This is a genomic window from Microcoleus sp. B4-C1 (genome assembly GCF_036705285.1).
GTDB lineage: Bacteria > Cyanobacteriota > Cyanobacteriia > Cyanobacteriales > Microcoleaceae > Microcoleus.
In genome coordinates, this window is sequence record NZ_JAUBUC010000048.1 from 1 (window position 1) to 54,024 (window position 54,024).

At 43.7% G+C, this 54,024-nt stretch carries 49 protein-coding genes; 19 read left to right on the forward strand and 30 right to left on the reverse strand.

What is annotated here, in order from left to right; translation table 11 throughout:
* Positions 1-123 precede the first annotated feature (123 nt).
* Entirely contained in the window at positions 124-852 is a 729-nt protein-coding gene (locus tag QUB26_RS19040) for an AIM24 family protein (protein ID WP_333319221.1), read from the reverse strand.
* A gap of 280 nt (positions 853-1,132) precedes the next feature.
* Here QUB26_RS19040 and QUB26_RS19045 point away from each other — a divergent pair, with 280 nt between their 5' ends.
* On the forward strand, positions 1,133-2,629 hold the full coding sequence (locus QUB26_RS19045) for a glycosyl hydrolase family 57 (RefSeq protein ID WP_333244058.1): 1,497 nt from the start codon (positions 1,133-1,135) through the stop codon (positions 2,627-2,629).
* 127 nt (positions 2,630-2,756) lie between these two features.
* Here the strand turns inward: QUB26_RS19045 and QUB26_RS19050 are convergent, their stop codons facing one another.
* Both QUB26_RS19050 and QUB26_RS19055 read right to left on the reverse strand, forming a co-directional pair.
* Complete coding sequence (locus QUB26_RS19050) at positions 2,757-3,056, reverse strand: hypothetical protein (RefSeq protein ID WP_333051735.1); 300 nt, start codon at positions 3,054-3,056, stop codon at positions 2,757-2,759.
* Positions 3,057-3,105: 49 nt separating this feature from the next.
* Positions 3,106-3,717, reverse strand: coding sequence for a DNA-3-methyladenine glycosylase (locus QUB26_RS19055; protein WP_333209862.1), 612 nt, complete (start codon positions 3,715-3,717; stop codon positions 3,106-3,108).
* Positions 3,718-3,737: 20 nt separating this feature from the next.
* On the opposite strand from QUB26_RS19055, the gene QUB26_RS19060 reads away from it, so the two are divergent.
* Positions 3,738-3,860, forward strand: coding sequence for a hypothetical protein (locus QUB26_RS19060; protein ID WP_006633228.1), 123 nt, complete (start codon positions 3,738-3,740; stop codon positions 3,858-3,860).
* A 427-nt stretch (positions 3,861-4,287) separates the two neighbouring features.
* On the opposite strand, the gene QUB26_RS19065 is transcribed toward QUB26_RS19060, so the two are convergent.
* Positions 4,288-4,461 carry a hypothetical protein gene (locus tag QUB26_RS19065; protein ID WP_333244064.1) on the reverse strand — a complete coding sequence of 58 codons (174 nt, stop codon included), beginning with the start codon at positions 4,459-4,461 and terminating at the stop codon, positions 4,288-4,290.
* A 308-nt stretch (positions 4,462-4,769) separates the two neighbouring features.
* Here QUB26_RS19065 and QUB26_RS19070 point away from each other — a divergent pair, with 308 nt between their 5' ends.
* Both QUB26_RS19070 and QUB26_RS19075 read left to right on the forward strand, forming a co-directional pair.
* Entirely contained in the window at positions 4,770-5,273 is a 504-nt protein-coding gene (locus QUB26_RS19070; RefSeq protein WP_333244067.1) for a hypothetical protein, read from the forward strand.
* Between the two features lie 108 nt (positions 5,274-5,381).
* The gene (locus QUB26_RS19075) at positions 5,382-5,822 is read left to right on the forward strand and encodes a translation initiation factor (protein WP_333244070.1); all 441 of its coding nucleotides are present in this window, start codon (positions 5,382-5,384) and stop codon (positions 5,820-5,822) included.
* Between the two features lie 13 nt (positions 5,823-5,835).
* Here QUB26_RS19075 and QUB26_RS19080 read toward each other — a convergent pair whose 3' ends face one another.
* The 4 genes from QUB26_RS19080 to QUB26_RS19090 form a co-directional block, all read right to left on the reverse strand.
* Complete coding sequence (locus QUB26_RS19080; protein WP_333244073.1) at positions 5,836-7,014, reverse strand: transposase; 1,179 nt, start codon at positions 7,012-7,014, stop codon at positions 5,836-5,838.
* Positions 6,917-7,534 carry an IS607 family transposase gene (locus QUB26_RS19085; RefSeq protein WP_333244076.1) on the reverse strand — a complete coding sequence of 206 codons (618 nt, stop codon included), beginning with the start codon at positions 7,532-7,534 and terminating at the stop codon, positions 6,917-6,919. The genes QUB26_RS19080 and QUB26_RS19085 overlap by 98 nt, the downstream gene beginning before the upstream one ends.
* A gap of 514 nt (positions 7,535-8,048) precedes the next feature.
* Positions 8,049-8,726: a group II intron maturase-specific domain-containing protein gene (locus QUB26_RS32045; protein WP_445299626.1), complete on the reverse strand. Its 678-nt coding sequence runs from the start codon at positions 8,724-8,726 to the stop codon at positions 8,049-8,051.
* A protein-coding gene (locus QUB26_RS19090) for an IS5 family transposase (RefSeq protein WP_445299622.1) occupies positions 8,722-9,557 on the reverse strand; the annotation gives its coding sequence in 2 pieces (ribosomal slippage) (positions 8,722-9,128 and positions 9,128-9,557; 837 coding nt in all). The genes QUB26_RS32045 and QUB26_RS19090 overlap by 5 nt, the downstream gene beginning before the upstream one ends.
* Positions 9,558-9,932: 375 nt before the next feature.
* On the opposite strand from QUB26_RS19090, the gene QUB26_RS32050 reads away from it, so the two are divergent.
* The 3 genes from QUB26_RS32050 (at position 9,933) to QUB26_RS32060 (ending at position 11,161) form a co-directional block, all read left to right on the forward strand.
* A complete protein-coding gene (locus tag QUB26_RS32050) occupies positions 9,933-10,250 on the forward strand; it encodes a hypothetical protein (protein WP_445299623.1) in 318 nt (105 codons plus the stop codon).
* 48 nt (positions 10,251-10,298) lie between these two features.
* Positions 10,299-10,580 carry a hypothetical protein gene (locus QUB26_RS32055; protein ID WP_445299624.1) on the forward strand — a complete coding sequence of 94 codons (282 nt, stop codon included), beginning with the start codon at positions 10,299-10,301 and terminating at the stop codon, positions 10,578-10,580.
* A gap of 263 nt (positions 10,581-10,843) precedes the next feature.
* Positions 10,844-11,161 (forward strand): hypothetical protein, encoded by a 318-nt coding sequence (locus QUB26_RS32060; protein ID WP_445299625.1) that lies wholly within the window; start codon positions 10,844-10,846, stop codon positions 11,159-11,161.
* Positions 11,162-11,655: 494 nt separating this feature from the next.
* Here QUB26_RS32060 and QUB26_RS19100 read toward each other — a convergent pair whose 3' ends face one another.
* Positions 11,656-12,003 carry a hypothetical protein gene (locus tag QUB26_RS19100; protein ID WP_015174783.1) on the reverse strand — a complete coding sequence of 116 codons (348 nt, stop codon included), beginning with the start codon at positions 12,001-12,003 and terminating at the stop codon, positions 11,656-11,658.
* A gap of 241 nt (positions 12,004-12,244) precedes the next feature.
* On the opposite strand from QUB26_RS19100, the gene QUB26_RS19105 reads away from it, so the two are divergent.
* The gene (locus QUB26_RS19105; RefSeq protein WP_333319224.1) at positions 12,245-13,165 is read left to right on the forward strand and encodes a cation diffusion facilitator family transporter; all 921 of its coding nucleotides are present in this window, start codon (positions 12,245-12,247) and stop codon (positions 13,163-13,165) included.
* Between the two features lie 87 nt (positions 13,166-13,252).
* Here the strand turns inward: QUB26_RS19105 and QUB26_RS19110 are convergent, their stop codons facing one another.
* Positions 13,253-13,489 carry a hypothetical protein gene (locus tag QUB26_RS19110; RefSeq protein WP_333319226.1) on the reverse strand — a complete coding sequence of 79 codons (237 nt, stop codon included), beginning with the start codon at positions 13,487-13,489 and terminating at the stop codon, positions 13,253-13,255.
* Positions 13,490-13,707: 218 nt separating this feature from the next.
* Positions 13,708-17,403, reverse strand: coding sequence for an NACHT C-terminal alpha/beta 1 domain-containing protein (locus QUB26_RS19115; protein WP_333319228.1), 3,696 nt, complete (start codon positions 17,401-17,403; stop codon positions 13,708-13,710).
* Positions 17,404-17,713: 310 nt separating this feature from the next.
* On the opposite strand from QUB26_RS19115, the gene QUB26_RS19120 reads away from it, so the two are divergent.
* The 4 genes from QUB26_RS19120 (at position 17,714) to QUB26_RS19135 (ending at position 21,256) form a co-directional block, all read left to right on the forward strand.
* Positions 17,714-17,992 (forward strand): hypothetical protein, encoded by a 279-nt coding sequence (locus QUB26_RS19120; RefSeq protein ID WP_333319230.1) that lies wholly within the window; start codon positions 17,714-17,716, stop codon positions 17,990-17,992.
* Between the two features lie 15 nt (positions 17,993-18,007).
* Positions 18,008-18,541 carry a DUF2726 domain-containing protein gene (locus QUB26_RS19125; RefSeq protein ID WP_333319232.1) on the forward strand — a complete coding sequence of 178 codons (534 nt, stop codon included), beginning with the start codon at positions 18,008-18,010 and terminating at the stop codon, positions 18,539-18,541.
* A 536-nt stretch (positions 18,542-19,077) separates the two neighbouring features.
* Positions 19,078-20,541: an ABC transporter substrate-binding protein/permease gene (locus QUB26_RS19130; protein WP_333238516.1), complete on the forward strand. Its 1,464-nt coding sequence runs from the start codon at positions 19,078-19,080 to the stop codon at positions 20,539-20,541.
* Complete coding sequence (locus QUB26_RS19135) at positions 20,507-21,256, forward strand: amino acid ABC transporter ATP-binding protein (protein WP_333319234.1); 750 nt, start codon at positions 20,507-20,509, stop codon at positions 21,254-21,256. The genes QUB26_RS19130 and QUB26_RS19135 overlap by 35 nt, the downstream gene beginning before the upstream one ends.
* A gap of 113 nt (positions 21,257-21,369) precedes the next feature.
* Here QUB26_RS19135 and QUB26_RS19140 read toward each other — a convergent pair whose 3' ends face one another.
* Positions 21,370-22,425: a UPF0104 family protein gene (locus QUB26_RS19140; RefSeq protein ID WP_333319236.1), complete on the reverse strand. Its 1,056-nt coding sequence runs from the start codon at positions 22,423-22,425 to the stop codon at positions 21,370-21,372.
* Positions 22,426-22,875: 450 nt separating this feature from the next.
* On the opposite strand from QUB26_RS19140, the gene QUB26_RS19145 reads away from it, so the two are divergent.
* On the forward strand, positions 22,876-24,921 hold the full coding sequence (locus tag QUB26_RS19145; RefSeq protein WP_333319238.1) for a S8 family serine peptidase: 2,046 nt from the start codon (positions 22,876-22,878) through the stop codon (positions 24,919-24,921).
* Between the two features lie 271 nt (positions 24,922-25,192).
* Here the strand turns inward: QUB26_RS19145 and QUB26_RS19150 are convergent, their stop codons facing one another.
* The 8 genes from QUB26_RS19150 to QUB26_RS19185 all read right to left on the reverse strand — a co-directional run bounded on the left by QUB26_RS19150 (position 25,193) and on the right by QUB26_RS19185 (position 37,179).
* The gene (locus tag QUB26_RS19150; RefSeq protein WP_333243723.1) at positions 25,193-25,672 is read right to left on the reverse strand and encodes a hypothetical protein; all 480 of its coding nucleotides are present in this window, start codon (positions 25,670-25,672) and stop codon (positions 25,193-25,195) included.
* Between the two features lie 173 nt (positions 25,673-25,845).
* Entirely contained in the window at positions 25,846-27,483 is a 1,638-nt protein-coding gene (locus QUB26_RS19155) for a glycosyltransferase family 39 protein (RefSeq protein ID WP_333319241.1), read from the reverse strand.
* A 15-nt stretch (positions 27,484-27,498) separates the two neighbouring features.
* Entirely contained in the window at positions 27,499-29,127 is a 1,629-nt protein-coding gene (locus QUB26_RS19160) for a glycosyltransferase family 39 protein (RefSeq protein ID WP_333238503.1), read from the reverse strand.
* Between the two features lie 124 nt (positions 29,128-29,251).
* Entirely contained in the window at positions 29,252-32,227 is a 2,976-nt protein-coding gene (gene pruA, locus QUB26_RS19165) for an L-glutamate gamma-semialdehyde dehydrogenase (RefSeq protein WP_333319244.1), read from the reverse strand.
* An 85-nt stretch (positions 32,228-32,312) separates the two neighbouring features.
* Positions 32,313-33,236: a hypothetical protein gene (locus QUB26_RS19170; protein WP_333238499.1), complete on the reverse strand. Its 924-nt coding sequence runs from the start codon at positions 33,234-33,236 to the stop codon at positions 32,313-32,315.
* 282 nt (positions 33,237-33,518) lie between these two features.
* Positions 33,519-33,971, reverse strand: a complete 453-nt coding sequence (locus QUB26_RS19175; protein ID WP_333238497.1) for a type II toxin-antitoxin system VapC family toxin — start codon at positions 33,969-33,971, stop codon at positions 33,519-33,521.
* Positions 33,968-34,237 carry a FitA-like ribbon-helix-helix domain-containing protein gene (locus tag QUB26_RS19180; protein WP_333238495.1) on the reverse strand — a complete coding sequence of 90 codons (270 nt, stop codon included), beginning with the start codon at positions 34,235-34,237 and terminating at the stop codon, positions 33,968-33,970. Before QUB26_RS19180 ends, QUB26_RS19175 begins: the two co-directional genes overlap by 4 nt.
* Before the next feature lie 194 nt (positions 34,238-34,431).
* The gene (locus QUB26_RS19185; protein ID WP_333319246.1) at positions 34,432-37,179 is read right to left on the reverse strand and encodes a protein-arginine deiminase family protein; all 2,748 of its coding nucleotides are present in this window, start codon (positions 37,177-37,179) and stop codon (positions 34,432-34,434) included.
* A gap of 283 nt (positions 37,180-37,462) precedes the next feature.
* On the opposite strand from QUB26_RS19185, the gene QUB26_RS19190 reads away from it, so the two are divergent.
* Positions 37,463-38,101 (forward strand): Uma2 family endonuclease, encoded by a 639-nt coding sequence (locus QUB26_RS19190; RefSeq protein WP_333238491.1) that lies wholly within the window; start codon positions 37,463-37,465, stop codon positions 38,099-38,101.
* 143 nt (positions 38,102-38,244) lie between these two features.
* On the opposite strand, the gene QUB26_RS19195 is transcribed toward QUB26_RS19190, so the two are convergent.
* Positions 38,245-41,247 carry a type ISP restriction/modification enzyme gene (locus tag QUB26_RS19195; RefSeq protein ID WP_333319249.1) on the reverse strand — a complete coding sequence of 1,001 codons (3,003 nt, stop codon included), beginning with the start codon at positions 41,245-41,247 and terminating at the stop codon, positions 38,245-38,247.
* A gap of 312 nt (positions 41,248-41,559) precedes the next feature.
* Between QUB26_RS19195 and QUB26_RS19200 the strand changes: the two genes are divergently transcribed.
* Positions 41,560-41,910: a hypothetical protein gene (locus QUB26_RS19200; protein ID WP_333238487.1), complete on the forward strand. Its 351-nt coding sequence runs from the start codon at positions 41,560-41,562 to the stop codon at positions 41,908-41,910.
* A gap of 20 nt (positions 41,911-41,930) precedes the next feature.
* Here QUB26_RS19200 and QUB26_RS19205 read toward each other — a convergent pair whose 3' ends face one another.
* Complete coding sequence (locus tag QUB26_RS19205) at positions 41,931-42,626, reverse strand: hypothetical protein (RefSeq protein WP_333238485.1); 696 nt, start codon at positions 42,624-42,626, stop codon at positions 41,931-41,933.
* 227 nt (positions 42,627-42,853) lie between these two features.
* Between QUB26_RS19205 and QUB26_RS19210 the strand changes: the two genes are divergently transcribed.
* Entirely contained in the window at positions 42,854-43,156 is a 303-nt protein-coding gene (locus tag QUB26_RS19210) for a type II toxin-antitoxin system HicB family antitoxin (protein WP_333238483.1), read from the forward strand.
* Here the strand turns inward: QUB26_RS19210 and QUB26_RS19215 are convergent.
* Positions 43,153-43,632 (reverse strand): helix-turn-helix domain-containing protein, encoded by a 480-nt coding sequence (locus QUB26_RS19215; protein ID WP_333319250.1) that lies wholly within the window; start codon positions 43,630-43,632, stop codon positions 43,153-43,155. The genes QUB26_RS19210 and QUB26_RS19215 overlap by 4 nt on opposite strands.
* A gap of 67 nt (positions 43,633-43,699) precedes the next feature.
* On the opposite strand from QUB26_RS19215, the gene QUB26_RS19220 reads away from it, so the two are divergent.
* A complete protein-coding gene (locus QUB26_RS19220; protein ID WP_333238478.1) occupies positions 43,700-44,062 on the forward strand; it encodes a tetratricopeptide repeat protein in 363 nt (120 codons plus the stop codon).
* 210 nt (positions 44,063-44,272) lie between these two features.
* Here the strand turns inward: QUB26_RS19220 and QUB26_RS19225 are convergent, their stop codons facing one another.
* The 3 genes from QUB26_RS19225 to QUB26_RS19235 all read right to left on the reverse strand — a co-directional run bounded on the left by QUB26_RS19225 (position 44,273) and on the right by QUB26_RS19235 (position 47,456).
* Positions 44,273-45,685, reverse strand: a complete 1,413-nt coding sequence (locus tag QUB26_RS19225) for an NAD(P)(+) transhydrogenase (Re/Si-specific) subunit beta (protein WP_333319252.1) — start codon at positions 45,683-45,685, stop codon at positions 44,273-44,275.
* Positions 45,682-45,975 carry an NAD(P) transhydrogenase subunit alpha gene (locus QUB26_RS19230; RefSeq protein WP_106150865.1) on the reverse strand — a complete coding sequence of 98 codons (294 nt, stop codon included), beginning with the start codon at positions 45,973-45,975 and terminating at the stop codon, positions 45,682-45,684. The genes QUB26_RS19225 and QUB26_RS19230 overlap by 4 nt, the downstream gene beginning before the upstream one ends.
* A gap of 332 nt (positions 45,976-46,307) precedes the next feature.
* Complete coding sequence (locus QUB26_RS19235; protein ID WP_333238474.1) at positions 46,308-47,456, reverse strand: Re/Si-specific NAD(P)(+) transhydrogenase subunit alpha; 1,149 nt, start codon at positions 47,454-47,456, stop codon at positions 46,308-46,310.
* 583 nt (positions 47,457-48,039) lie between these two features.
* On the opposite strand from QUB26_RS19235, the gene QUB26_RS19240 reads away from it, so the two are divergent.
* Together QUB26_RS19240 and QUB26_RS19245 are read left to right on the forward strand one after the other, a co-directional pair.
* Complete coding sequence (locus QUB26_RS19240; protein ID WP_333238472.1) at positions 48,040-48,552, forward strand: DUF2808 domain-containing protein; 513 nt, start codon at positions 48,040-48,042, stop codon at positions 48,550-48,552.
* 420 nt (positions 48,553-48,972) lie between these two features.
* Positions 48,973-50,244 carry an MFS transporter gene (locus tag QUB26_RS19245; RefSeq protein ID WP_333238470.1) on the forward strand — a complete coding sequence of 424 codons (1,272 nt, stop codon included), beginning with the start codon at positions 48,973-48,975 and terminating at the stop codon, positions 50,242-50,244.
* Positions 50,245-50,412: 168 nt separating this feature from the next.
* On the opposite strand, the gene QUB26_RS19250 is transcribed toward QUB26_RS19245, so the two are convergent.
* From QUB26_RS19250 to QUB26_RS19265, 4 genes are all read right to left on the reverse strand, one after another.
* Complete coding sequence (locus QUB26_RS19250; protein WP_333319255.1) at positions 50,413-51,180, reverse strand: ATP-binding cassette domain-containing protein; 768 nt, start codon at positions 51,178-51,180, stop codon at positions 50,413-50,415.
* 214 nt (positions 51,181-51,394) lie between these two features.
* Complete coding sequence (gene glyQ / locus QUB26_RS19255) at positions 51,395-52,273, reverse strand: glycine--tRNA ligase subunit alpha (protein ID WP_190660228.1); 879 nt, start codon at positions 52,271-52,273, stop codon at positions 51,395-51,397.
* A 127-nt stretch (positions 52,274-52,400) separates the two neighbouring features.
* Entirely contained in the window at positions 52,401-52,688 is a 288-nt protein-coding gene (locus QUB26_RS19260) for an NfeD family protein (RefSeq protein ID WP_333319257.1), read from the reverse strand.
* A gap of 113 nt (positions 52,689-52,801) precedes the next feature.
* Positions 52,802-53,089: an NfeD family protein gene (locus QUB26_RS19265; protein ID WP_333319259.1), complete on the reverse strand. Its 288-nt coding sequence runs from the start codon at positions 53,087-53,089 to the stop codon at positions 52,802-52,804.
* Between the last annotated feature and the right edge of the window lie 935 nt (positions 53,090-54,024).

The window sequence follows — 54,024 nt, forward strand, 5'->3', positions numbered from 1 at the left end:
CGCCCTTCCTAATAGGCCGGGGGGGACGCCCATCCCACTTTCAAGAGTGGAAGTTATTTAATTCTCATTCCTTACATAAATCCCACTCATAATTCTCATAGCGCTAGACAAAAATGCAACAATTTATCCCAAACCCATAGCATCATTTTCACATATTAATAATTTACCTTTCCCCTGATAATACCAAACATAACCCTCTCCACCCCCTTTGCCAAAATGACCTAATTTTCGATAATCTTCTTCAATCCCCTTGGTAAATCCTTTAACCAAATCGCAATCAGCTATCAAAGTTTCACCTTGTTTTAGTTCCACAATCTTAGCCGGTGAATTTGTAGCAGCTACAACTATAGCTTTTTGCTCGCGCAAAGCTGTAACAGCAATTCTCCACCTACCGTCATTAGAAGCAGCCACTTGTCGGAATTTCAGTTTTTTAGCACCGATAACTACATTGTCCGAACAAAACTGAAATACACCATCATCAAATTCCCACTGCTCCCCATCCGACAGAGCGATCGGCGTATAATGCAGGAAATTCCCTTTTTGTCTCGGTTCCAGTTTCACCGTACCAGTCCCTTGATATACAGGAGCGTTGTAGTCCATTTCCGTTGTTAAAGATACCCACATATCTTTTAAACGGTTATCCGTTTTATAAACACCGGAAGTCAATTTCCCCATACACCAATGCAGCGCACCTTTTTGAATGATCACTCCGGAATTATTCAAGTTAATTTCCGCTTGCTGAACGAGGGGAATATTCTTAGTGGGATGATAAAACTTGTTCGTTTCTGGATTGATATTATTTTGGACATACCACAAATCCGTTGGTTCCAAAACCTTGATTTCGTATTTCATAATTTACCTCGCCTATTTACGTGAAATGTGTTAAACATTTTACCCAAGATTAGGATCTGCCGCGATCCCGGACTTATCCGGTGAAATTTCTCTTTTGCAGACATCCTCTGCTACTGTTAAAGTATCTATAGCAATCCTAAATGAGCAGTAAATTTTTGATCCCACCCCAACACTCCCCTTATCAAGGGGAGGGAGTAAGAAATTTACAAATGATTTAGGATGGCTATAGCTATCTTAGCAATAGCAGACAGCGCCCCTCCACAATGGTTGAGAAAAATTTATGCCTGCGATCGCACAATCTCCCAATTTACCGATTTTACAAGAAATCAACTCAGGATTACCCAATATTTGCGGCTCCGAAGCAGAAATTAAGGCTGCAGCCAATAGCAACGAACCTGTCTTCCTACCTACCACAAATCTGCGCCTGGAAAACATTCAAGCCGGATTCGCCTGCGCCCTCCATATGCACCAACCCACAATTCCTGCGGGTGCAAACGGCGAACTGATCAGCAATCTCCACAATATGTTTGAACATCCCAACCAAGGAGACAACCACAACGCCGGAGTGTTTGCTTGGTGCTATTCTCGCATGGGAGAATTCATTCCCCAACTGATTGCCGAAGGCTGCAACCCGCGAATTATGCTCGATTATTCGGGCAACTTATTGTGGGGATTGCGCCAAATGGGACGCGACGATATCTTTGATAATCTCAAGCGGATTACCTGCGATCCTCAATATCAACCTCACGTAGAATGGCTGGGGACAATGTGGAGTCACGCCGTCATTCCTTCAACTCCCATTCCCGACATCAAACTCCAAATTCAAGCATGGCAACATCATTTTGCAGCCATTTTTGGCATTGATGCCCTCAAGCGCGTCAAAGGTTTTTCGCCCCCAGAAATGCACTTTCCCAATCACCCAGATACACTTTACGAATACATCAAAGCTTTGAAAGAATGCGGCTATCGCTGGCTGATGGTGCAAGAACATTCTGTAGAAAATCCAGACGGTTCGGGATTGTCGCAAGACCAAAAATATATTCCCAACCGTTTGGTTGCGCGCAATTCTCACGGCGAAACAATCAGCATCACGGCTTTGATTAAAACCCAAGGTTCGGATACGAAATTGGTGGGACAAATGCAGCCTTATTACGAAGCAAAAGGACGCAATAAACAGCAAATTGGCAATGTCACAGTTCCTTCTTTAGTCACTCAGATTGCTGACGGAGAAAATGGCGGCGTGATGATGAATGAATTTCCCAGCGCTTTTGTCAAAGCTTGGCACGAAAACCGCGAACAAGGCGGGGGAAAATCCGGTGTTGTTGGTTTAAACGGCACTGAATATTTGGAGATAATTGAAGCGGCGGGTGTTAATCCTGATGATTATCCGATTTGTCAAGGGGTTAACCAGCACAAAATCTGGCACCTAGTCGATGCTGATAGTGCAACACCGGAAAAAGTGGAAAGTGCGATCGCCCAACTCAAGCAAACCGACCATAATTTTCACATGGATGGTGCTTCTTGGACAAACGATTTGAGTTGGGTGAAAGGCTACGAAAATGTCTTGGAACCGATGAATCTACTCAGCGCTGCATTTCACAAAAAATACGATCCGCTGGTGCAGCAAGATGCCACCGTTACTAAGCAGTTTGAATACCAGCAAGCTTTGCTTTACAATTTGTTGGTGCAAACAAGCTGTTTCCGCTATTGGGGACAGGGAACTTGGACTGATTACGCCCGCGAACTTTACAACCGCGGCGCTGCTTTAATGAAGTAGGAGAATTTATTGTAAGGTGCGTCAGAAACAAATTGTTCGATCGGTATCAAATATCGGCGCTGACGCACCCTACGCCTGTTGGCAAAGTCCGAACAATTACCAATTAGTAATTACCAATTACCAACTCCTACATTTCCTGCATCAGCCGCAAGTAATTCTGCCGCATCTGCGTCATATTTTCCATCATTCTATTAGCCATATCTTTCTCAACATCGCTCATTTGCTGCCAAAATAAAGCCGATCGCCTCGCCATAATTGCTTCTTCCCATAGCATCTCCAAAAGTTGCGCCGCCATTGGGTTTTCAGCATCGATAATCCCACACAATTGCTGGAAGGCCCGGTTGGCTTCACTGTGACTACCAACATCCTGAGCCAGCGTCAGGCATTTTTTGAGTTGGACGATCGGATTTTCAGAAGAGTAAGCCATAATTTCACGAAGATAAGCTACAAAATTTACGCTGATACCTTTGACATTACTAGAGTTGTGACACAGCCGTACAGTTCCCTACATACCAGCGCCAAGGCAAATCCATGCCTTGAGAAATCCCGATCCGCGTAGTTTGGACAAAATTTATTGTACCCTCCTCCACAGCTTGCTGAAATTGCTCGCTCCGGTGTTCCAATCGCAGCGGTTGGCCTGCACCCAAGGGAAAACCGCTTAAAGTTCGATCGATCAGCAGTACCTTACACAGTTTCCCAGGCCCGGCGGCGAGGCGCGATCGCTTCTTCTCAGGAATTGCAGCGAATTCTTGGGGAACCACATCTACCTGCAAAGCTCGAATCAGCACACCACTAGCAACTCCCTCTGCATCCGTCACCACGTTAAAACAGTGATACATCCCGTAAATTAGGTAAATGTAGCTCATACCCGGAGGCCCGAACATCACCTCATTGCGAGGAGTGCGTTGTCGGTAAGCGTGACAAGCGGGATCTCCGGGCCCGTAAGCTTCGGTTTCGACAATCATTCCCCGAATCGTCTCGCCGTCAGGAAACTGCCGCACCAGCGAGCATCCCAGTAAATCTGGCGCTACGCTGGTAGATGGCCGCGCCAGCCAAAAAGATTCTACAATCTGAGTATTTGCACTCACTCAACAACAGCAGGTAAATTATGGACGTTAAGTTAGTTTTAGCAGTCTTGACAGCAGTTTTCACCGTTTGTTGTCTGTTCTTTGGCACAAAAAACGGATTCTACGATACTGACAAGTATCACGGTAACGGTTCTGCTCACTAATTTTAGGCGATTGTTAGTTGCTTAAAAAAACCGCCGCCTGTCAGTCAGCCGGCGGTTTTTTTTATGAACCACAGAGGCCACAGAGGACACAGAGAAAGAGAAACAGAGAGCGGAAAGAATGAAAAGAAGTTGACAAGTAATGACACACCAGATTGTTTTATGGGCTGCCATTAAGGGTGAATTTTGCCATCTGGCATTTTAGTTTCTTGCAAGCTAGGATTCTCTAATTCGGCCCATCCCGGCAAATTTAAGCGAACTGTCGCTCGCCGCACTGTTTGGTTTGCAGCAATTCCTTGAGTTGCTTTTGTTGGTTATAAAAAATTAGATTTTTTGCCACAATAAATACAACTGCGATCGACAATCCAGCAGTAAATAAATTATTTATTTTCCTAAATATCCGAAAAGCTTCGGGGGCTTTGTCTCGCTGTTAAGAGATTTCTACAATAGTGCGATCGACCTCTCCACAATTCCCACAAAAAAATACAGGCATCTCCCACAAGCAGTCTGGCGAAATTAAACACCGCCGATCGACAAATCCCGCCTCCTTTCCCTCGCTAGTGCTGCTTTGAGCTTGGCACTCGCCCCCCTCCGTCTGCTTCACTTTGCTTTGAGCAGTCCATAAACGGAATTTATTTTTACCCGAAGGCGCGCATTTGCATATACCTCCAGACTGAAATAAAAGAAACTTTATTTATATCCCTGGAATGAGTAAATCATCAAGAGATTTGAGGATGATTAATCTAGAAACGCAATACCGTACCTGCGCTGTTGATAAATTCTCAGCAACTACTTTTTTGGTCAAAATTGCTTTGAGAAATTAATTTACTCTAAAAACAGTTGGCAGCAGCTCAGGTTCCTTAACCTCGCCAGAACACACCCTACCTATAATCCCGACAATTCGGAGCGGCAATGAACACAATCAAACCCGAACCCAAAAGATCGCGCTTCATGGCTCTGCTGCTGACAACGCTGCTGACCTTTCCCTTTGTGAGTGCTTGCGGTTCTGACGAGCGAACTTACGCTCCCCCGCCTCCTGTTGACAACACTCGCGCTGGAGGAGTGCAAACTAATCGCGCCCCCACTCCTTCCCCACAAGCGAAAAAAGGACTGAACACGGCTCAAAAAGTAGGGATTACTTTAGCAGGAGCAGCGGCCCTTTACTACATCTACAATCAGTACAAAAATAAACAAGAAAAGGGGCCGCAGGGAAAACATTACCTTTCCAAAAACGGTCGCGTTTACTACCGCGATGCCCAGAATCGCGCGGTCTGGGTAACGCCCCCGCCGGGAGGAATTACAGTTCCGGAGTCCGAGGCAGTGCGTTACCGCGAATTCCAGGGGTACAACAACCAAAATACTGGTCGAGACCTTACTAGCTTGCCTGAAGCTACAAGTCCTGTTCCGGCACAGTAGTCTAAGCATTTGAGATTTTAGATTGCAGGTTCCCTGACTTTCAATTAAATGTGGGATTCCCAATCTAAAACAGTCGTTTTTCAACACCTAAAAAAGAGGAACTTTATCATGGTAGACGGATTTTTGCGGAAGTTAAAAGATGCGATCGTTGGGCCAGACAGCGAGCAATTCGATCCTGACGGCAATTACCAAGATGCCTCAAATCCCGGACAGTACGGCAACGTGACTCCAGCCAGCCAAGACCCCTACGGCGACCCGGCTGAGTACGGACAGTACGGCAACGTGACTCCAGCCAGCCAAGACCCCTACGGCGACCCCGCAGACTACGGACAGTACGGCAACGTGACTCCAGCCAGCCAAGACCCCTACGGCGACCCCGCAGACTACGCCGGTACCGACTACGGACAGTTCGGCAACCTGACTCCGGCCAGCGAAGACCCCTACGGCGACCCCGCAGACTATGTAGCGGATGCTGGAATGTTCGGCAACCTGACTCCGGCCAGCGAAGACCCCTACGGCGACCCGGCGGATGAGGAAGGGTTTAGTTAACTACCAGATACATTTAACCCGGTAAATCCCGAACTAAGCCAGGAATCACCGTGTATGGCAAGATAGAAAAAGCAGCAAGCTCTCCTATCAAGGAGGTATCTCTCAAAGCTTTCAATATTTTATTGAAAGCGCCATTTTTGTCCCTGTCCAGAGTGTGTCCGCACTTTGGACATTTAAATATTTTAGACCCGCCTAATTTAGAATGAACGTGTCCACATTTGGAACAGATTTTCGATGTGTACTCTTCTGTCACGTCTACTACAACACCACCATGCTTGGTAGCTTGATGCTTCAACGTTTGTTTAAAGCGATAATGGCTCAACGTAACCATCGCTCTAGCCGTTTTACTCGCCAACCTGCGTTTGCCTTTTTTGACCATTTGTTGTGTCTCAAAGGTTGGCAAGAAAATTAACTTGTACTTGCTTGTCAAATATTTTGCAGCTTTCTTGTGTAGTTCATTGACCAAGTTTTTAATCTTGCTCCTGATTGGGGCTGCTGATTTTCGCAGGCAATACCTTAGTCGCTTGAACTCTCTCCCTTTACTTACTCCAATACGGGACATTAATTTGTCTAGATGCCTTGCTAGGCGATAGATACGACCGATATCGTTTTTTCCTATTTCGATGAAGTCACTACCATCAAAACCAGTAAGAAAAGTTCTGACACCCGGATCTAAAGCAATAACTAAATCGCTCTCAATTGGCTTGATTTTTGGTACATCAATTGCATAGCAAATAAACCATTGCCTGTTAATCAAGCTAAGTGTCGGTTCGTGCTGCATTACCTCGATAATGGGCTCCGATGACTTGAATGTTAGTTCCTTAGTAGAAAGTGGGTAAAAAGTTCCTAGTTTCCAATTGGACGTTTGAAATCGGATAGTCTCAGATGCGTCGCAACGGCTTCTAAATTTTGCCGTTCCTTTTGTCTTTTTAGCTGCTTTGTGTGCTTCAAAAGCTTGGAACACTGCCATTTGGCGCGGATTGTAAGGTTGTTCAGACACCCAACTAGGGGCTGAGTCCATTATTTTCTTCCTTAAGTCATACTTACCAATTTTTTCATCTTTCAGGATAGCAATTGCTTGATTGTAACACCATCTACTTGCTGCAATCCAACTCCTCCACTTCGCTGCTAGCTTGGTTTCCGGGTAAACTCGAATCTTCTTTGATAGCAGATTTGTATTTTCGCAAACCATAGAGTCGGCTGCTAAAGACGTGGATGATGGCAAGGATATCTTCAACCATTTCTCGTTCTGGAGACAACTCGTTTCTGCTGAGAACCATGAGTTGGCAATTGTTTTGCTCGCAGATCCATTTGATAAGGTCGCCACCAAACCGGCACAGTCTGTCTTGGTGTCCGACCACAACTGCTGAGATATCTCCTGACATGACTTGTCCCAGAAGGGCAAGAAGCGCTTTTCTTTTGAAGTTGAGTCCGCCTCCGATGTCTTTAAAGACTTTAGCTTGCGGATAGAGGCTTTGGAGGTAACTGACTTGCCTATCAAGGTCTTCGCGCTGTTTGTAGCTGCTGACCCTGGCGTAGATGGCTGTAACTCGGTCATGTCCGGTTCCGAGAACGCTGTCGATATCATAGCGTCGCTGGTTAGAGGGAGTTCTGATTGCTGATATTTTGCCGACAAGTTCCCAGTTTCTAAGGGTTTTGTCTGAGACTTGCAAGATTTTGCAAGCTTCTCGTGGTGTGACATATCTGGTCATCGCTAGGGGGTATTTTTGCGTTCTCCAACCATAGTGCCAGGTTCTACAAGGATTTACCAGAATATTCTAAGAAATCGTTTACTTTGTAACATCAGCCGGGAAGTCTTGGGCGTATATTTAGAGGGGATTAATCAGAGCGCGGAGCCCCGTACCCCGTTGGGAATTACTCCTTGGGATGAAAGGCTCGTCGGGTTTCGGTACCGAAACCGACAATTATTCTTTTATACCCCAAGATGCTCGGGAAATACTCTGATACTATATTAGCAAGTGGGGGTGGAACTACCTCACTATAAAAAGCCTTTGAAAAAAAGGAAAAAGAAGCCTGCGGTCTAACTGTACTCAGTTGACCGTCAGGTTTGTTCACTTGATTAGAGTCGATGCCTCAATTGCTTGAGGACACATCTCCTTCAATTAGAGTCGATGCCTGTGTTACCACACGACACCTCTGGTTCAGAACGCGGACGTGCAGCTTTCACTGCATCCGGCTCCTAGTCTGACACCTAGTAAGTCGGGTTTAACCCGCTGTTCGGACTCTCACCTGACCATGAACGGTCTGATGCTGGTGACATTCACGATGTAGAACTTCCAAATTTATAGGTTTCCAATTGTTATGGTTGCCGTCGATATGGTGTAGTTCTGCAATATCACCTGACATGAACGATAGATTACATTCTGTACATTTGTGATTCTGTTTCTTGAGAAGTCGGGCCGTTATCCCATCGTAGTGAGCATTCTCTCGTTTTGACCAATAAACAAAATCGCCATCATAGGGTGATTTATCTCCCTTGACAATGACAAACTTGCAGGCTGACCAACTAACCGCAGGAAGTGCTCTTTTTATAACCTTATTGGTTTGATAACGGTTGTATCTTCCTTGTTTCCGAATGAATTTCCATAACCAATAGCGCAGTGACCACAGGTTGTGTTGACTCATATCGCAGAATCTATGGTAATTTCTCCACCCTCTTAGCACCGAACCACAGTTGTTGATTCGATGTTCGAGAGTGAAACGACTATCTTTTATCACTTTTTTAACTTTTGCCTTAATGCTAATTGTAGCTTTTTGACTTGGTGTTGAAATGAATTTACCATTGGGTTTAACTGAGAAGTTCCACCCAAGGAAGTCGCAACCATCTGTACTAGACCTCTTGCAAAAAAGATATATGTTATAATTAGAGGTTTTAAATTTAATCCCCTAGAGCTAACTCATAATTGTAAATTGCTGACAACAAATTACAACGCAGACCATAACGGCGACGACGATTGCGATAACGACTCGACAATATTTTAAAAATTTTGAGACTCCGATTAATGTGTTCAATCACAATTCTCTCTTGTGCTAGAACTCGATTGTAGCTTTTTTCTAGAAGAGAAAGTTTCCCATTTTTAGGTTTCTTTCTAGGGATATAACTATTGGAATGATAATTTTTTATCCCTTGATAGCCACTATCTTGTAAGCTATTTGTTTCCGGATGAAAATGAGTTTTACTTTTTTTAAACAAGTTAAAATCGTGGCAACTCCCTTGACCAAAAGCAGTGCAAATAATTTCTCTTGTCTCTTGATTAATTACCAATTTAGTTTTTAGAGTATGACATTTTTTTTGCCTGAATAATAGTTTTTTTGTTTTTTTTGGGGTCGTTCAATAGCTGTTTCTGTGACATCCATTACCACGAATTCTGGATAATCAGAGTCTTTGAGTAGTGCCTTTTTCCCAGGAATACGGAACTTTCCCGTTTTCATTAAAGTTGATTCTATGTCAGTTACAATTCGGCAAATAGTTGATTCAGATACTCCCCAACTTGTCCCAATATGAAAATATGTTCGATATTCTCGCCAATATTCCAAGGCGACTAAAACTTGTTCTTCGACAGTTAGGATGGTGCGACGCCCTCTTCTGTCTTTCTGATTTTCTGACTTGAAGTTCTCCAAGGCGTTAACCATTGCTTTTAAGGTTTCAATCTTAACGCCAAATCTACGTTTAAATTCACAAGGTTTTAAATTTAGATAAGATTGATTTTTCATGATTTATTTATTATGTAATGACCAACAGAGCTTTTTAGCATTTTATCTTGTTTCTAGGAAAACAAGAGTAAGAATAAGTTAGGAGTTTTGATTCAATCAACTAAAGCAAAAGTTTTAATTATATCATAAAATTATTTTGCAAGAGGTCTACTATGTACATTTGTGACAAGTTAAAAAAAAGTGCAAATTGTCAAGGGGGTAGACCAACAAAGGTAACATAGGATGAAACCTTTACCGGGCAAGCAGTTGAGCGATAATTGAACCAGTTATGAGTCGCAAAAAACGAATCAACCGAGATCATGCAAAGAAAAAAATCGTCCCCAAGTAGAAAATGAAGTAATCGCGAATCACCTGGAAGATTTATTAATTCCGGCAATGGCGGCCCAAAAAAGTTTTTATCGGCAACTAAATCTAAGAGATAGAATTCTGACACTACCATTAATGATGGCAGCAATATTAAGTTTATTATGGCGACCCGTAGCAGGAGTAACAGAATTAACCAGATTATTAAATAGAGAGGAATTTTTATGGTGTGAGCCACAAAAGATTAGTCAACAAGCATTATCGCTCAGATTTTTAACTTTGATCGCATTTTTATTTGAAAAAGTATTTAAACAATTACTACCTCATTTTCGACAAAAATGGTTAACAAGAAAATCAAGACCATTACCAGATAGCGTACAATTTGCCTGAAAAAACTTTGAAAATATCTGGATAGCTGACGGCTCAACATTAGAAGCATTGTTTCGTAAACTCGAAATTTTATCAGATGTGCCAATTGGTCAATTAGCCGGAAAAATGGGAGTAATCATAGACCTAGTAACTCATCTTCCCGAAGAAATTTGGTTGGGGGAAAATCCGAAACAAGCAGATACTAATTGGGAGGAAGATTTACTAAAAACAGTTAAGCCTAAAACCTTACTATTATTGGATCGAGGCTTCTATCACTTCGCTTTTTGGTCAAAACTAATCGAGCAAGAAATTGGATTGCTCACTCGAATTAAGAAAGGTGCATCTTATTAAATCGAGCGGGTATTAACCAATACTTATGATGTCAAATACCAGATAATTAAAATAGGTGCAGGCACAAAACAGACACCAGATTTGACTATAATTTTAGTACAAATTAGCTCCAAGACTTCCTGGCGATTTTATCTAAAAACTGTCCGAAAACCCGAAGTATTGCCCCCTATGTAGTAGCAAATTTATATCAAAAACGCTGGCGAATAGAAAACGCATTTTGTACAGTAAATAGACTCCTAAATTTAAGTTATTTATGGACAGGTTTGTCCAACGGAATCCCGATTAAGATTTGGGATATTTGGCTATTTTATGCGGTTTTGGTAGACTTAGGAGATGCCGTTGCGGATGAATTAGGAGTGTCAATGGAACGTGTTTCATTAGAAATGATTTATCGGGGGATGTCTCATTTTTCTGTGGCATATCAAAAAGGATTAGCTTCTGACCTAGTTAAGTATTTTGCCTACGCTAAAAATCAAGATTTAGGGATTGTTGAGCTAGGCATGAAAACCTCATGTCAGGCTAATTATTTCTCCTTTCCATGGAACTCAAAGAAGTCCCTAACAATTTTTTTTCAACAATAAAGGAACAAATGGAGTCATATTTTAATTGGGTTAACAGGTAAAAAATGAGTAAAATTACTCATTAACAATAGTGCTTTTAGCTTAACTTGTGAGTAATGCTCAATTATCGATAAAAGAAACCTAGCTGACGCACCCTACTGAAGTTAATTAGTCCTAGGGTGCGTCAGAAGAGAGTCTCTCAATTATCGATAAAAGAAACCTAGCTGACGCACCTTACTAAGGAATGAGAATTAAATAACTTCCACTCTTGAAAGTTGGATGGGCGTCCCGCCCGTCCAAAAAGGACGGGCGGGACGCCCATCCCACAATAACAATTAAAATTGTAAGTTATTTAATTCGCGCTCCTAAGCCAATTAGTCCTAGGGTGCGTCAGAAGAGAGTCTCTCAATTACCGATAAAAGAACCCTAGCTGACGCACCCTACTGAAGCCAAAACGCCCATGATTCTAATGGGAATTTAACCTTGACAAACGCGCGGGCTTCAGGTTGAGAATTTCAACCTACTTGTTCGATATACTGAGCGAGATCGTCGCGCAGGCGGCTGAGTTCGGCTTCGGTGGTGACGCGCACGCGATCGTCCCTAACCGTAATCAGCACTTTCGCAGCAAAAGGAGTTGGCCAGATATTCGGGTTGCAGAAAACCTCCAAAAATACATCCCCTGCATATCGATATTCCATCGGTTTTTGGGGAGAAGCTTTAGCGCCAGCGGTTTTGGCTGCTACAGCTTTCAAGCTTTCCATCAAAGCTGCAATTTCGCTTTGCAAATCCCGCGCGGCTTGCGGGGAAAAGCTAAAGGAGACAGAACCTTCGACTAAATTCAGTGTCAGCGGAGAAAGAGACATGGGCAATGAAATTTAACATACAATTGTTAATGATAAAAAATATAGTAACCCAAAAGAAGTACATTCCAGCTCAATTGGACTGCGAAACTGGTATTAATTAAAAATTGTCTCAAGAAGCTAGGCTAAATTAATGAATATAAATCTAGTCGCAAGCTAGATTCAGCAATACTTTTAACCTTTTATGACTTGATAAGCTTTAAACTAGAAGCCAGAAAACTTGACGGCTGAGCGAGGATATTTTATGGGTGCCGATAACCGTTCCGAAGTCCGCAAGGTTTTGATAATTACCTTATTGCTAAATTTGCTGGTGATGGCAATTAAAGCAGCCGTGGGATGGCTGACTGGTTCCCTGAGTTTGCTGGCAGATGCTTTGCACAGCGTCACGGACAGCGCTAATAATATTTTAGGATTGGTAACTAATCATTATGCCAATCCGCAGCCCGATCGCGATCATCCCTACGGACACCAAAAATTTGATGCTCTCGGAGCTCTGGGAATTGCTGCTTTTCTGGGAATTGCCTGTTTTGAAATTCTCAGTGGCGCTGTTGAAAGGTTGCTCAAAGGTGGCACAGTTGTCAAAATATCCCCAAATGAATTGTGGATATTACTGCTCGTACTGGGGATCAATATTTTTGTCACTTTTTACGAGCGCAGGGTTGGGAAACGTCTCGGTAGCGCGATTTTAGTGGCTGACGCGCAGCACACGATGAGCGATGTTTGGGTGACAATTATGGTCATCGGCGGCTTGATTGGTGTTTGGCAAGGGCAGGTTTGGAATATACCTCAATTACAATCCCTGGATGTGTTTTTGTCTTTTCCTGTGGCTGTTTTGGTATTTAGCAGCGGTTGGAAGGTTTTAACAGAAAATCTGCCTTGGTTGGTGGATGAAATGGCGATCGCACCGGAAGTTATTCACGCGATCGCGATCGATGTACCGGGGGTTGTTAACTGTCACTCGATCGCCTCCCGTGGCGTTGTAGGGCGTCAAGTATTTATTGATATGCACATGATTGTCGATGCTGTCGATGTAGAAACAGCTCACCGGATTACAGAAGAAGTAGAAGCCCGTTTGGAAGAACGTTTCAGCCCTGTACGCATCTTAATTCACGTTGAGCCGCCGGCTTACCATTCCGACGAAATTAGCTACAATTCTGAAAAATGAAGGCACAACCAGTGATTTTGAGACGGATACACGGATTAATTGAAGAATCGGGAAAGTATTTTTACTTACCGCAATTCCTCCAATTTTTTAAATCCTATCAATCGGGTTAGAGCGATCGCACTTAATTGAGTGGCAGTTTTCCACAGGAAAAGGGGGTTTTTCCACAGAAAAGGGCAAGTTTTCCACAATAGATCGATCGGCTGTCGTCGATTTCTGTCTTTCTATTTGTATAAATTCCAAGTATTTTGAATTTCTGTAGCCATTTCCCCCCGCAAATGCCAAGGTAGCAAAATCTCCACTTTTGAACCGAGAGCTCGCAGCCATCTCAACGGGTAGTGCGGATGGAATTTTTACTTTATTTTATCTGGTTCTAGCCTATCTACTCTCGATCGTAGCGGAAATTCTCCTACTCTGTTTTAGCGGACGATTCTCTTAATTCAGAGAAAGATGAAGAAATGTTTCGAGCGAGTTAGATTTGGGGGAGTGAGTGCGATCGCGCCTGAGTTGGTGAAAAAGCGATCGCCTTCTGGCACAATCAAAATTCAAGCCTCCAAAATCGAGCGATGCAGCCATTTCAAAACTGCATCGATGAGATTCGGATGGTTAGGAGAAATGCGTTTTACATTGTCGCATGGTCGATCGGTGATGATTGCGATCGTGCCTCCAAAAGCACTCAGTGCAGTTAGAAAAGGTTCGCTGAATTCGCGATCGATTTTAGAGTTGTAGAACACCAAAGCAACTCGTTTTTCTAGGTTTCTCAAATTCAGTCGCCAATAGGCTTTGAGCAGTGGCATAGTTGTGGGTGTTCCTTCTTGTCGTGCTGGACAACCTTGCTCTACCATTTGGATGTAGATATCAGTGGCAGGATTATCTGGAGGGTTAAATTCGCTACCATCAATACAAATCAGTTGTACTGCTCGATCGAGTTCTTCATTATGGGAAACCGCAGACTGAAGAACTGACAATTGCTCAACAAGCTTGAGGTGTCGAGCAGTAGAAGAGTTAGCAACCGAGATGTTTTCAAGTGTCTCTAAGTCAGTACAGGATGGTTGAACGCAACAAGCGTCATAAAATTCCGTATAACTCAAGTGATTAGCACAATGCCAAAGCAGTGAATAAGCAATTATATATAAATTACAGTCCGACTTAGCAACTGCATCTTCTACATAATCCTTTAGACCAAAAACTAGCCTTTGTAGTTGTGCTTTGTGAGTAATTTGTTTTAATTGGGCGGCAACACACAATTGAATTTGATTATCTTTTAAATCGACGATTAAATTTACCAACTTCTCAATAATTGATTGTTTTGATAATGCTTCAATTTTAAATAAGATTTCAATACAAATATGGCGTAATATGTTGTCTTTACTTATTTGGATAATTTCAATCATTTTATCGATGACTTCAAAATTAGTTTGTTTGATTTTGGCGATCGCAATTTCTTCGCCTATATATAATTTTCCAGTAAAATGATTTTGCATCAAATTTGCAAAGGTTAATTTTTGGGGATCGCTAATTATTGATACAAACTCAATATATTGTTTTTCCATAAAATAATTATTTATATTTTCTGTATCGTTACTTGTAGTTGAGTTTAACTGTTCGGTTGTATTATAATAATATTCTTCTACTTCATTAGCAATTAATTGGTCTAATTTATTAATACCTTCTACAATAAAGCCTTGGTTTTCCACATAGTCAAATAAAGATTCAATTAATAAATATATAATTGCTGATTCTTGTGAATTATTTAACAAGTCAATGATTGCTATGTTGACTTTTGAAATATCAATATCAAGTCTCTTGACTACACTAATAGCAGGAATAATATTTATGTGATTGTCTCGATTTTGACTTATGAAATTAATCAAAGCATCCAATACTTCTTGATTGTTGACTAAAGCGTTATGATTTAGGCTGAGTTTGTCTAAATGTGAAATAGCTAGCGATTGAATCATAAGATTTTGACTATTTAAAAATGATATTAACTTGCCAATAACCACTTTGTCCAAAATCTGACAATCCATTAAAACATTAATAATCGAAACATTTTGTAATTCGTATTGCTCATCTTCGTTCAATAAAGCATTAACTAAAAAATCCACGGCAATTTGCTTGAATTTATCATTTTTTAAAGCTATTTTTGCTACTTCTATGGCACGTCCCTCATGATCATCTTTTAATAATTTAGGAATTAATACTTTTAAGCATTCATGCTCCGGGTTGATTTTAAATAAAACTTCCAAAAGCCTAGATAGAGATAGTTCGTATAGCTCTAAATCAGTATTATTTATGACGACTTCACTTATAATATCACAGGCTTCTTTGGGAGCGTAATATTTTAAAGATTCTATGATGAATTCCTCATAACCAGGAAACATTAATTTGTATATTATTTTTGTTGGTGTCTTATTATCATCCAAGCAAACGCCATACACCCGTCTAGCAATAAATTCTATTTCGCCAGATTGACACCAGTAAACTATATTTAATGGTAGAAGCTTAAGCCGATACATATTTTTCCATTGATCTTCTTTAAAATTGGTTATTGTGTCGCTCAATTCTTTCTTTAACACTGCTGCAATTTGGGAGTTTTCTAACCATAATATAGCTACTTCTAGCCATTGGATTTCAAAGACTCGATAACGCTCCATGAAAAATTGATAATTATCAATTACTAAAGATGCAAAATATTCCTGGAATGTAGGATGAAAGAATGCGTAAACCGGTTCATCTGTTGCAGCTTCTCGATCTACCAAATTCAGCCAACCGAGATCCCAGGCTAATTTAAAAAGCCTATCGCCCATTTCTTTTTCAATTAAACTCAGCGGCAAGCGAAATCGAGTATCGCTATCCAATCCTGCTATAGACAAACGACCGAGGGCTTGATGTAATTCTTCTCGCAAACCTGGTTGAGTCGCCCAATCAATAACCGGTTGGGATGGTTTCCACTCATAGAAATAGCGGACAAAGTGTTGATATAGTTCGGCTTTGGTTTCTGGTAATTCGACTTGCTTATTTTGGCTGAATATTTGACACAGTAGAGATAAGCGAAGCGGATTTTTTACGAGTTGGCGGATGCGTTCTTTTTGCGGTTGTTGCAGCTTTTTCTGTAACTCCTGTCCCCGTTGAATATTTTTTGCTTCAGCAAACCACTGCTGAATAAAATCATCTACTTGCTCATGTTTAAACTCCTGAGTTTTGTAAGTATCAAAGCCTGTGAGGGGATTGTTGAGACGGGCATCCCAAACATTGGTTCGACAGGTCAATACAACCCGCACATTACCCAACCAATCAGTAAGCTGGTTTCTGATTTCCTCTAAGGACAAACAACTATTCGCCCCTACAGCCATTTCATCAACACCATCAAGTAACAGCCACACCCCACCGTGACGCAACCGTTTTTGTAGAGATGTTTTGTGAGACTTCTCTACATCAATATCAGGATAAACCAAAGCCATAGCTTCCGGTAACCATTCCTGAAGGATATAGTCTTTCAGTGTCTTTCCTTGCAAGCTTGCCAGCGCAATGCAAATCGGCAAATCTTGATTATTTTCCTGAATGTGAGTAGCGATTTTATCTAACAGCGTTGTCTTTCCTGCTCCTGGTTCGCCGACAATAGCAATATGTTTATTTTTTCCAGTAGGGTTTTGTCCAATAACGTCAGTCATGAATTCATCATGTTCGTAAATTCGGGTAACAACTTCCGCTTCTAATTGATGTAACAGTTCCATAGGCACATTGCCACTGCGACGCTGCTGCTGTTTCCGTTCGATTAATCCTAGCGGTACAAAAACATTGATTTCAAATCCCATTTCTGTCGCTCTCCGTCTAAATCGTTGCTCCTCTTGCTGCTCGTGTAACATTTCTTGGCAAACTCGCTGCCAATCAGTACCAATGTTTTGCTGTGGCTCTAGCTCGGAATTCTGCAAGTTTGAGTCATGTACGGTAATAAACTTTATGGGTTCAAATCCTAATGCTTTAAGAATTGAAATAGCATAGTTCCTATCGACTGGATTTCCCTTTAAAAAGCGTTTCACTGTGCTAATACTCACATACGCTTGCCTTTCAAGGTCTTCTTTAGACCAACCTCGTTTGTCTGGATTTAGTGGCTTTTCCAATTCAGCCATCCGTTGACGAACTTTATCCAAACCTGCGCCATCAATCCGAACACTGCGAGATGCCATAGTTTGACTCATTCCTAACAAACAAAGTGGATGAAATTGAGAATTTTGCATCTGTTGCATAGCCCGCCAGGGGTTTAAACCCCTGGCTCATAGCGAAAGTCCTCTAAAAGAGGACTAAATTCTGACTCAAAAAAGCGTTCTTCAGTCCACTTAAGTGGACTTTCGCTATGAGCCGTGGACTTGAGTCCACGGCGGGACAACAGCACAGGCGCAAAATCTCAATCAAAACTATCCCTAGCATAGTCAGCATCAAGTTTCTTGACCAGTTCAGATCAGTTCACTTTTTTCTGAACCGTTTTGCTCTGGAGAAATCCAGTTGACCCCAATAGGCTTGAATCATTAACACTCAAAGGTTCAGCTTATGACAGCCTTTCAACTCAGCCTTTTCCCAGACGAGCCACCTACTCCCATCGACTCCCTTAACAAAAAGAGAAGGGTAAAACTCCCATCCCAACCAACTGTAATTGAGCAATCCTGCACAACCCATAGAGCCGCACAACTGCTGGAGGTATCCACCACAACTCTCTACCGCGCTCGGAAAGAAGGCAAACCTTACGAGAAGGGCGCTTGGACTGCCACCGCTCTTGGTGCAAACGCTTGGACAGTCATCTACAACCCCTTTAATTCCCACTCACCCTAATCTGAAATAAAACTCATGCTATACGCCTTTGACTATGACAATTCTTTGTCTTCATTTCCCCAATTCCAAAGCGGAGAAATTATCAACGAGTTAGAAACGATCGCTATCGATATTCTAGAGATGATTTTAGGCGATCGCTTCCGTTACTGTCCCCAAGTTCCCCTAGAAATCATCTGTTCTCGTCGAGAAACTTTCACCCGTCTTCCCATTGAACTTTGGAAATTTTGGGTGAGTTCCAGAGTCGATATCGCCTTGATGGAACGCGGTTATTGTGCTAGTCGCAAAGCCAAACTGGTGATAGAATGTCAATCTCATTGGCACGATCGCCCAGAGGTGCAGGTGCGCGATCGCAAAAAAGCCCGACTCCTTGCATCTGTTGGCGTTCCCTTAGTATACCTGCGACAAATCGATCGAGATCGACGCTTCTATCGTTTCTACACTCCCAATGGACAAAAAGAAGTCTTCTACAACTCAATTACCCAACAAGGACGGACAGAACTGGAAGCATTTTTGCAACACTATTCAACACAGTTGACAGTTGACAGTTGACTCTTTGACTATAAACTTTCTGTGTAAGTCCTGTAATTAACACAGGACTTACAGACGGCATCTATCCAAATCGAAAATCAATAATCGACAATAGTATTACTCCCACTCGATCGTTCCCGGCGGCTTAGAAGTAATATCGTATTTTTTGCTCTGATCTACTGAATACCTTGTACCACATATAGATGGAATATGCTGGATGATTACAAATACCGATCGCAACTAGGACAACGATACAACATGGGTGGGAGGTGTGCGGACAAGCTGTAGTTTCTAAAATCTTAAAATTTGTGCATTTCGGACATTCTTTAAATATAACTTAGTGGCATAATTATCTATCTTTAGCCCTGGTCGCATTAATACCTTTATAACCGGGTTTTTTACCGTTGTTAAAGGCTAATTATGCCGTTTGTTTGTCCATCAAACCGAGTTTCTGGAAACCCGTGCGTCCAGGAGTATATCTTCCTATACAATGGTGACTTAATTCCGAATTGTGGTATATTTTCTGGGCGCGGGGATTTTGTAGGACAATGTTCGATATGAAACGTTTAAAATTAAAATCAATGCTGGCGGCGGCGATCGCGATCGCCCTTTGTTTAATTGCGATCGCCAGCTACGCCCAAGCGAACAAGACTTTAACACTCGCGACTTCCCCAGACTACCCGCCCTATGAATTTAAAGATACGGCTGTTAGCGGCAACGAAATTATCGGTTTTGACATCGATATTGCCAAATATATTACTAAAAAATTGGGTTACGAGCTGAAAGTAATTGGCATGGATTTTAACGGCTTAATTCCCGCTTTGCAGGCGGGAAGAGCCGATTTTGTGATGGCTGGAATGACTCCCACAGCAGAAAGGAAAAAAAATGTAGATTTTTCTGACCTTTACTACGAAGCTCAAAATACAATTGTCGCCAATAAAGGCAGCAATTTGACCAAAGCTGAAGATTTAGCCGGAAAAAAAGTAGGCGTTCAACTCGGAAGCATTCAGCAGGAAGCTGTGAAAAAAATGCCCGGTGTGCAACTGGCTGCTCTCAATAGGATTCCTGATATCATTCAAGAAATTAAATCGAACCGCATCGCCGCAGGAGTGATCGAGGATACTGTCGCTACGGGTTATGCCGCAGCGAACCCGGACTTGGAATTTAACACAATTCCGAATACTGAAGAAAGCGGTTCGGCGATCGCCTTTCCGAAAGGTTCGAGATTAGTTCCAGAATTCAACCGAGTCCTCCAACAAATGAAAGCCAGCGGTCAAATTAAGGAACTAGCTACTAAGTGGTTTTCTCGACCGATTCCGCAAGAAACTGCTCAAGCAAATCAGCCTGCGGTAGCCTCCAAGTTCGGGTTAGATTTTGGCAAAATCTTGCCGAGTTTGCCTTATATTTTGTCCGGGATTTGGGTAACGCTAACTTTTACCTTGCTGTCGGCATTTCTCGGATTTATCTGGGGAATTGTGCTGTCTCTGTTTAAGATTTCTAGCATTAAACCGCTGTTTTGGTTTGCCACTGCTTATACCTCAATTTTTCGAGGAACACCGCTAATTTTGCAGTTGACTTTAGTTTATTTTGCAACGCCGCAGCTTACGGGCTATAATATATCGGCGCTGCAAGCTGGCGTGATTACTTTTTTCTTGAATTCTGGGGCTTATATTTCCGAAACAATCCGCGCGGGAATTCAAGCCGTAGATAAAGGTCAAAAAGAAGCCGCAGAATCCCTTGGCGTTCCCTACAAACTGATGATGGGCGATATTATCTTGCCGCAAGCGTTGAAAAATATTTTGCCTGCATTGGTGAATGAAAGTATTGCTTTGCTGAAGGATTCAGCTTTAGTTTCAGTAATTGGCGTAGAAGACTTGCTGCGCCGCGCTACAATTGTGGGAGCAGAAAAGTATATTTACTTTGAACCTTTGATATTTGTCGGCGCAATTTATTATTTGATGGTGCTTAGTTTAACTTGGGGGGCCAATGTACTCGAACGTAGACTCCAAAGTAGCAGTTAAGGTCGATCGCCTGTATAAATCTTTTGGCAATCTCAAGGTTTTGCGCGAGATAACTACTGAGATTCATAAAGGAGAAGTGATTGCCATTATCGGCCCTTCGGGGTGCGGCAAGTCTACTTTTTTGCGGTGTTTGAATTTACTAGAAATTCCGACTTCGGGACACATATACATTGACGGAGTGGATATTACTTTGCCGAAGGCAGATATTATGAAAATCCGCCAGAAAGTAGGGATGGTTTTTCAGCATTTCCACTTGTTCCCGCACATGACTGTGCTGCAAAATGTGATCTATGCGCCTGTAAAGGTGAAGCAAATTGCTAAGGATGAGGCGCGTCTGAAGGGGTTAGAATTGCTGGAAAAAGTGGGTTTGTCAGATAAGGCCCAGGTTTATCCTTCTAAGCTTTCGGGGGGACAAAAACAGCGTGTGGCGATCGCCCGCTGTTTGGCTATGGAACCGGAAATTTTGTTGATGGACGAACCGACTTCTGCACTCGATCCAGAAATGGTTAAAGAAGTGTTAGATGTGATGAAAGCTTTGACAAAAACGGGAATTACGATGGCGATTGTAACTCACGAAATGGGTTTTGCGCGGGAAGTCGCCCACCGGATATTGTTTTTGGATGGCGGAAAGGTGGCGGAAGATGTGCCGCCCCAGGAGTTTTTTAGTAACCCTCAGTGCGATCGCGCCAAGCAATTTCTGGAAAAAATGCTTTAATCTGATATCGCATCCGCAATTAAACAGGTTTGTAGTTCGATCGCACATAATCTCACATTCTCAGCCCCGCACCCTACAATCACGACAATATTTAGTTTTAAATTCACCTTTTTTTAATGTTTTTTACTGTGCCGATCGCGCTGGCGATCGAGTTTAGCTAAAAATGCACCCGAAACATCCGCCAGAATGCTAATTATCCGATACAAAGCCACGGCACCCAGAATTATACCCGTAGAAAAGCGATCGGACAACAGGGCGATCGCCGTTGCTTCAAATACTCCCATTCCCCCCGGTGCTCCCGGTACGACTAAACCGACAACAAACGCAAAACAAAAAGCACCGAACAAGTTGGGAATATTGCTAAATTCCACCGGAGTTAAAGCCGTTACAGTTAGCAAAAAACCGCCGCCCCGCAATCCGATAAAACACATTTGTCCGATTAACGGCACTAAAGGATAGCGTTTAATTGGCAAATTAATTTTGCGGCGGGACTTGACAGGCAATCTTTTTTTAGCTAGATTGGAGGTAGACTCTACACGAAAATTCAGTTCCTCGCCCGCAGCCTCCTCAGCCTGGGAATTTTCCCCATTATTCTTGGATAACTTCAACCGCTCTACAAACAGAACGATCGGATTTAAAATTCGGGGATGAATCGCCGTTAAAATAGCAGCACAACCGACAATCCGCAACCACCAATTGAATTGGTCAAAACAAATCAACCCAATCAAAACGCCCGCAGAAGCCATCAGCAGCGGTTCCAGCAACACGCTGAGAGTAGCAGCTTTCGGGAAAATCCCTGCCTTTTTGGCGTCCAATATTCGACCCCAAAAATGCCAAATATTCCCCGGTAAATACTTGGCAATATTAGTTTTGAGAAAAACTTGAATCGCCCAGGCGGCAGTTACAGGTTGGCGGAATTCCCGCAAAATCAACATCCACACCCAGCCGACAAAAATTAGAGAAAATAAAGTGACGCCAAGGGCGATCGCCAGCAACGGAAAACTTTCGGCTCGAATTTGGATATTCGCGACTTCTCGCCAGTGAGTTAAAAAAGCTTTGGCAATAAATAAAAACGTCCCGCCCAAAATCAAATAGCGCAAATAAGGCTTTAAATGCGACTTCGCGATGTTGAAAAAATTCTGAATTCGATGCAAGTGTTGTTTTCCCATTTTCTGATCCCGATTTTGAATTTGGGATTAAGTTATACTGTTTTAGATTTTATATTTTAGAGCGGCTAAGGCCGAATTGTGGTTGATTTACACGGCATGATATGACGGAATAAATCTGTTTAACCTGAGATGTTGCATCCTTGTCAAGAACGGGCAAGATGCCCGTTCCACAATAACTCAACATTCTTGTGGAACAGGCATCTTGCCTGTTCCTAAACGGGCAAGATGCCCGTTCCACAATAACTCAACATTCTTGTGGAACAGGCATCTTGCCTGTTCCTAAACAAGTAATTGAGAATGGTGCAATATCTCAGTTTAACCTAACCTATGCACACATCTACAGACTGTGCGTAATGCCCGCCTTACAGACTATTTAGGGCGTTTTTAACCACAAACTTAAATTTAAAATCTAAAATTTAGATCGATATACCTCGCTAGGAGTACATTTCTATGTCCGGCCCGAGCCCTGACGGTTTTTCCTATCTTTTAGATGATAGCCCCAACAGTTTCGCCTTGACTCCGGGCTTTTTGACTCCTTATCCTAACGGACTTTTTGCCCTCGGCGGCAACGATTTTATTGTCGGTTCGTCGGATGCCGAAATAATTAGCGGTGATAATGGTAACGATCGCATTCTCGGCGGTGGCAATTCCGATACGCTGTTAGGTGGTGCGGGCAACGATTTGCTTAACGGTGGTGCCGGCGCAGACTTCCTGTTTGGCGATGCTGGCAGCGATACCTTGCAGGGAGGTAAGGGAGATGACGTGCTCAACGGCGGCGACGGCAGCGACGTTTTAGTGGGCGATGCGGGTAAAGATACGCTGACAGGGGGTTTGGGCCCAGATACCTTTGTCCTCCGCAGCAACTCCGCAGTCTCCGATCCGGCTGCTGCAGACGTGATTACTGACTTTAACAGTTTTGTGGATTCGATCGGACTGACTGACAATCTTACCGAAGCTGACTTGATTCTCGAAGAAATATCGATCGCCCCCGGTATTTCCAATACATTAATTAAAATTCGCCAATCCAATGCTATTTTAGGCTTGGTAGCCAACGCATCTCCACAAGACCTCGCCAATACATTCATCTCTGCAACTACCGTATTGGGCAACCAACTGGATCAAGCTCGCGATTTAGGCGTTTTGGGCGGCACTCAAACGATCGCAGACTCGCTTAGCAACGCCCGGCCAGACGGCCTTTACCGCTTTACTTTGCCTGCAACTAGCGACTTTAAATTAACTGTCAGCGGTTTGACGGCAGATGTTGATGTTGCTCTAATTAAAGATATTAACGGCGACAATTCTATTGACTTTACCGATATTATTGCTTCTTCTCAACAACCGAATTTATCGCCGGAAGCGATCGACATCAACGGTTTAGCCGCAGGAACTTACTTTATCCGAGTTTATCAATACCAAGGCAGTACAAATTTCTCCCTCAATCTGTCTGCAACCCCTGCAACTGTTTCTGATAACAATGCGAGCAACTTGCAGGGTTTTGACTCTCGTTTTGGGTTCGGTTTGGTGAATGCAGCGGCGGCAGTTGCTAAAGCTCAAGGTACTGCAACTTTTCCTGATGTTCCCGATTTGGGCGGCGACGAGTGGGGCAGAGATTTAATTAAAGCTCCAGAGGTTTGGGCCCAGGGATTGACTGGAGACGGAATTGTGGTGGCAGTTATCGACAGCGGAGTTGACTACAATCACCCGGATTTGACGGGGAATATTTGGAGCAATGTCGGGGAAACTGGTGTTGATGCGATCGGTCGCAATAAAGCTAGCAACGGGGTTGATGATGACAACAATGGCTTTGTTGACGATTTCCGAGGGTGGGATTTTGTCAACAACGATAATGACCCGATGGATGATAACAATCACGGCACTCATATATCGGGTTTAGTTGCTGCGAAAAAAGATGGGGTTGGGATTACTGGAACGGCTCCGACTGCGAAGATTATGCCTGTAAAAATACTTGATGGGGCAGGGGTGGGTAAAATTCGGGATGAAATTAATGCGATTAATTATGCGGTGGCAAATGGAGCAAAGATAATAAATGTGAGTTTGGGCGGCTTACAGTTAAATGCTCAAGAATTGGATGCGATTCGAGCAGCCGAAGCTCAAGGCGCGATCGTGATTTCGGCTGCGGGAAATGATGCTCGTCCACAAGTAGATTATCCGGCTCGGTTTGCCAATGAGGTAGGAATTGCTGTCGGTGGTGTTACCCGAAATGGCTTGTTTGGGGAGTATTCTAACCGGGCGGGTTCGCAGGCAATTAATTATTTTGTTGCTCCGGGTGGCGACGGTGGTAGGGCGGATTCTGGTGATGTTTATTCAACTGTGGCGCTTTCTCAACCGGGGATTCCCTATCGATATTTTTCCGGTACTTCAATGGGAGTGCCACAAGTATCCGGCGTGGTAGCTTTGATGTTGCAAGCTAATCCGAATCTGACTCCTGCTGATATTAAGAGGATTCTTGCGGAAACTGCGAATCGAGCTGTTTGAATTAATTGATAATTGGTAATTGGTAATTGGGAATCGGTAATGGGATTGACATACTTTTACCAGATTTCGTAGGGGCGGGTTTCACCAACAATATCAAATTTCTACTAACAATTTACATAAACCCGCCCCCACACAACTAACAATCTACATCCACATTGATTTGTATTGAATGCGAAAAATGTACCAGGGGTTTACCGTGGGATAGGGGCGGGTTTTATAGATTGTTAATTAACCTAAATATTGTTGGTGAAACCCCCCCCTACAAGCCCAATTAAAAATTGGCGGCGTAAGTTAAGTCAAATTGGCGGCACAGGGTGATGCAGCAGTAGCTTGGTCGATCGAATACTAACTCGTAATTCATCTGGCCGTCTATTTTGGTGATCGGCTGCTTTAAGGGGATGCCCTGAATGTCGTATTGACGGCGTTCTAAGGCACTCCAGTCGATAATTTTGAAGTCGATTTGGTTCTGTAACTCACTTGCGATCAGATATAGGTGCATCTTGTCTTGAACTTTCCCAGTCAGGGGAACTTTTATTAACACTGACTGGGTGACGAGGGGTTTTTGGTCGTTGGGATGCTTCTGGGTGTGGCAGCTTTTGAATTCTATATCGTAAGGTTCTACCTTGAATTTCTCTCCACTGGCGATCGCAGATGAGTGCAAATCTTTCAGGCACTTTTCTAGGTGAGGAATCAGCCCTAAGTCTGGATCGCACAGCAGTTTACGAATGTTGGAGGTTTCAGTGACTGTCATTGGAGATTTTTGATGTTATTTTTTTATTCTTAACTTTTAGCTTACCACTAAAAGCAAACCTATCGAACTCTCCTTGCGACATACTTTCAAAAATGCCGTTTATGGCCAGTATGTCGCAGTGAATAAGACATTTTTGGGCCACAAACCCGTGTTTTTTGCCTTAATGTTTGAGATTATTTCTTGGTAATTTTCCACAGATTAAGCTCGACATTAGTGTCAGCCGGATCTATTTGATAGTTTTGTTGCTGAATTGCCGATCGCAAAGTAGAGGACGGTCTGTATAAAAACAACTCACTGAAACCGCCGGGAATTTGCGGGGGTTGGGGTTTTTTCTTTGCCAATTCTCGATTTTTGTAGCAAGAAGTGTAACAGCGGGGTTCTATTAGCAGTTTTACTTTGGGTTCTAGGTAATAACTTAAAGGCATGATATATGCAATATTGGCATCGCTGATAAATAGGGGATTGCTGGCTTGATTGACAGTTGCGGCTACTTCCAAGGCACGCAACCAACCGCTGCCTTTATTCCACCAAATATCTGCTTGAGAACTAACTCCACCGGATATAATACCTGCGAAAAAAACTCCCACTATAACTATTTTCCACAGTTTTTGCTGTTTTAATTTCTCCAAATTGCTACTGATTTTCGCAGACAGCAGGTAAGCCACTGCTATCTGAATTCCCACATAACAAGGAACTAAATATCGCGGATTTGCCGATCGCCTTCCACCCTTGATTATATCAGGCACTGCTAAAAACAAAGCAGTTGTTGCAATTAATAACAATACAATCAACCACACTCGCTTTGGTGTTTGTCGGCATAGATAATAAAGGGCATAGCCGACTAAAGCTAGAATCATGATACCAACTGGAATTAGCAAGGCGAGTTGTGTGGCGTTGGCAGTTCCATCAATGCCAATATCAAAAAATGCTATGGTGATGGAACCAACCCATCTGCTGACTAATCTTAAGAAATTTGTTTGTTCTGCCCATATTGTTGTGCTTCTAACTTGATTGAAATTTTCTACAGTATTTACCAGGGAAGGCATGAAGCATATCAAAGCGATTAAAGATGCTACATAATAGGAAATAAATGTTTTCACATCGCGCCAGTTGGCAATAACTGCGACGTAGATTGCGTGGGCTGCAGCGACGCAGACAAATAACAAGTGGGTGTACAATCCCAGTGTTGCTGTGGCTGCATAAAGCGCCCAGGAAAGAACAAGGGCGACAGGATTTTGATTTTCGTCAGGGCGTGTTGCTCGCAGCAAGGCGGCAGTGGATAAAATAGTAGTTACTGTCCACAAACTGTACTGTCTTGCTTCTTGGGCAAATAGGATGTGGTAGGGAGAAATTGCGAAAATTGCGATCGCCATCCATGCTACTGCTGAAGATTCAAATAACTCCCAAGCCAGCCAATAAATTGCGGGAAATACTAGCAGGCTAATCACGGCTGCCAAACTTCTCATTGCTGCAACGGAAGTGCCGAACCATTGCGCCCAATATCGCGCTAATACGTAATACAGCGGCGGGTGGTGGGGGTCTTCTGTTGCTAAAGAATTCAGGGTATCCCTTAAGGTTTTTTCGGAATTTATCTGCTGATATTTTTGTAAATCCGCAGGCGAGGTTATTTTCTGGTACGAAATTTCTTTGATTATTTCGGCTTCGGTGTAGCCAGAAACTCTCAAAGAAGTATATGTTTCGTCGATCCAGTAAAATTTGCGATCGAGATTGGCGAACCGAAATAAAACACCTATGACTAATACGGATATAATTAAAAATTTCAGCCAATTTCGGGGAACATTAAAACGCATTTTTCCAACACCACTTCATTTTTTTAGCAATTTTCTCAAAATTATATCTTGATTTTTTAGAGTGTAAAGAGTTGGTATTTCATAACGAGTATTTTTTTTTATTTCTGTTGTGAATTCTCGGGAAATACCATACAAAAAAATCTCGTTAAAATTTGGTGGGATTTTCACAATTTTAGGTGGCAATACTAAAAAATTAGCTGGGGAATTGATTAAGTAACTCAAACCGAGTAAGTTGCCGATCGTATCTACACTATACACCCACAAGTCTGTTATGAGTAATGGCCGAGAAGCTGAGTTTACCGTGCGGGCGATCGGGATGTTAATATAAGAGCGGTCTTTATTCCACCAAGAGTCTGCTGGCAAATAGATGCAGCAGGATATAATTCCAATAGAGAGCAAAGCAGCCAGAGCCAGCCTCCACAGCTTTTGCAACTGCATTGTAACTTGAGGAGATGTCATTTTTACCGCCAAAAAATAGGCAACAGCTATCTGCATTCCTAAATAACAGGGAATCATGTAGCGGGTGTTGATCGATCGCATTCCGCCCCAGATTAAATCCGCTGGCAGGAAAATGGCTACTGTCACGCACGTTAATGTCATAACAAACAACCAAACACGTCTTTCTGTCTGACTCAGCAGCAAATAAAAAGAATATCCGACAATTATTAAAATCATTAAAATAACTGGGAGAGTCAATAGGAAATATAATCGTGGTAAATCCGAGTACAATCCTACATCCAAAAATTGCCTAGTAATGTTTAACACCCAATTTCCACCTAATTTGGAAAGCGGAATTTTTAAAGACTGCCATGCTGTTTTGTTACTGACATTTTGCGAATTGATCAAATAAACTACAGTCCAAGGAGATAAGGCTATAAATCCTGCGCTTGCTGCTAGGAAATAGCCAATTACAGTCTTATTAAATCGCATATTTTCCGAGATGGCTACATAAATTCCATGCCCTAACAGCACCAGTGCAAATAATAGGTGAGAATAAAATCCCAGTGCTACTGTTACCGCATAAATTGCCCAACTGCTGTTAGTTTTTAGCCGCATTGCCCGCAGCAAAGCAGCGCTAGACAGCAAAATTATTAATACAAACAAGCTGTACGGTCGAGCTTCTTGAGCGTAAACTATTTGAAAAGGCGATACAGCTAGTAATGAAACTGCCAACCAAGCTGTCAGCGAGGAATCAAATAATTCTAAGCACAGCCAATACATACAAGGCAATGCGAGCAAACTAAAAACAGCCGACATACTTCTAGTTACAGCCACTGAATCGCCGAACAGTTGCACCCAAAATCTCGTCGCTACAAAATACAGCGGAGCGAGTTGGGGTTCTTCTAAAGCTAATCCTTTTACGGTATCTACGACGGTTTTTTCTGAATTTATCCGTTGATATTTTTGTAAAAATTTAATGTCCCGACTTTCACCGTCAACTACTTGCTGAATAAACTCAGATTCTGTATATCCAGATAACCGCAGGGATGTGTAACTTTCATCTATCCAGTAAACTTTCTTTCCTAGGTTTGCGAAGCGAAAGAATATGCCGAGGACTAATACAACTATAATTAAAAATCGCAACCACTTGTCAACTGAAGGGTTGTGAGAATTTAGTCGATCGCGATCTTTAGTAGATTCCATTTTATAACTAGCTAATCTCGCACAAATTTTTTCTGTCACCCCACCCGTAAGGTGCGCTGGGCGCACCCTACTAACTTAACAGCCAGAGAGAGGACTGAAGTCCTCCCTACAAACAAAGGAATGATTAATCATCCACTCCTTCAATCGGCGCAAAACCCTGCCGCTGAATATTTTCGGTTATGGTTCGCGGTTCGAGGAATTGTAGCAAATAATCCGGGCCACCCGCTTTAGAACCAACTCCCGAAAGTTTGAATCCTCCGAAGGGTTGGCGCGATACCACAGCGCCGGTAATTCCGCGATTGATGTACAGGTTTCCGACTTCAAAATCGGACGCGGCTCGATCGATATGCGAAGGCGTGCGAGAATACAATCCGCCGGTTAAAGCAAAATTCGTGCCGTTAGCAATCGCAATCGCTTCGCTGAAATTACGAGCCCGAATCACCGACAAAACTGGGCCGAAAATTTCTTCTTGGGCGATAGTTGCTGTCGGCGATACTTCCGTAACAATGACTGGGCCGACAAAATAACCGGTTTCCGGTGCCGGCATTTCTAAAGCTATTTTAGCTTCGGCGCGACCTTTTTCGATGTATTCGCGGATGCGCGAATGGGCATTTGCATCGATCACGGGGCCGACTTGAGTGCCGGGATTTTCTGCTGGGCCGACATTGAGCGATCGCGTCGCTTCTACCAATCTTGCCACAAAATTATCGTACACTGATTCGACCACAATTACTCGCGAACAAGCGGAACATTTTTGGCCACTGTAGCCAAATGCCGAATAAACTACGCCTGCAACTGCTTGATCTAAATCCGCACTTTCATCGACAATAATTGCATTTTTGCCGCCCATTTCCGCAATTACTCGCTTCAGGTGTTTTTGTCCCGGCTGCAAAATCGCAGCATCGGCATAAATCTGACAGCCAACTTCCTGAGAACCGGTGAAAGTAATCATGTGAACATCAGGATGTTTCACCATGTAAGCACCGACGGTTGAACCTTTGCAAGGCACGTATTGAAATACGCCTTTGGGGATGCCGGCTTCTAGCAATATTTCCGCTATTTTCGCTGCAATTACTGAGGAAACTTCCGCAGGTTTAAGCAAAGTACAATTACCAGCAACCAGGGATGCAACTGTCATGCCGACGGGAATTGCGAGGGGGAAATTCCAAGGTGAAATGATTAAAGAAATGCCGCGTGGCTGATAGCTATAACGGTTAGTTTCTCCGGGGATGTCGTAATCTTTCCCTTGTTCTAACCGTTCCATTTCGTCGGCGTAGTAGCGGCAAAAATCAATAGCTTCGGAGACTTCGGCATCGCATTCTCTGACGGGTTTGCCGACTTCAAACACCATCCAAGCTGATAGTTCGTGCCGCCGCTGTTCCATCAATTCTGCGGCTTTGCGGAGGACGCCTGCCCGCTGGCGGACGGGGGTTTTTCGCCAACCGGTGAAGGCTGCTTTTGCTGCTTCAAGGGCTTGTTTGGCCTGTTCTTCGGAAAGCAATCCGATGGTGCCGACTACTTCTGTGGGATTGGAAGGGTTGAGTGAGTTAACGGTTGCTTCAGTATTTTGGTATTCGCCATTGATTAGGGGTAAATAGGTTTTACCTAAGTTGGCGCGCACTGATTTGATTGCTGTTTCTGCTTGTTGCCGCAATTTGGTATTGGCGTAGTCGGTATCGGCAACGTTGGGAAATACTTTGCTGTAAACTAGCTGGTCATTTCCGTTAGCAACTGGTGCGGCTAACAATTGTTCGATCGGCATTTCTTCGGAACTTTGCCGGATGAAAGAACTGTTGGCGGTATTTTCCAGCAAACGGCGGATCAAATAAGCCATTCCCGGCAACAAATCGCCGTAGGGACAGTAGACTCGCACGCGATAACCCCGATCGACCAAAAGCTTAGCCAATTTGTCGCCCATGCCATACAGCACTTGCATTTCAAAGCGGCGGCGCGGTATATTGAGAGTTTCGGCAATGGCGATCGCCCTCGCTTGCGATCGGACATTATGACTGCCAATAGCTGCATACAAATATTCGTGATTTTCTAGCAGCAACTGCGTCATCTGCTCGAAATTTGCATCGGTAGTAACTTTGTCATTGTAGACCGGCTGTGGCCAATCTTTCTGCATTGCTTTGATAGTTTCCTGATCCCAGTAAGCGCCTTTTACCAGCCGCACTGTTACCGGATTTCCTCGTTTTTTTGCCCACGCAATAAGACCTTGCAAATCTTGGGCACTGTCGCGCAAATATGCTTGCAATGTAATTCCGATATCCGTGCGACTGCGAAACTCTTCCTCTAACAATAAGTCTTTGAGAATGCTCAGAGTCAAACTCTTGTAAGCATACTGTTCCATATCGAAATGAACCGCCGCGCCCAACTCCTTCGCGCGACTCAGTAAAATGCGAATTCTCTCGCTTACTTTCTCCTCACTACCTTTAGCATCCAAAGGGTCAAACTGAGAATAAAAAGCCGTTAACTTTACCGATACTTGCACTCGCGGCAAAGTTTCGCCGTCAGCTTTGTCAATTGCATCTACCTGCGGCCAATTCTTCGCTGCATTGGCGAGTTCAGCCATCAATTCCAAATAGCGGTTAAGATAAATTTCCGCCTCAGTTTCAGTGATGACAGCTTCCCCCAAAAGGTCAACTGTAAAACCCATTTTATCTTTGCGAAGTCGCTCTAAAGTTTTAACTACCTGCTTGATATTTTCCCCAGAAATATACTTGTGCGCCAAAGTTTCCACTGCAGGCGCAACCGTCGTCGCAGCCAATTGTCCAGGAATCGAATCAGCGTTAGTAAAATTGAGTAATTTTTTCAAAGCTTCGGGCAATTCTACCTCTTGGGCGGTCAGGTATTCTTGCAGGTGGCGGGCAATTTCCGGCTTGCTGCGGAGTGCCGGCAAACAGTCAATGAATCGAAACAATTGCACCCGCAGTCCGGGGCTAGCCATCGCCCAATCCATTAGTTTGTCGTCCCAGCGCATTTGGTCTTGGAGTTGACCGAAAAAAGAGCGCTTTTTGTCTTGAGTTGCCTTCAGGATTTCTTTGGCAATTTCTTGGGTTTTTGCTTCGTAGATGCTTGGAGATATTTGTGCAACCATTGGTAATTAGTAATGGGTAATTTGTAATTGGCAACCAGGGCGGGTTTATGTATTGTGTAACTACCCCCTGATACAATTATAGTTGCTATTTGACTTCAATTTTAACTTGGTAGTTTGCTTGGCGATCGCCTGAAATTTCAATAGTATAATCGCCGCTACTGGCTAGTTGACCTTGCCACTGACCTGTGCTATCAGTAGTACCTAAATTTTCACCGTTAGGAGCAATAATTGCGGCGCTAACTTGACCTTCTTGAACATTAATTGTCATGCTTTGGCCGCTATTGCACTCCAGCAAGTAGCGCCTGGATATGTTGGCTCGCAAACTATTGCTCAGAGTAGTTCCCGTAGCACCAGCTTGAAAGTAAACTCGCTCGGTTACAGGGGTTTCAACCGCAGCGGGAGTTGGAGTTGGAGAAGGCAACGGCAAAGGAGAAGGCAACGGCGAAGCAAGTTGCGGAACACCAGACAGAGAGGGGATTTGAGTGGGACGGGGCGACGGAGGGAATGTGGCGGGCAGTCCATTTCCAGGGGCTGGGGGAAGTCCGGGCCTGCGGTTGGCGGGCGCTGCTGCGACAGGCGGAGGGCTTTCGGGGAGGGGTACGTCAGCGGGTAGTTTGATTTGAAGGTTCGCTCTTTCCTGATACATTCTCCACGCTAGCAAACTGCCGAGACTAAGGACGGAACCGACTAAGATTCCGCTGAGAAAAACTGCTAAGATTTGCCACGAGCGAGCTGGTTTGGGATCGGGGTTGGCAGTTGGAATTGTTGGAGGCGGATAACTTGCAAGTTGTGTTGTTTCCGGCGTGCTATCGGCGGCAATTGGAATTGTTTCGGCGGCGTCGATTGGCGCTGAAATATCTTCGGGGGCGACAATTTCTGCGGGAGTTTCTGCTGATGCGGAAGTTGAATCAGCCCTGGCAATTTCACTGCGATCGAACTCATCGCTGGCAGGGGAAATTATTTCCGGTTGCTGAGTCAAAATTTGTTTTTTTTCCTGTTCGTCGCTCATGGGGCTAAATTTATTTTACAAAGACCGCTTTTAGACATTTTACGTTACCGGTGCGATCGCCTGCACTGAAATTATCTAGCAGAAGGAAGAAGGCACGACACGGATTTTGACACGGATACACGGATTAATTATCGAGTGTTAGGCAAAATTTAGAATGAAGATTGTTAATCTGGATACAAACCTGCCATGATATTAGTCTATTTTATAGCGTTCAATATTATAGCGCTCTTTTTTTTTACTGATAAGAATAAACAAGTGAATTGAGTTCCTATAAAGCTAAGGCTAATGCGGGGTTGGCACATCGAAATCGTTAAACGATATAACATTATAAGATGTGCCTGCTAAAGCTCTGACTAGCTTTTGGTCGAGAGTTAGCAAAGGCGCGTCAACTTGCTGTGAAAGAGCAACGTAACTGCCATCATAAGCAGAAATTCCATAATTTAATGCGATATTTGTTGCATCTAAAATCAGTTCAGCAGTAGATACTGCACGCAAGGATAAAGCTCTAAGATTAGCTAAATCTGTTGGAACATCGGCAGCAGCGTAAAGTCCAGCACGGACATACTTCCAGATAATATTTGCACACTCAATATAAAACAGATCGGGTACAAATATTTCAGTGTGTGGAATTTCAAGATGGGTAAACAATAGAACGACTTTAGATGACAGCGGATCGGGGATAAATTGCTTAATTCCCACGCTAGCATCGACTACGCACCTCACAGGATGGGTCATCTGTCGCGATCCTCTCTAATTAAAGCGGTACTATCTAATATCATCCCCATATTCGGCGGACGAGACTCGCGACGACGGCTGATTTCTGCCAATAGTTCTGTTACAGACTTTTTACGTTTTCCTGAGAGGGGTTTTGTCTCTGTTGACAACTCGGCTTCTAAAATGGCGATCGCAAACGCGCTAATCGAGCGGTTTTGAGCCGCGGCTAACTCTTGCAGTCTCGCGTACAATTCCTCTGGTATATTTTCTATTTGCAGGGTAGCCATCTGTTAAACTCCTAGCATAGTTTGGCTAAATATTAGCATAGGGAGGCGGGTTTAGGGGGTATATTGCGATTTACTGTTGGGTGGGGGCGGGTTTATGATATTGTTCGTTACAGGCGAGTATTGTTGGTGAACCCGCCCCTACAAATTCCTGATTCACGATTCCCGATTCCCCATTCCTCATTACCGATTCCCAATTAGTAATTATTAGGCAAAGACTGCCAAAAAGGCCGCTCTTCTGGCTTCCTCACAGTATTCGTCGCCGACTGCACGTTTCCTTTCAATTCTTGATAATACCTGTCATCCAGGAAACTAACGCTGACGCCAGCAGGAAGCAGCAGTTGGCGCAATCTTTCTTGAGTGTAATCTACACCGTCAATCATTGGCCCGCGCGGATTTGAAACTAACAACTTGCCATTAACTGGCACCGAATTGACCATATTTGGCCACCAAGCATAACCGCTGTAGCCAAACATCACCGGAACTTGAATAATTTGGTCGTCTCCGAGTAAAAACTCTCTTTTCAACTTCTCTATAATCGGATTAAGTTTCTGATTTTGCAAATAGAGATTGTGTTGAATTAAAGCACGGTTTTTCAAGGCGGCGCTGACAGTTGTTTGAGTGCTTAAACCACGATTCATCGTCACATCGCCGTAACCTCTTCCCTCCAATTCTTCCAACAGCTTAACTCCGGCTTCGGGACTGGCGATCGCCATTACATATTGTCCGGGAGTTTGAGTGGGAATAAAATTGATAATTTCATCGACTTGGCGAGTCAAAAGCCAAGAAGTATCAATATCCACTGGTGGCCCTTGAATTCTCTGAGCTTGAATAAAATCAAGTACCTCTGGATTAAAACCAGCATTTCCCGAATTCCCGTAATAAACTCGACCCATTGGGTGTCCGGGAATCGGCGGTGTCACCTGCAAATTACCGTATCCGTCAGACCACTGACTTACAGGGTCTAAAGAACGAGGATTGCCAATTTTTACTACTTTCAAATCCCGGTCTTGAGTTGATTTAACAGGCGGGTTTTTCTCTGGTTCGCTATTGCTTTTGAGGGCGACATTAAACTGGCGTATCTCCGATTTTTCGGGGAGTTGAACGTATCCGTTTTTCTGGGTATCTTGCATCCAAGTGCGATCGCCCTGGAGAACTTTTACTTTAGCGCCCGTCGGTTCTACTGCTCGTTTTAGTTGCGAGATAAATTCGCTGTTTACCGCGCCTCTGTCGCTGACCTGAACTTCGGTTACTGGTGCTGTATTTGGCGGTATCATCCAAGGACTAACGCCCATTTGGATTGTTGTGGAGGCGATTTCTTGACCGTTGTTTTGGGCAGTTGCTTTGAGATTAACAGTGCCGTTCCAATTGCGATCGGCAAATTGTTTTGCTTCTACACCTAAAACAATATTCTTGCTAAAAACTAGAGGTTTAGCACCGGATATATCTACAGGTTGCCAGCCGTCGCCCGTCTTCTGAAAAACGCTGATGTGAGGGCTAGCAATGCTGTCAGCCGTGATAAATAACTGAGAGGTTTTGAAGTTTTCAGATAGTGTTAAGTTAACTTGAGACAGCATTGCTGCACGGCGGGGAACCATAACTTTGGTTTGTTTCCAAGTCGGTATCTTGCCGCGATCGTTATTGCGATCGTTAAATGAAATTAGCGCGCCCTTGGACAAAGACCATTGTTCTTTTCCGGCTTCGTCTTGCTCGTTAATTTGGCCATCTCTGTTGGTATCTCCCGCAAAGAAAAAGTTCGACGGGGACGCAGCAGGCGTAGCTGGGGCGGGAGTTGGTGTTGCAGTTGATTCAGGAGTTGGTTGAGAAGTTGCTTGCTGATTTCTCTCTAACTCTTGTCTTTCAAGTTCTTGTCTGGCTAATTCTTGTCGGGCTAACTCTTGCCTTTCAAGTTCTTGTCTGGCTAATTCTTGTCGGGCTAACTCTTGCCTTTCAAGTTCTTGTCGGGCTAACTCTTGCCTTTCAAATTCTTGTCTTTCCAGTTCTTTTCTGGCTAACTCTTGCTTTTCAAGTTCTTGCCTTTCCAGTTCTTTTCTGGCTGCTTCTTGCCTTTCAAGTTCTTTCCTGGCTAACTCTTGCCTTTCAAATTCTTGCCTTTCAAGTTCTTTTCTGGCTAATTCTTGCTTTTCAAACTCTTGCCTTTCCAGTTCTTTTCTGGCTGCTTCTTGCCTTTCAAGTTCTTTCCTGGCTAATTCTTGCCTTTGGAATTCTTGCCTTTCTAGTTCTTTTCTAGCCCGATCTTTTTTCTCTTGCTCTTTTCTCTCTATTTCTCGACGAGCAAGTTCTTTTTTCTCTTGCTCTTTGCGGGCTCGCTCTCTTATCTCTTCTTCCTCGGCTCTAACTTTTTCAACAGAACGTGCAACTTGCATTTCATAGGTAGCGACACTGAGGTTTCCTTGATATTCAATGGTTTTGTCGATCGCCCGCTCGGCAAAAAAAGAATCGTGAGGAATGAGTCGCAGCGTATTGATAGCCAACTGCCACAGCCGCTGGGACTCTTCCCAAGTAGCAGAAGAAGGATTAGAAGTGCGTCCAATTACGACAGCTTGGGCGGCTAATTTAGCAGCATCGTCCCAATTATATTGGGCTGTTTCTTCTATTTGAATCTGACTTTGAACGTTTTGGAGTTGCTGCGTCAGAGTTTCGGATTGCTGGCGGTGGATTGCTGATTTCCAAAGTTCTGCCGGAAACGGGGCGCTGTCGGGATTTTTGGCAAGGTTATCTAATTGTACTTTGAGCCGATCGCGCAATTTGTAGAGTTCGGAAAGGGATTGCGGAGTTTCGCCCTCTGACTGTCGCCCAGAGAGTGCGAGTTGGTAGTTTAGGGAAGGTTGAGCCACTGTTGTGGGGACTGCAACCCAAATAATACCGATGACGACACCGAAACCATTGATAATGGCGATCGCAATATATTTAACCAAACGCATATAGTTTATCCTCAGACACGCCAATAATTTTACCTAATCTTGGGAGCAATTGGGGATTTAATTATAAGGACTTACGCATGGCGGCCCAGAAACCGGGTTTTTTACGAAAATACTTTGTTGCTGTTCAGAGATTCGATAAAAACTCCTGGTGGTTGAGCGAAGTCGAAACCCGGTTTCTTTGTCGGAGTCCACAATATCTGATAATATTTAAATTATTATATAGTATTCATCACGATCGCATTAACTCTCATTACAATCAAGACAACCTAAAGGAGGTAATAGTATGTTGACAAGCGATCTCAATGCTCTACTTGACCAACAAGCACTCCAACGCCAAGATTCCGAATGTCGCTATATTACCGATCGCGTCAACTGGGAACAATATGAAACATTACTCACCAGAAGTGGGGATACTTCCGCATATCGAGTCACGTATTTAGATGGAGTCTTAGAAATTATGTCACCTTCCCGCCGCCATGAAAACAGAAAAACTCGCATTGGAGACCTTTTACTCATTTACTTTTTAGAAGCAGATATAGACTATTTTCCATTTGGTTCTACCACCCTACGGCAAGAGGAAAAAAGAGGCGGGACGGAACCTGATGAAGCTTACTGCATTGGTACAGACAAAGAATTTCCCGATTTAGCAATTGAGGTTGTTGTTACCAGTGGTGGCCTGAATAAATTGGAAGTTTACAGACGGTTAAATGTTAAAGAAGTTTGGTTTTGGCAAAATGAAAATTTTAGCCTCTACTACCTGCGAGAAGAAATTCCAGTTCAATTTGTCCAAACCTGCGGTTATGAGCAAATCAGTCGCAGTGAAATCCTGCCTAATTTAGATATAGAATTGTTGGCAGAATATGTTCGATATCCGAATTCCCTCGCAGCAGTTAAAGAATTTCGACAACGACTGATTGGATGAGTTGAGTGTTGTAAGTGTAAATGGGTTGATTTCCGATCATCGCACACCAGGCCAGAAACCGGGTTTTTTACGAAAAGACGCGTTGCTACCGACAGATTAGGTAAAAACCCGGTTTCTTTGTCGGAGTCAGTAAGTCCTGAATCTTACTCTATGGGGAAGCCAGGAATCAGTAGATCGATTTCTACCATCAGTTGCATGGTTTCTTTGAGCGCAACCACCACCTTTTGATAGTGCAGTACATCATCAAAGGATAAGGTGCGTTTGGCTTTCTTACGGTCTTTGAGCCATTTATCTAAAACCTGATAACCCCCAATTTTAAACTCCCAAACTTCGGGGGCGATGCCTTCAAAATAGCGGGTTTTGTTGATATAAACTCGCTGTTCAGCGGGTTTATAGATAACTTCGGTAACGGCATTGTCACCATCGCCACTCATTTTAGTAATCAGCTTATTAAGTTTTTTCGATTTCATCAGGTGCAGGTCTACCAATGCCTGACCTTTTGCACCCAAGTCTTTAAATAGCTGGTCATTGCGGGTCAACGGCACACGAGGAAAGTCGATTTTGAGAAACTCGGCGTAGCGTTGGCGATAGGTAGGGCTATGGAAGATGGCGTAGATGTAGTAAAAGATTGCTTCTGGTGTGGGAATGTAGTCAAGCTTGTCTTGGATTGAACTTAAAAAACCTGGAAATAAATTTTTAGTCCTTTCAGTAAATAAACTACCCTGTTCATTGGCAGTATCAGGATAGGTGTATAGAGGAAATAATTGTCCGTATCCTTTGTTACTAGAAGTAATACGATTATCAACAAGACAATTGGTGGCAAGAACATGATTGAAGATACCTTCAGGTACTTGGCGCACAGTGATCAATCCTAAATTCTCACCTGTCAACATATGGTTCATCACATTTCCACGAGGCAAACTATGAAACCCTTTCCCATTACTCGTATAGTAGGTATAACGAATGTCAAAAGGACGATAAAGTATTGGTTTAATTTTTGTTTCTGAAAGACCTGATAATCTTAAATCTTTTTGAGCTAATTCAACTTTCCAGTCTCTTGTATTCTCTGGCAATTCATAAAATTGAATTGCTTCATTAGGGGAAATACTTGAAAATTTATTAACTGTTTTCCATACATCGTCTTGACTAAAGTGAATCGTTAATGAATCCCGTGCTGTCATGATTCCGGGACTGTTTATATTAAAGATTTCTGTGATTTTACAACCCTTTTCATATTCTGTAAGCAAGGTGATGTTTTGAGGAATAAAAAGGTAAAAAGGCGATTGAGGCTTAAGATTATTCCACGCAATCGTATCAATATCTAAGTTGCTAAGAGCTTCATATTTGTCTGACCTACTTCCCCAAAGTTCAGAATGATGTGTTTCAGCAGATGATGATTTTCCAGGCTGTTTAATGAAAATTCCTATACTTACACCTTGCTGAATGTCAAAAACATTTTGATCGGGTTCTCCATTAGGAGATATTTCTTTTTTATTAGAATTTCCATGAAGATCCAAAATATAGATATCCGAAAAAGTTTGGATCAGATTTTGACGCATTCCTCGAAAAGTCGGATTATCTAAATATCCATGATTGGTGATGAGTGCTAAAACCCCAAATCCAGTTTCATTAATACGCCATTGAGAAAAACGAATGAATTTTACGTAATCATCTTGCAATCCTTTTGAATTCTTCTCGTCCAATGGCTGACCATCAACTTGATAGTAGTCGCGAACAAGACCACTAATCCATGCTCCTGTGTTTGACGACTCGTAAGAGTAAGGCGGATTGCCTAATACAACCATCACAGGTGTATCTCGCTTCACCGTCGAAGCTTCATTTGCTTCTTGTGCCACAAACTGACCAAACAAAATCTCTGATTTTTTCAGTGCCTCATCCAGCGTATTGGTGAGGTAAATGCCTAATCGTTGTTTGTCCTTAAATTTGTAACCAAGTTCTTGAAGTTCTAGCCCTAGCTTCAGGTGAGCAATGGCATAGGGAGCCATCAATAACTCAAATCCAAACAACCGATTCAGCAAATTATCTCGCACATAGCTATCCCACTGATTCGCCATGCCAATTTCTTCTAAATTGCGGTAAATTTGCTTGACCACTTCATACAAAAATGTACCTGTCCCCGTTGCAGGGTCGAGAATTTGTACTTTCGGCTTTTGTGTTACTGGATCTTTGGCGTTATCAGCTAATCCCAATGGCAAATCGAAGCGGTCTTTGAGAATAGCATCAACCGATCGCACAATAAACGACACCACAGGTTCCGGTGTATAATAAACCCCTCGACTCTTTCGCAAAGCCGCATTGTATGCCGCCAAAAACGTTTCATAAAAATGCACCACCGGGTCTTCTTGCCGAGTGCGCTGCCCAAAGTTTTCGAGAATACTGCCCATATCAACCTGAGACAGCAATTGCACCAAATCGTCGATCGCCCAATCGATCTGACTGACTGCATCCGTTTCGACGATCGTATTAAACAATCGCTTCAAAAATGGGTTTGTTGCTGGAATATACGTGCCCGCCGTGCGCCGAGTAAACGGTTCACACCCTGGATTTTGAGCATGACCAACTCTTGCCGTAAATAACCCATAAGAAATCGTCTGAGCATACATATCAGCAAAGTCAGCATCATTCAAATCGGGCAACAACACCTCACTAAAGCCCTGTTTCAGTTGATGCAATTCACCGTCTTTCCTTTCTCCCTCCAGCGCAGTTGTTGTTGCTAACCGGATTGCCTTCGTCAACCTCGCCATCTGTCGCGCCAGGTCTTCAGGACTGCTGATAATCTCGCCTGTATAGTTGATAAACTGATCTAGCAGAGCCGCAATTTTTTCTGTAGCCCTTATTTGCAGCTTATTCTCATTACGATCTGCTAAAATTTCCTTCTGCCTGCGCTTCCCATTCACATACCAACGAAACTCTAAATAATTGGTCAATACTAGATTAGGAAACGCTTCTATATACCGCTGCAATTGCTCCGATTTTTCTATCTGATCCAGGTCTAGCCCAACGTCTTTCGCTTCTACATAACCCACCAGTAGTTCCCGCCGCCGCACGGTAAAGTCTGGAATTCCTGCCTTGTTGCCTTTTTCTTCAATGACGGCATCAATGCCCTTGTCTGAGTCATCCAGCAAATCTTTCAGCGCTGGATAATGGCTGCGCTCGCTACCTTTTTGCAGGTTATTTTGAATCGACTTGAGGTAAGCATCAAAAGATATAGACGGCATTGAATCAGTTCCCTGGTTTAGTTTGGAAATGTTTCCTGAATTCGTTTAATGCTATTATAGTAGATAGAATAGTCCTGGAGATACGGGCCCAGAAACCGGGTTTTTTAGGAAAATACTTCGTGGCTACCGACAGATTAGATAAAAACCCGGTTTCTTTGTCGGAGTCAGTAAGCCCTATATGGATTTATTCTCTTTTTCGCTGACCGAAAGGTAAAAATCATGAAATGTCGCTGTTATTTCTTAATTTTTATCCTTATTGGATTATCCTTAACAAGCTGCGAACAGGCGAAGTCATTTCAAGAAATAGATCGAAAATTTAAAAATAGTAATGCGATTGAACAACACAATTTTAACTTGCAAGCGGGCGATCGAACGGTCGAGCGAACTAACAACATCCAAGCAAGTCCGAAGAGTGGGAAGTTCTATCGAACTACCAACTCACCGGAAGAAAGTGCGATCGTGTTAGGAATTTTCGCGTTGTGTTTGATGTGTTATTTATTAGTTTGGAAGTTTCGCGGGAGGGAAGAAGCTAACAAGATGCTGAGAAGAATCAGAAGAAGAGTGAAGTGAGGATAGATACTTGCTAAACCTCATTTTTTCTTAGTGCGGTTGCGTTTTCTCGATTCAGCCGCCGTATTTTTTGCTTTTTTTTGTTTTTCTTTACTTGCCTTAGATCCATTGACAGCACTATCACTTATCGGTTGGCTGGAAAATCCCGATGTCTCGGAGTTTTTAGCTGCCATTATAGGAGCAATGCTAGCATTATATATCTCCTGAAATTGTGTTAGACCTTCCCCCGTACTCATATCAAACCCTGCTTGCTGACCGAGCGTTACAAAGGATTTGGCAAATCCAAATTTAGAGGAATCTTCCATAATCTCCTTAAATTCCGGCTCGATATCCCGCAGGTATTTGATAATTGAAGTGGCATTTCGCAGTTTAAATTCTCGCTTCAAAAATTGCCAGAACGCCAATAATTCCGGGATAGCATCTTCACCTTCTTCCGGCGAAAGCAAACTCACTTTCCTGGGAAACAACTCTTCGACTACAGTTGCCACATCTTCCACTTTCATGCTAGGCAGCGTAAAACCTTCATAGCCGAAACCGTAATAAATGAACTGCGAGATCCAAAATCCCACGTCTGGATAAGTTTTACAGTATTCTTCTCCTTCGGGAGAATTGACAAATAGCTCGATTAGCGTTTCCTGATAATCTTCCAGGAGTGGTTCTGCTTCGTCATAATCTAGGCCATTTAGTTGGCGGATATTAAAAGGTTGATCTGACATAGTTGAAAATTTTTTAATTTAATTGACGTTAGCTCTAAGGTTAGTACAATTTTTGCAGTTCTATTAATTCTTTAGGATTTCATTATATTTAAAAAATCTCCGATCGAGGTATATTTGACTAGCACCGATCGCCCGTGACTATTTAAACCAAGCTAGCATTGTATAGGGCGATCGCCCGTCTCCACCGAAGAGCGAAAAATGTGATATAATATCAAGTAAAAGTATAATTGTTTGAGCTTGGAAGTCCGCCACTTCAAATTAGGAAGTCAACACAACAGTTTACAGCAATTATTGAACGAGACGGCGACGGATATGTATCCCTTTGCCCCGAACTTGATATTGCCAGCCAAGGTGACAATATAGAAGCAGCGCGACGAAATCTGATCGAGGCGCTGGAACTATTTTTTGAGACAGCAGATCCTTCGGAAGTCAATAATCGGCTGCATAGCGATCGCCCTTCACTACAACCTACGAAATATTTTCATAATAACGTTGAATCTTATCTGCAAAAACCGGAATCAACCTGCTAGCTGTATACTCTAGTCTCATGCAATTCCTCTTCTTGGCTAAACTGAGCTAATTCCTTGAGAATTTCACGGCGCTTAACAGTACGCTGCTGTTTATATGCGATCGCACTTGCCAAACTTATCCGCCGCTGGTTTCCTACTTTTCCATAGACAATTTCCCCATCATCGAGCAATTTGACTACAAATTCTGGCGACACATTCAGCAAAGTCGCCGTTTCTTCAACAGTCATATCTTGATCAATTGGCACTAAAGACACTGCTTTACCAGCCGCCATTAAATGTGCAGCTTGACACAACAATTGATAGAGAGATTCAGGAAGTGCGATCGCTTCCCCGCCAACTTCCACAAGTTTTACTTTTAATGTCTCAGTATCACCATTTTCTGTCTTGAGACATAGCATTTTATCCAACAATTTGATAGCCTTTGTTTCTTCCTCAGTCGGTAAAATAGGGTCGAGTAGTATTTTTTGCCTGTTCATGAAAATGTTTCCTGAATTGGTTTAATGCTATTATAGTATATTATATTGAATTTATTAATGACTGTTGATGTCTGACTTAGAAAAAGGTCTAGCCGCTTTTAATAACCAAGATTATACCCAAGCCTTTACCTTGTTAAAACCACTAGCCGAACAAGGAAATGCCGAATCCCAGTGCATCATTGCCAGTATGTACCATTTAGGATTAGGTCGCGAAAGGATAATATTAGAAGCAATTAAATGGTACATCAAATCCGCTGAGCAAGGCTATGGTGTTGCCTCAAACAACTTAGCAGGAATTTATCTTTGCGGTGCTGATGGTGTAGCAGCCGATCGCACTGAAGCAGAAAAATGGTTTCAAAAAGCCAGAGAACAAGGATTTTCACATACACCTATTTCCAGTGGATATTTAAACCAAGCTAGCATTGCATAATATCAAGTCCGGTGGCATCCTTCTAGCATGGAGGGGGCGGGTTTACGAGATTATTAATTTTAGTCAATTATTGTTGGTAAAACCCGCCCCTACAACATTGGAAATCAACCAGACACAATCTCAAACAAACCCCAAACAAAAACCCGGTTTCTCCAAGAAACCGGGTTTAATCATCCGCGTTAATCCGCCTTCATCTGCGGTTGCAAAATCCTACAACTGCTTCACCTCAGAAACCAATTTGGCAACCACATCCTTAGCGCTACCAAACAACATCATCGTCTTATCCTTGTAGAACAACTCATTATCTACACCGGAAAAACCAGCACTCATCCCGCGCTTAATCACGATCGTATGTTTGGCCTTATCAACCTCCAAAATCGGCATCCCGTAAATCGGGCTCGCCGTATCGTGACGCGCCGCCGGATTCACCACATCATTCGCACCAATCACCAAAGCCACATCCGTTTCTTCAAACTGCGGATTGATATCGTCCATATCGTACAACTGCGGATAAGGCACGTTTGCTTCCGCTAAGAGCACATTCATGTGCCCCGGCATCCGCCCAGCCACCGGGTGAATCGCGTATTTCACGTCAACACCCATTTTTTCCAAACCGTCGGCTAACTCGCGCACGGCGTGCTGTGCTTGCGCTACAGCCATTCCGTAACCGGGAATAATCACAACCGATCGCGCATAACCCAACATCATCGCACTTTCTTCGAGATTGATGCTGCGAACAGTTTTGTCGATCGCACCACCAGCAGCCCCAGCAGCAGCCCCAGCACTAGCACCACCGCTACCAAAGGCGCTAAACAGCACACTAGAAAGCGATCGATTCATCCCCTTGCACATGATTTGCGTCAAAATAATCCCCGACGCGCCCACCAATGCACCAGCGATAATCAGCATATTGTTCATCAAAATGAACCCAGCCACACTCGCCGCAATCCCCGAATAAGAGTTAAGCAGCGACACCACCACCGGCATATCGCCACCGCCAATCGGGAGCACAAACATGATTCCCAGAATATTGGAAATCGCCACCAAACCCAGGAATACCGGCACATTTTCGGGGTTTGTCAGCATATAACCGCTGCCGGCTAAAAGTGCGATCGCCAGCATGGCATTAAACGGCTGTTGCAGCGGAAACGTCATGGGCGCACCCGGTAGCAATTCTTGCAGCTTCGCAAACGCCACAAGGCTACCAGTGAAAGTAATTCCGCCAATCAACACACCCAAAAGGATCGTGATTGTCGCATCAGGCGCCGGCGATTCCGGGATGCTGAGATAGCGCCAGAATTCGCCCACAGCAACGAGTGCAGAAGCCGCGCCCCCAAAACCGTTAAGCAAACCCACCATCTGCGGCATATCCGTCATCGCGACGGTTTTTGCCATAATTGTTCCCAAAATGGAACCGATGATAATTCCGACAGCAATCAATTCGTAGCTGATGACTTGCTTTTCCAGCAAAGTACCGACGATCGCAATTAACATCCCGATCGCAGCTAACACATTTCCTTGACGCGCGGTTGCAGGGGAGCCCAACTGTTTCAAACCGATAATAAACAAACATGCGGCAACTAAATAACCTAGTTGAATGCCACTGGGCAGAAAATCGCTCACGCTTTAACCTCTTTTTTCTTGAACATTTGCAGCATTCGATCGGTTACTAAGAAACCGGCGACAACGTTAATTGTGGCCAGGGCGATCGCGATCGTCCCCAAAATCGAAGTAACAGTCACATTACCTTGGCCAGAAATCAGAATTGCGCCTAAAACGGCAATTCCCGAAATCGCATTCGATCCCGACATCAAAGGTGTGTGCAGCGTCGGCGGGACTTTATTGATTACTTCAAATCCCACAAACGACGCTAGAGTAAACACCACTAAACCTGCAATCAATCCTTCTGCCATAACAATTGGTAATTGGTAATTGGAAATTGGTGTGAAATTAACGCTAAAGTCCTTTATATCTCTCGTTTGTTGCCGAGTCTCGATCCCCCTAAATCCCCCTTAAGAAGGGGGACTTTGAATACTTCTTGTTCCCCCCTTCTTAAGGGGGGCTAGGGGGGATCTGGCCCTAGTCACCAAACAAAAAAAGCCTTTTTGGGAGATATTTAATCAGTTCTTCAGTCCTCTTCAGAGGACTTGAGCTTTGAGGCAGGGGTTTCAACCCTTGCCGGACTATCGGACTATCGGACTGCCGGACTATCGGACTGCCGGACTTTGCCTCATAACGACCGAATCTAACTGACGGCTGAAGCCTGAGCCGTCAAAGCATCCCGCACCCGCTGATTACTAATTTCACCGTCGCGGGCAACACAAGCACCAGCAATGATATCGTCTTCAAAATTCAAATTGAGTTCCTTATCTTTCAGCATCAACTGAAGTAAAGAGGAGATATTCTTCGAGTAAGTTTCGCTAGCGTGGACAGGCATCGACGAAGGCACATTAATCGGGCCGATGACATTAACGCCGTTCCATTCAACATCTTTTCCCGCTTCCGTGCATTCGCAATTGCCGCCTTGTTCGCCCGCGAGGTCAACAATTACCGATCCGGGCTTCATTTGAGAAACCATTTCTCTAGTAACTAAAATAGGTGCTTTTCTGCCGGGAACTTGAGCGGTTGTAATCACTGCATCGGAAGCGCTGACGTGTTGGGTGAGCACTTGGCGGGTGTATTCTTTAGCCGCTTCTGATAGTTCTTTAGCATAGCCTCCGGCGGCGACGGTTTCTTCCTTGAGTTCGACATCAACGAATTTAGCGCCCAAACTTTGCACTTGTTCTTTTGTTTCCGGGCGGATGTCGAAAGCTTCGACTACCGCACCCAAACGACGCGCCGTGGCGATCGCCTGTAAGCCAGCAACGCCCACACCCATTACCAATACTTTCGCGGGGCGAATTGTACCCGCCGCCGTTGTCAGCATCGGAAAATATTTCGGCAAAGCGGCGGCTGCGATCAGTACCGCTTTGTAACCGGCGACGTTAGCCTGAGATGACAGCGCATCCATGCTTTGAGCGCGGCTGGTGCGCGGGATCATTTCCATGCTGAAGGCCGTTACTTTGCGATCGGCTAAACGCTGCACTAAAGCCGGATCTCCCAGAGGATTCAAAAATCCGATGAAAACGCCTCCTTCCCGGAGTTGATGAACTTCTGATTCTTGCAGGGCTCCGATTTTCACGACGACATCGGCTTCGCCCCACAGCCTAGCGGTATCGGCGACAACCTGAGCTCCCGCTTCTTCGTAAGCAAGATCCGAGAAAAAGGATTGTGCGCCGGCACCGGCCTCAACCCAAACTTCGACGCCCTGTTTGACTAATCGGGCTACAGCGTCGGGTACTAAAGCCACCCGGCGTTCCCCTGCTGCTATTTCTTTTGCGATCGCTAATTTCATGAACTCTCCTTATTTAAGCCTTCCTAGGACGGTTGAAACCGCGCCTACACAGACAAAACCTGCCTCTGCAGGTTTCTTGAAGTGCGATTTTTAATCGCCCGATGCCTTGCTTTACATTGAAGCAGCCGTTCCCCTAAACTTCTCTCGTTGATACTAAAGCCGATCGCCCAAATTCGACCCGTATCTTTAACTTATCTTATACATTCAAATTCGCTAAATTGTTAAGTTAGCCACAGATTATGATATAATTTTATGTCGCCTAATTCTGTAGTTAGAATGTCAGTTATCAGTATTACGCAAAAAATACGCAAAAAATAATTGACGATCGAGCAATTTGTTCGGAGGTTCCCAGATTCAGCGTTTCGGAGACTTAGGATGGAGGCACAGAAAAGCGTCGGGTTCTAACCAGCCCCCAGATTCATTCTCAAAGCAGACGGGAGTAAATCTAAAATCTAAAATCTAAAATCTAAAATCGGCTCGCCTTCATCAAATTGCTGAGACATTCGATATATTGTAGGCACGATCGCAAATTTCGGGCGATCGATATTAAAGGTTCACCAAGAGTTTAATTAGAGGAGTTGTTATGCGACGATTATTTTCAGCACTAGCGGTTACAGGTTGCTTGGTGGCTGGATTACCCGCCATCAGTTTAGCCCAGTCCATGCCAGGATTCACGATTTTCGGCGGCCCCGAACGCGCCAACCAATTAAACTATCGCTTGGATTACGGTACAGCCGGGATGAGTGGCGATAGATATCGGCTGCGAATTCCTTCCAACAAAGTAAGTTTGGCGATCGCCCAACTCAACATATCCTATCCAGACTACTACAAAGGCGAATTTGACCAAAAAGACATTAAAGTGCGCGTCAAAAACAAAACAATAGAATTGCAAGAAGTAATCTGGGACAAAGAAAATCGATTCATAGAAATTTATCCCACAGAACCAATTGCCGCCGGCAACAATGTTGAGGTTGTACTCTCCAACGTCAGAAACCCATCCCCTGGCGGAATGTACCATTTCAACGTCCGCATCCGCACCCCTGGGGATGTTCCCTTGCTGCGTTACCTCGGTACTTGGCTGTTGAGCATTAATTGAGGGAAGAGTTCGGGGAAGGAATTTCTCGTTATTCAAGCGATCGCGACAGAAAAATTTAAATGTGGCGATAGTTTTCCTGAGAGCAAAAATTTAACAATCCTCAAATCTTGGTTTTCCTCACCTCTTGCACCATTCTCAAGAACAGGCTTTCCGGCCTGTTCCACAAAGAGTGAATTTTCTTGTGGAACAGGCCGGAAAGCCTGTTCATAAAAAGCTTATTGAGAATGGTCAACATCTCAGTTTTCGGGAGTTGTGAAAATAGAACCTTCGGCTCATATCGCAATTCTCAATGATTGGTAATAATGAGTCTAGGGGCAGTCCCCCGATAGTTGCCCTTCGCTAATTAGGGGTAGGCTTAGGGGCGCTACCCCTAAAAAATGTTTACCAATCAAATAGGATTGCTCTAGCCGTACTTGCAGCATGAATCTACTAGCAAAAATCAAAACAATAAAACTTCCTCCAGCGCTGAGATCGAGAAATTATCGCCTGTTTTTTGCAGGACAAGGCCTCTCACTGATTGGCAGTTGGATGACGCAAGTCGCTACTATTTGGCTTGTCTACAATTTGAGCGATTCACCTTGGATGCTCGGCGTGGTCGGATTTACAAGTCAAATCCCCACATTAATTTTACTGCCTTTTGCAGGAGTTTTAATCGATCGCTGGAACCGCCACCGAGTCCTAATTGCCACTCAAATATTAGCAATGGTTCAATCCTTAGCGCTAGCATTTTTAGCCCTAACAGGAGTCGTTAACATTTGGCAGATCCTGGTACTGAGTTTCTTTCAAGGCGCAATTAACGCCTTTGACGCGCCGGCACGGCAAGCTTTTGTACCGGAACTTGTAGAAAAGAAAGAAGATTTAGCAAATGCGATCGCGCTCAACGCTTCCATGTTCAACGGCGCCAGATTAATCGGCCCAGCAATTGCAGGTTTGCTAATAGCTACAGTCGGGCCAAGTTATTGCTTTCTCATTGACGGGCTCAGCTACATCGCTGTAATTGCAGGCTTATTAGCGATGCAAATCAAGCCCCGAAAAATTGCAGCAACTAATACCAAACCCTTACAAAGATTAAAAGAAGGATTCGTTTATGCCTTCGGGTTTCCCCCGATTAGAGCAATTTTACTGCTATTAGCATTAGTCAGTTTTGCCGGAATGTCCCACACAGTTTTAGTCCCAATTTTTGCCACCAAAATTCTGCAAGGCGACGCAGAAACCCTCGGTTTTTTGATGGCATCTTCGGGAGTTGGCGCCTTCGCGGGCGCGATTTATTTGATTTCCCGCAAAAGTATAGTTGGCCTCGGCAAATTGATTGCGATTTCACCGGCAATTATGGGATTTGGGCTGATAGGTTTTGGCTTGTCCCACGTCTTGTGGCTCTCATTAATCATGATGTTGTTTGTGGGGTTTGGTTTCATTATCCAATTTGCCGGAGGAAACACATTTTTGCAAACAATTGTAGAAGACGACAAACGCGGAAGAGTGATGAGCATATACACGATGGCATTTTTTGGAGTGACACCCTTTGGGAATTTAGTTGCCGGCGGATTGGCCAATTATATCGGCGCTCCCAATACAGTCATCATTGGAGGAATAATTTGTGTTGTAGGCTCCATAATTTTTACCAAACAGTTGCCAGCTTTAAAAAACTTAGTTCGGCCAATTTATCAAAAAATGGGTTTAATTTCCCAGTAACAATTTACCGTCAAATCACAAAGGCCAACCTTAAACAAAATTCCCAAAGCTAATATCTGACTGTCTCTCTAGCAACCCTCAACAATTTGTAAACTTCTCTCTTCTCTTTCTCTGCGCCCTCTGCGCCCTCTGCGGTTAAAACATCCAAATTAATTACGCAACCAGAGTTCACCATTCTTGTTGGGCTTCAGCTTCAGCTTGAATTAAATTTTGCCGCAGTTGCACCCAATTAATTTGATGAGAGGGCAAATCTTCGATGAGCTTTCCGCGCTGTAAATGCAGAATTCGCGTGCTAAATTCCTCAGCTAATTCTAATTGATGGTTTACCATGACAATTGTGGTTTGGCCGTTTGTTAGCTGTGTCAATACTTGCAAAAGGTGGGCGGCTTTTCCGGCGTCTAGGGCGGATGTTGGCTCATCTAAAAGCAAGACTTTTGGTTGTAGGATGATGCCGCGGGCGATCGCCACGAGCTGTTTTTGGCCTGTAGAAAGCTGCAATTCGCTGCGATCTAGCCATTCTTGGGGTATGTGCAGTTGTTCGATCGCCCCGCTAATTCTCTCAGCAATGTTTGATGCAGCCACGCCCCGCAGCTTCAAAGGATAAGCCAATGCTTCTCGCACCGACATTCCCAAAAGCTTGGATTCTTGCAGGATGAGGGTGATTTGTTTGCGGAGTTCGATCGCAGGTATTTGGCGATATTCTGTATTTTCCAGATAAATCGAGCCACTGGTGGGAGTGCTGAGTCGATTTAGCAGCCGCAACAGCGTTGTTTTCCCCGCACCTGAAGGGCCAACAATTGCCACACGATCGCCCTTGTGTACCTGAAACGATATATTTTCCAACAAATAACTTGAGGCGATCGGTGTTTTCAAGCTTACCCCGTCAATTCGCAGTTGAGGATTGGTTTCTGTATTATTTTCAGAATAATTAGGCATTGAATTCATAAAAAATCCCAAAAAGTTGCACATATTTCGATCCCCCTCGCATCCCCCTTAAGAAGGGGGACGAAAGATCGGAATCTTGTCCCCCCCTTATTAAGGGGGGTTAGGGGGGATCGGAATTCTATGCAACCACCTATAAAATTGGTATGAGTCGAGGACGATCGCAACTAAATTCATCCGTGTATCCGTGTCGTTATCCTTTTCCTTCTCAAACTTTTACAGCTTTTTCTAAAGGAAAACCCAGCTTTTCGCGCTGTTCCAAATAAAGCTGAGCAACTCGCCGCGCCAAGTTACGAATTTTGGTGATATACCGAGTTCTTTCCGTTACAGAAATCACACCTCTAGCGTCGAGCAAATTGAAAGTGTGAGAACATTTTAGCACATAATCAAGACTAGGCAAAACCAATCCTTTTTTTGTCAATTGTTCGGCTTCTTGCTCGTACAATCCAAATAGCGTAAACAGCAATTCTGGATTGGAAGCTTCAAAGTTATAAGTACACTGTTCAATTTCTCCTTGCAGGTGAACGTCGCCGTAAGTGATGCCATCTTTCCACTGAATTTTCGTCATCGCATCGACTTCTTGGAGATACATTGCGAGGCGTTCTAATCCGTAGGTAATTTCAATGGAGACGGGGCGACAGTCAATGCTACCGCACTGTTGAAAGTAGGTAAATTGGGTGATTTCCATGCCGTCGAGCCAGACTTCCCAGCCGACGCCCCAAGCTCCGAGGGTGGGCGATTCCCAGTTGTCTTCTACGAAACGAATGTCGTGGTCTTCTGGGCTAATTCCTAATGCTCTGAGGGAGTCTAAATAGATGTCTTGGATATTGGGAGGAGAGGGTTTAATTAAAACTTGATATTGATAGTAATGTTGGAAGCGGTTGGGATTTTCGCCGTAGCGTCCGTCGGTGGGGCGGCGACAGGGTTCGATGTAGGCGACTGACCAAGGTTCGGGGCCGATTGCTCTGAGAAAGGTGTGGGGATTCATGGTTCCTGCACCTTTTTCTGTGTCGTAGGATTGGGCGATCAGGCAGCCTCGATCGCTCCAGAATTTGTTTAAGGTGGCAATGACTGATTGAAAGTTCACTGGTTTAAATATGGTTAGTATGTGTCTAAACTTATTTAAGCATATAAAAGGCAGGGTTTATTTGCATAAACCCTGCCGAAATCATATCTGGGTGTGAAAAATTAGGCAGTTTGGATCGAGTTCTAGTTTAGTTTGCAGGAGCGAGGGAAACTAACAGAGTGATGTTGTCAACGCCGATGACAAAAACCGTGTCTCCAGGTGTGAGGGTGATTTGGTGATCGCACCGTGCGGGCCACCAGCTACCTTGGAAGCGGACGCGACCTGTTTGATTCGGGTAAATGGATTCATCGACGACAGCTTCTTCGTTGAAATAGTTAAAATTGGTGTTGATGTAGTTATCCATTAAGAGATTGTTTTCTGTGCTGTAGGTGTGAAGAGAAAAAATAGAACCGAAAGCTTTTACTACGTTAAACATTTTGTTGACTCCTTTTGTGTTAAAATATATCGAAGTTTAATCGCCGATTTTGTGTTCTTTGAAAACTAGCATTTCCTGGTTAAAATTGATTGCCAGGTTGTTCATGCTCTGATTTAGTCTGCAGGAGCGAGGGAAACTAACAGAGTGATGTTGTCAACGCCGATGACATAAACGGTGTCTCCCGGTGTGAGGGTAATTTGGCGATCGCACCGTGCGGGCCACCAGCTACCTTGAAAGCGGACGCGACCTGTGTGATTCGGGTAAATCGATTCATCAACGACTGCTTCTTCGTTGAAGTAGTTAAAATTGGTGTTGATGTAATTTTTGATTAGCATATTGTTAGCTGTGCTGTATCCTTGGGTAGAGAAAATCGAGCCGAAAGCTTTTACTACGTTGAACATGATATTTACTCCTGTGGTGTTAAAATATATGGGGATGTGTAATTGTCTATTTATGCTATTTGAGAGGCTGCATTTCCTCGGTTGAGATTGATTGATTGCCTTGATATTTCATTGTTCTTGCCTTCCGTGGTTTTATCAGGATAAAAGACAAAGAATTTTTGAAATGTTGAGGGGGTTGGCGAAGCGGTTGCGGGGAGTCTAAATCCAGTAATTCCGAGGTATTGAATTAAGGATTTAGTGTTGAGCAGTTGGTGGGATTTACCTTAAGGGTAGATGTGGTTAGCTACATTAGAGATTGGCTGATTCCGCATTACTACTGCTGTGAAAATGTTTTATTTTTGGCTTGAATTTTGGGGTTGAGTTTTTTGATTGGGTTGTGACTCACTTGCTTTACACTTACTAATTTGCCAGGAGTCCAATATCTTTGGGGCGATCGCCAGTCCACTTTCCGAGTCTGGTACTGGCACAGGACACTTACAAACCTGCAAACAACGATTTTGCAAGGGTTTATGCCTACCTATCAGGCTGGTAGCTGTGCCAATTTAGGCAAGTGGACTACCGCAAACAGTGAATTATGAACTTACGCATTCTCGATCGCCCAATCCGGAATATCCATAAATATCTAGTCCGTAACTGACGCACCAAACCCCTAAAAACCCGGTTTCTGACACCCTGTGCGCCATTAGGGGCCCGTAAGCGGATCTATGATATAAGCAAGTAAACTTGGCAACTCACCCACCCTCCCCATGCGATATTGAGGTGTACCTACCTATTTAGGCATAGACAATAGGCGATCGACGCTGACGCAGATATCAGGAGGCGGTAGGAGTTTTTGATCGATGCAGGTCGATCGCACCCCATTGGTCACAAGTTAAGCCTGTATGCCAGTTGTCAAGGGGATTTGAGAAGATGTGTCAAAGAAAAATTGGTTTTTG

What these genes read in the sequence shown, in the direction of transcription:
- QUB26_RS19170 (WP_333238499.1), bottom strand. Translation starts at nt 33,236, where the DNA reads ATGAGCGACGAACAGGAAAAAAAACAAATTTTGACTCAGCAACCGGAA.
- QUB26_RS19250 (WP_333319255.1), bottom strand. Translation starts at nt 51,180, where the DNA reads ATGCCTAATTATTCTGAAAATAATACAGAAACCAATCCTCAACTGCGA.
- QUB26_RS19180 (WP_333238495.1), bottom strand. Translation starts at nt 34,237, where the DNA reads ATGGCTACCCTGCAAATAGAAAATATACCAGAGGAATTGTACGCGAGA.
- QUB26_RS19100 (WP_015174783.1), bottom strand. Translation starts at nt 12,003, where the DNA reads ATGTCTCTTTCTCCGCTGACACTGAATTTAGTCGAAGGTTCTGTCTCC.
- pruA (WP_333319244.1), bottom strand. Translation starts at nt 32,227, where the DNA reads ATGGTTGCACAAATATCTCCAAGCATCTACGAAGCAAAAACCCAAGAA.
- QUB26_RS19130 (WP_333238516.1), top strand. Translation starts at nt 19,078, where the DNA reads ATGAAACGTTTAAAATTAAAATCAATGCTGGCGGCGGCGATCGCGATC.
- QUB26_RS19260 (WP_333319257.1), bottom strand. Translation starts at nt 52,688, where the DNA reads ATGTTTAACGTAGTAAAAGCTTTCGGTTCTATTTTTTCTCTTCACACC.
- QUB26_RS19080 (WP_333244073.1), bottom strand. Translation starts at nt 7,014, where the DNA reads ATGGTTTGCGAAAATACAAATCTGCTATCAAAGAAGATTCGAGTTTAC.
- QUB26_RS19070 (WP_333244067.1), top strand. Translation starts at nt 4,770, where the DNA reads ATGAACACAATCAAACCCGAACCCAAAAGATCGCGCTTCATGGCTCTG.
- QUB26_RS19245 (WP_333238470.1), top strand. Translation starts at nt 48,973, where the DNA reads ATGAATCTACTAGCAAAAATCAAAACAATAAAACTTCCTCCAGCGCTG.
- QUB26_RS19175 (WP_333238497.1), bottom strand. Translation starts at nt 33,971, where the DNA reads ATGACCCATCCTGTGAGGTGCGTAGTCGATGCTAGCGTGGGAATTAAG.
- QUB26_RS19135 (WP_333319234.1), top strand. Translation starts at nt 20,507, where the DNA reads ATGTACTCGAACGTAGACTCCAAAGTAGCAGTTAAGGTCGATCGCCTG.
- QUB26_RS19240 (WP_333238472.1), top strand. Translation starts at nt 48,040, where the DNA reads ATGCGACGATTATTTTCAGCACTAGCGGTTACAGGTTGCTTGGTGGCT.
- QUB26_RS19160 (WP_333238503.1), bottom strand. Translation starts at nt 29,127, where the DNA reads ATGGAATCTACTAAAGATCGCGATCGACTAAATTCTCACAACCCTTCA.
- QUB26_RS19120 (WP_333319230.1), top strand. Translation starts at nt 17,714, where the DNA reads ATGACAGCCTTTCAACTCAGCCTTTTCCCAGACGAGCCACCTACTCCC.
- QUB26_RS19215 (WP_333319250.1), bottom strand. Translation starts at nt 43,632, where the DNA reads ATGAACAGGCAAAAAATACTACTCGACCCTATTTTACCGACTGAGGAA.
- QUB26_RS19040 (WP_333319221.1), bottom strand. Translation starts at nt 852, where the DNA reads ATGAAATACGAAATCAAGGTTTTGGAACCAACGGATTTGTGGTATGTC.
- QUB26_RS19085 (WP_333244076.1), bottom strand. Translation starts at nt 7,534, where the DNA reads ATGACCAGATATGTCACACCACGAGAAGCTTGCAAAATCTTGCAAGTC.
- QUB26_RS19145 (WP_333319238.1), top strand. Translation starts at nt 22,876, where the DNA reads ATGTCCGGCCCGAGCCCTGACGGTTTTTCCTATCTTTTAGATGATAGC.
- QUB26_RS19205 (WP_333238485.1), bottom strand. Translation starts at nt 42,626, where the DNA reads ATGTCAGATCAACCTTTTAATATCCGCCAACTAAATGGCCTAGATTAT.
- QUB26_RS19060 (WP_006633228.1), top strand. Translation starts at nt 3,738, where the DNA reads ATGGACGTTAAGTTAGTTTTAGCAGTCTTGACAGCAGTTTTCACCGTT.
- QUB26_RS19190 (WP_333238491.1), top strand. Translation starts at nt 37,463, where the DNA reads ATGTTGACAAGCGATCTCAATGCTCTACTTGACCAACAAGCACTCCAA.
- QUB26_RS19125 (WP_333319232.1), top strand. Translation starts at nt 18,008, where the DNA reads ATGCTATACGCCTTTGACTATGACAATTCTTTGTCTTCATTTCCCCAA.
- QUB26_RS19235 (WP_333238474.1), bottom strand. Translation starts at nt 47,456, where the DNA reads ATGAAATTAGCGATCGCAAAAGAAATAGCAGCAGGGGAACGCCGGGTG.
- QUB26_RS19140 (WP_333319236.1), bottom strand. Translation starts at nt 22,425, where the DNA reads ATGGGAAAACAACACTTGCATCGAATTCAGAATTTTTTCAACATCGCG.
- QUB26_RS19150 (WP_333243723.1), bottom strand. Translation starts at nt 25,672, where the DNA reads ATGACAGTCACTGAAACCTCCAACATTCGTAAACTGCTGTGCGATCCA.
- QUB26_RS19115 (WP_333319228.1), bottom strand. Translation starts at nt 17,403, where the DNA reads ATGCAAAATTCTCAATTTCATCCACTTTGTTTGTTAGGAATGAGTCAA.
- QUB26_RS19050 (WP_333051735.1), bottom strand. Translation starts at nt 3,056, where the DNA reads ATGGCTTACTCTTCTGAAAATCCGATCGTCCAACTCAAAAAATGCCTG.
- QUB26_RS19155 (WP_333319241.1), bottom strand. Translation starts at nt 27,483, where the DNA reads ATGCGTTTTAATGTTCCCCGAAATTGGCTGAAATTTTTAATTATATCC.
- QUB26_RS32050 (WP_445299623.1), top strand. Translation starts at nt 9,933, where the DNA reads ATGGCGGCCCAAAAAAGTTTTTATCGGCAACTAAATCTAAGAGATAGA.
- QUB26_RS19265 (WP_333319259.1), bottom strand. Translation starts at nt 53,089, where the DNA reads ATGTTCAACGTAGTAAAAGCTTTCGGCTCGATTTTCTCTACCCAAGGA.
- QUB26_RS19045 (WP_333244058.1), top strand. Translation starts at nt 1,133, where the DNA reads ATGCCTGCGATCGCACAATCTCCCAATTTACCGATTTTACAAGAAATC.
- QUB26_RS19075 (WP_333244070.1), top strand. Translation starts at nt 5,382, where the DNA reads ATGGTAGACGGATTTTTGCGGAAGTTAAAAGATGCGATCGTTGGGCCA.
- QUB26_RS19110 (WP_333319226.1), bottom strand. Translation starts at nt 13,489, where the DNA reads ATGGCTGCGAGCTCTCGGTTCAAAAGTGGAGATTTTGCTACCTTGGCA.
- QUB26_RS19200 (WP_333238487.1), top strand. Translation starts at nt 41,560, where the DNA reads ATGAAATGTCGCTGTTATTTCTTAATTTTTATCCTTATTGGATTATCC.
- QUB26_RS19105 (WP_333319224.1), top strand. Translation starts at nt 12,245, where the DNA reads ATGGGTGCCGATAACCGTTCCGAAGTCCGCAAGGTTTTGATAATTACC.
- QUB26_RS19230 (WP_106150865.1), bottom strand. Translation starts at nt 45,975, where the DNA reads ATGGCAGAAGGATTGATTGCAGGTTTAGTGGTGTTTACTCTAGCGTCG.
- QUB26_RS19185 (WP_333319246.1), bottom strand. Translation starts at nt 37,179, where the DNA reads ATGCGTTTGGTTAAATATATTGCGATCGCCATTATCAATGGTTTCGGT.
- QUB26_RS19220 (WP_333238478.1), top strand. Translation starts at nt 43,700, where the DNA reads ATGTCTGACTTAGAAAAAGGTCTAGCCGCTTTTAATAACCAAGATTAT.